40 protein-coding genes and 1 pseudogene (1 of these 41 cut by a window edge) are annotated in these 57,671 nt (G+C 65.5%); 27 read left to right on the forward strand and 14 right to left on the reverse strand.

Features of this window, described 5'->3' with window-relative positions; all coding sequences use genetic code 11:
• Nucleotides 1-152 precede the first annotated feature (152 nt).
• The 3 genes from A5764_RS06875 to A5764_RS06885 form a co-directional block, all read right to left on the reverse strand.
• Entirely contained in the window at nucleotides 153-2,312 is a 2,160-nt protein-coding gene (locus A5764_RS06875; RefSeq protein ID WP_082951544.1) for a GAF domain-containing protein, read from the reverse strand.
• A gap of 173 nt (nucleotides 2,313-2,485) precedes the next feature.
• On the reverse strand, nucleotides 2,486-5,713 hold the full coding sequence (locus A5764_RS06880) for a BTAD domain-containing putative transcriptional regulator (protein ID WP_067110531.1): 3,228 nt from the start codon (nucleotides 5,711-5,713) through the stop codon (nucleotides 2,486-2,488).
• 585 nt (nucleotides 5,714-6,298) lie between these two features.
• Entirely contained in the window at nucleotides 6,299-6,976 is a 678-nt protein-coding gene (locus A5764_RS06885; RefSeq protein WP_156664537.1) for a nuclear transport factor 2 family protein, read from the reverse strand.
• A 362-nt stretch (nucleotides 6,977-7,338) separates the two neighbouring features.
• On the opposite strand from A5764_RS06885, the gene A5764_RS06890 reads away from it, so the two are divergent.
• Both A5764_RS06890 and A5764_RS06895 read left to right on the forward strand, forming a co-directional pair.
• Entirely contained in the window at nucleotides 7,339-8,046 is a 708-nt protein-coding gene (locus tag A5764_RS06890; protein ID WP_082951545.1) for an MIP/aquaporin family protein, read from the forward strand.
• A 35-nt stretch (nucleotides 8,047-8,081) separates the two neighbouring features.
• A complete protein-coding gene (locus A5764_RS06895; protein ID WP_067110535.1) occupies nucleotides 8,082-8,549 on the forward strand; it encodes a VIT1/CCC1 transporter family protein in 468 nt (155 codons plus the stop codon).
• 310 nt (nucleotides 8,550-8,859) lie between these two features.
• On the opposite strand, the gene A5764_RS06900 is transcribed toward A5764_RS06895, so the two are convergent.
• Nucleotides 8,860-10,557: an alpha-keto acid decarboxylase family protein gene (locus A5764_RS06900; protein ID WP_067110681.1), complete on the reverse strand. Its 1,698-nt coding sequence runs from the start codon at nucleotides 10,555-10,557 to the stop codon at nucleotides 8,860-8,862.
• Nucleotides 10,558-10,602: 45 nt separating this feature from the next.
• Nucleotides 10,603-11,991, reverse strand: coding sequence for an NAD-dependent succinate-semialdehyde dehydrogenase (locus A5764_RS06905; protein ID WP_067110537.1), 1,389 nt, complete (start codon nucleotides 11,989-11,991; stop codon nucleotides 10,603-10,605).
• A 462-nt stretch (nucleotides 11,992-12,453) separates the two neighbouring features.
• On the opposite strand from A5764_RS06905, the gene A5764_RS28120 reads away from it, so the two are divergent.
• From A5764_RS28120 to A5764_RS06920, 3 genes are all read left to right on the forward strand, one after another.
• Entirely contained in the window at nucleotides 12,454-12,687 is a 234-nt protein-coding gene (locus tag A5764_RS28120; RefSeq protein ID WP_156664538.1) for a hypothetical protein, read from the forward strand.
• Nucleotides 12,688-13,049: 362 nt separating this feature from the next.
• The gene (locus tag A5764_RS06915) at nucleotides 13,050-15,836 is read left to right on the forward strand and encodes an AAA family ATPase (protein WP_156664539.1); all 2,787 of its coding nucleotides are present in this window, start codon (nucleotides 13,050-13,052) and stop codon (nucleotides 15,834-15,836) included.
• Between the two features lie 104 nt (nucleotides 15,837-15,940).
• Nucleotides 15,941-18,739, forward strand: coding sequence for an AAA family ATPase (locus tag A5764_RS06920; protein WP_067110543.1), 2,799 nt, complete (start codon nucleotides 15,941-15,943; stop codon nucleotides 18,737-18,739).
• A 9-nt stretch (nucleotides 18,740-18,748) separates the two neighbouring features.
• Here the strand turns inward: A5764_RS06920 and A5764_RS06925 are convergent, their stop codons facing one another.
• Nucleotides 18,749-19,969 (reverse strand): cytochrome P450, encoded by a 1,221-nt coding sequence (locus tag A5764_RS06925; RefSeq protein WP_067110546.1) that lies wholly within the window; start codon nucleotides 19,967-19,969, stop codon nucleotides 18,749-18,751.
• 216 nt (nucleotides 19,970-20,185) lie between these two features.
• Between A5764_RS06925 and A5764_RS27250 the strand changes: the two genes are divergently transcribed.
• The 7 genes from A5764_RS27250 (at nucleotide 20,186) to A5764_RS28125 (ending at nucleotide 29,658) form a co-directional block, all read left to right on the forward strand.
• Entirely contained in the window at nucleotides 20,186-23,857 is a 3,672-nt protein-coding gene (locus A5764_RS27250; RefSeq protein WP_197501225.1) for a GAF domain-containing protein, read from the forward strand.
• Nucleotides 23,858-24,169: 312 nt separating this feature from the next.
• The gene (locus tag A5764_RS06935) at nucleotides 24,170-25,315 is read left to right on the forward strand and encodes a VOC family protein (RefSeq protein ID WP_067110549.1); all 1,146 of its coding nucleotides are present in this window, start codon (nucleotides 24,170-24,172) and stop codon (nucleotides 25,313-25,315) included.
• Nucleotides 25,316-25,342: 27 nt separating this feature from the next.
• On the forward strand, nucleotides 25,343-26,260 hold the full coding sequence (locus A5764_RS06940; protein WP_067110550.1) for a fumarylacetoacetate hydrolase family protein: 918 nt from the start codon (nucleotides 25,343-25,345) through the stop codon (nucleotides 26,258-26,260).
• The gene (locus A5764_RS06945) at nucleotides 26,257-27,846 is read left to right on the forward strand and encodes a bifunctional 3-(3-hydroxy-phenyl)propionate/3-hydroxycinnamic acid hydroxylase (protein WP_067110551.1); all 1,590 of its coding nucleotides are present in this window, start codon (nucleotides 26,257-26,259) and stop codon (nucleotides 27,844-27,846) included. Before A5764_RS06940 ends, A5764_RS06945 begins: the two co-directional genes overlap by 4 nt.
• A complete protein-coding gene (locus A5764_RS06950) occupies nucleotides 27,843-28,739 on the forward strand; it encodes a hypothetical protein (RefSeq protein ID WP_067110552.1) in 897 nt (298 codons plus the stop codon). Before A5764_RS06945 ends, A5764_RS06950 begins: the two co-directional genes overlap by 4 nt.
• Before the next feature lie 94 nt (nucleotides 28,740-28,833).
• A complete protein-coding gene (locus A5764_RS06955) occupies nucleotides 28,834-29,424 on the forward strand; it encodes a hypothetical protein (RefSeq protein ID WP_067110553.1) in 591 nt (196 codons plus the stop codon).
• Between the two features lie 90 nt (nucleotides 29,425-29,514).
• The gene (locus A5764_RS28125) at nucleotides 29,515-29,658 is read left to right on the forward strand and encodes a hypothetical protein (protein ID WP_156664540.1); all 144 of its coding nucleotides are present in this window, start codon (nucleotides 29,515-29,517) and stop codon (nucleotides 29,656-29,658) included.
• A 322-nt stretch (nucleotides 29,659-29,980) separates the two neighbouring features.
• Here the strand turns inward: A5764_RS28125 and A5764_RS06960 are convergent, their stop codons facing one another.
• Nucleotides 29,981-30,721 (reverse strand): IclR family transcriptional regulator, encoded by a 741-nt coding sequence (locus tag A5764_RS06960; RefSeq protein ID WP_067110555.1) that lies wholly within the window; start codon nucleotides 30,719-30,721, stop codon nucleotides 29,981-29,983.
• Between the two features lie 130 nt (nucleotides 30,722-30,851).
• On the opposite strand from A5764_RS06960, the gene A5764_RS06965 reads away from it, so the two are divergent.
• From A5764_RS06965 to A5764_RS06990, 6 genes are all read left to right on the forward strand, one after another.
• On the forward strand, nucleotides 30,852-31,406 hold the full coding sequence (locus A5764_RS06965) for a 2,4'-dihydroxyacetophenone dioxygenase family protein (RefSeq protein WP_067110559.1): 555 nt from the start codon (nucleotides 30,852-30,854) through the stop codon (nucleotides 31,404-31,406).
• Nucleotides 31,407-31,509: 103 nt separating this feature from the next.
• Nucleotides 31,510-32,685: a CaiB/BaiF CoA-transferase family protein gene (locus A5764_RS06970; protein ID WP_067110562.1), complete on the forward strand. Its 1,176-nt coding sequence runs from the start codon at nucleotides 31,510-31,512 to the stop codon at nucleotides 32,683-32,685.
• Nucleotides 32,669-33,217 carry a MaoC family dehydratase N-terminal domain-containing protein gene (locus A5764_RS06975; protein WP_067110566.1) on the forward strand — a complete coding sequence of 183 codons (549 nt, stop codon included), beginning with the start codon at nucleotides 32,669-32,671 and terminating at the stop codon, nucleotides 33,215-33,217. Before A5764_RS06970 ends, A5764_RS06975 begins: the two co-directional genes overlap by 17 nt.
• Nucleotides 33,217-33,624: a MaoC/PaaZ C-terminal domain-containing protein gene (locus A5764_RS06980; RefSeq protein ID WP_067110570.1), complete on the forward strand. Its 408-nt coding sequence runs from the start codon at nucleotides 33,217-33,219 to the stop codon at nucleotides 33,622-33,624. The genes A5764_RS06975 and A5764_RS06980 overlap by 1 nt, the downstream gene beginning before the upstream one ends.
• Complete coding sequence (locus A5764_RS06985; protein ID WP_067110573.1) at nucleotides 33,621-35,396, forward strand: acyclic terpene utilization AtuA family protein; 1,776 nt, start codon at nucleotides 33,621-33,623, stop codon at nucleotides 35,394-35,396. The genes A5764_RS06980 and A5764_RS06985 overlap by 4 nt, the downstream gene beginning before the upstream one ends.
• Nucleotides 35,397-35,398: 2 nt before the next feature.
• The gene (locus tag A5764_RS06990) at nucleotides 35,399-36,562 is read left to right on the forward strand and encodes an acyl-CoA dehydrogenase family protein (RefSeq protein WP_067110576.1); all 1,164 of its coding nucleotides are present in this window, start codon (nucleotides 35,399-35,401) and stop codon (nucleotides 36,560-36,562) included.
• Nucleotides 36,563-36,683: 121 nt separating this feature from the next.
• Here A5764_RS06990 and A5764_RS06995 read toward each other — a convergent pair whose 3' ends face one another.
• Both A5764_RS06995 and A5764_RS07000 read right to left on the reverse strand, forming a co-directional pair.
• Nucleotides 36,684-37,826, reverse strand: a complete 1,143-nt coding sequence (locus A5764_RS06995) for a PPE family protein (RefSeq protein WP_067110580.1) — start codon at nucleotides 37,824-37,826, stop codon at nucleotides 36,684-36,686.
• A 16-nt stretch (nucleotides 37,827-37,842) separates the two neighbouring features.
• Nucleotides 37,843-38,142, reverse strand: coding sequence for a PE family protein (locus A5764_RS07000; protein WP_067110585.1), 300 nt, complete (start codon nucleotides 38,140-38,142; stop codon nucleotides 37,843-37,845).
• Nucleotides 38,143-39,469: 1,327 nt separating this feature from the next.
• Between A5764_RS07000 and A5764_RS07005 the strand changes: the two genes are divergently transcribed.
• The 3 genes from A5764_RS07005 to A5764_RS07015 all read left to right on the forward strand — a co-directional run bounded on the left by A5764_RS07005 (nucleotide 39,470) and on the right by A5764_RS07015 (nucleotide 42,239).
• Nucleotides 39,470-39,973: a pyridoxamine 5'-phosphate oxidase family protein gene (locus A5764_RS07005; RefSeq protein ID WP_067110694.1), complete on the forward strand. Its 504-nt coding sequence runs from the start codon at nucleotides 39,470-39,472 to the stop codon at nucleotides 39,971-39,973.
• 37 nt (nucleotides 39,974-40,010) lie between these two features.
• On the forward strand, nucleotides 40,011-41,336 hold the full coding sequence (locus A5764_RS07010; protein ID WP_067110589.1) for an amidohydrolase family protein: 1,326 nt from the start codon (nucleotides 40,011-40,013) through the stop codon (nucleotides 41,334-41,336).
• Nucleotides 41,337-41,600: 264 nt separating this feature from the next.
• Nucleotides 41,601-42,239, forward strand: a complete 639-nt coding sequence (locus A5764_RS07015; protein WP_231989634.1) for a TetR/AcrR family transcriptional regulator — start codon at nucleotides 41,601-41,603, stop codon at nucleotides 42,237-42,239.
• 60 nt (nucleotides 42,240-42,299) lie between these two features.
• Here A5764_RS07015 and A5764_RS07020 read toward each other — a convergent pair whose 3' ends face one another.
• The gene (locus tag A5764_RS07020) at nucleotides 42,300-44,735 is read right to left on the reverse strand and encodes an arylsulfatase (RefSeq protein ID WP_231989635.1); all 2,436 of its coding nucleotides are present in this window, start codon (nucleotides 44,733-44,735) and stop codon (nucleotides 42,300-42,302) included.
• A gap of 86 nt (nucleotides 44,736-44,821) precedes the next feature.
• Nucleotides 44,822-45,796, reverse strand: a complete 975-nt coding sequence (locus tag A5764_RS07025) for an aldo/keto reductase (protein ID WP_067110591.1) — start codon at nucleotides 45,794-45,796, stop codon at nucleotides 44,822-44,824.
• 723 nt (nucleotides 45,797-46,519) lie between these two features.
• Here A5764_RS07025 and A5764_RS07030 point away from each other — a divergent pair.
• The 3 genes from A5764_RS07030 (at nucleotide 46,520) to A5764_RS07040 (ending at nucleotide 47,789) form a co-directional block, all read left to right on the forward strand.
• Complete coding sequence (locus tag A5764_RS07030; RefSeq protein ID WP_067110703.1) at nucleotides 46,520-47,110, forward strand: carboxymuconolactone decarboxylase family protein; 591 nt, start codon at nucleotides 46,520-46,522, stop codon at nucleotides 47,108-47,110.
• 69 nt (nucleotides 47,111-47,179) lie between these two features.
• Nucleotides 47,180-47,476: a WXG100 family type VII secretion target gene (locus tag A5764_RS07035; RefSeq protein WP_067110592.1), complete on the forward strand. Its 297-nt coding sequence runs from the start codon at nucleotides 47,180-47,182 to the stop codon at nucleotides 47,474-47,476.
• 28 nt (nucleotides 47,477-47,504) lie between these two features.
• Nucleotides 47,505-47,789 (forward strand): WXG100 family type VII secretion target, encoded by a 285-nt coding sequence (locus tag A5764_RS07040; protein ID WP_067110593.1) that lies wholly within the window; start codon nucleotides 47,505-47,507, stop codon nucleotides 47,787-47,789.
• Nucleotides 47,790-47,838: 49 nt separating this feature from the next.
• On the opposite strand, the pseudogene A5764_RS28130 reads toward A5764_RS07040, so the two are convergent.
• A pseudogene (locus A5764_RS28130) lies at nucleotides 47,839-47,983 on the reverse strand (alcohol dehydrogenase); the annotation flags it as partial.
• Between the two features lie 183 nt (nucleotides 47,984-48,166).
• Here A5764_RS28130 and A5764_RS07045 point away from each other — a divergent pair.
• Together A5764_RS07045 and A5764_RS07050 are read left to right on the forward strand one after the other, a co-directional pair.
• Complete coding sequence (locus tag A5764_RS07045) at nucleotides 48,167-53,113, forward strand: AAA family ATPase (protein WP_067110594.1); 4,947 nt, start codon at nucleotides 48,167-48,169, stop codon at nucleotides 53,111-53,113.
• A 416-nt stretch (nucleotides 53,114-53,529) separates the two neighbouring features.
• Entirely contained in the window at nucleotides 53,530-54,978 is a 1,449-nt protein-coding gene (locus A5764_RS07050) for a GAF domain-containing sensor histidine kinase (protein ID WP_231989636.1), read from the forward strand.
• Nucleotides 54,979-55,005: 27 nt separating this feature from the next.
• Here A5764_RS07050 and A5764_RS07055 read toward each other — a convergent pair whose 3' ends face one another.
• Together A5764_RS07055 and A5764_RS29235 are read right to left on the reverse strand one after the other, a co-directional pair.
• Complete coding sequence (locus A5764_RS07055) at nucleotides 55,006-55,989, reverse strand: S1C family serine protease (protein ID WP_197501226.1); 984 nt, start codon at nucleotides 55,987-55,989, stop codon at nucleotides 55,006-55,008.
• A 475-nt stretch (nucleotides 55,990-56,464) separates the two neighbouring features.
• Complete coding sequence (locus tag A5764_RS29235; RefSeq protein WP_067110599.1) at nucleotides 56,465-56,863, reverse strand: response regulator; 399 nt, start codon at nucleotides 56,861-56,863, stop codon at nucleotides 56,465-56,467.
• A gap of 261 nt (nucleotides 56,864-57,124) precedes the next feature.
• On the opposite strand from A5764_RS29235, the gene A5764_RS07065 reads away from it, so the two are divergent.
• Nucleotides 57,125-57,671 carry the 5' portion of a sigma-70 family RNA polymerase sigma factor gene (locus A5764_RS07065; RefSeq protein WP_067110602.1) on the forward strand. The gene runs 62 nt beyond the window's last position, so 547 of the gene's 609 nt are visible here — the first part of the coding sequence; it begins with the start codon at nucleotides 57,125-57,127; the stop codon falls past the right edge of the window.

Genomic DNA, 57,671 nt, shown 5'->3' on the forward strand with positions numbered 1-57,671 from the left:
GATGTCGTCACCGCTGACGTCCCTCGCGGCTTGCCGCCACCCGCAGGGCGGGCCTACCTGTCAGCTGCAAACGACCCCGGTATGGGCGACAACCACATCGACGTTCATGCGCTGTGCGGAGTCCAGCGTGAGATCGCTTCAGCGCGTGGCCATTAGGAGTCTGTTTCCCGCAGGGGCACGGTGATGAACAGGGTTGTACCGGTCCCGGGCGGACTGACGATGTGGATGTGGCCGCCGAGCGCCTCGACGCGGTCGATCAGGCCGACGAGTCCCGACCCCTTGCGGTGGTCGGCGCCACCTTTTCCGTTGTCGCGGATCATAAGACAGAAGTTCTCATCGTCGATTTCTGCGCGAACGTTCACCTCGGATGCTTGCGCGTACTTGGCGGCGTTGGTCAGCGCCTCAGCCACCACGTAATACGCGCCAACCTCGACTGGCTTTGGCAAACGCCGGTCAAGAAGAAGGTCGAGGGCGACGGGGACGCAAGAGCGCTGGGCCAGCGTATCCAACGCCGGCCCCAGCCCGCCTTTTGACAAGATCGCCGGATGAATCCCCCGCGAAATCTCTTGCAGTTCACGAGAAACCTCGGTTAGACCCGACAAGACGCCCGAGAGTTCCTTCTTAACGCCCTGCTGTTCGGGCGGCACGCAAGCCTCCACCATGCGGAGTTGCATTCCCAGCGAAACCAGCCGCTGTTGAGCTCCGTCGTGCAGGTCGCGTTCCAGCCGGCGCCGGGCATCATCGGCGGCCGCCACGATCCGCGCGCGGGAGGCGATCAACTCGTTGCGGGTGTAGGCATTAGACAGGGCAATGCCGACCAGATCGGCGAAGTCGGCGATACGCTCCTCAGAGTCCGAAGGTAAAGGCTCGCTGCGCTTCGACGCGGCGACAACGAATCCCCAGACGCGTCCACCCACGATGATGGGAGCTCCCACGCCTTCACGAATGCCCACCTCACTCAGGCGTGCGACCACCGAACAGGCGGCGTTCTCAACCATGTTGTGGCGGGCGGCGCGGCCACTGCGCAACACCGTCGCCCCGAGGTTGTCGCCCTCGATCGTAAGACGCTCGCCCACTGACAAATATTGCGAGCCGGCCCTGCCCTTCCCGGCGACCAGGGTGATCGCATTATCAGGCTCGTAGCGCCACACCCCGCTGGTGTTCACATTCAGGCACCGCACGATTTCGTCGGCCACCGCCGAGTACACCTGCGACGGATTCGCCCCACGGGCCACCAGGGTAGCCACCCGCCGCAACGCCGCCTGCCGCTCGGCAAGCTCACGGAGGGCATCGCGGCTGGTCTGCAGTTCGTCTCGGGTGGCTGCGTTGGCGAGTGCGGTGGCGACCAGGTCGGCGAAGTCCTCGATACGCTCCTCAGAGTCCGGTGGCATCGGCTCGCCCCCGGTCGACCCGGCGACAGCCACTCCCCAGACGCGTCCGTCGACGATGACGGGAGCTCCCACGGCGGCACGAACGCCCATTGCCCAGATGCGTGCGACGGCCGAATCGTTGGAATTGTCGAACGCGTCGTGCCGCGCCGCGCGGCCACTACGCAACACCATCGTCCCGAGGTTGTCGCCTTCAAGCGAAAGACGCTCACCCACCGGCAGGAAGCGTGAACCTGGCTTGCTGTGTGTGGCGACAAGTTCGATCTCACTATTAGACGCGTAGCGCCACACCGCGCTCACGTCGATATCAAGGCATCGGACGATCTCTTCGGCCACCGCCGCGAACACCGCCGACGGCCTTCCCCCGCGGGCCACCCGGGTGGCCACTCGACGCAGCGCCGCCTGCTGTTCGGCGAGCACGCTGACCTCATGGCGGCGTTCGTCGGCCTCCAGCGCGCGGGCTCGCGCCGAGCCGGCAATGAAGTTGGTCGCCGATGTGACAACGAGGAACACGGCGACGACCACGCCGTCCCCGATCGGCGAAAAGTGCAAGGCCGGCCAGTCGCGGAAGTAGGTGAACGCGAGCGCGCTGGCTACTGAGGTCGTCGCCGCCAGCCCCCACCCCCATACCGTCGAGACCACAAAGACACCGAGCACATACAGCACGCCGACGTGGTCCTCGCCCGTGATTTGCTTCACCAGCCAAACCGATACGGACTCGACCGCGATGAACGACACGGCGACGACAATCCCGAGCAGCAGCGGCGGGGCCGTCGGCCGCAGGAACAGCGAGCACAACTGTGCTTGGGTCCTCACCGCGGGCGTTGCTTCCCTCCGCGCGACGGGAGGTGACCGCAGCCATGGCCCAGGCGAGCTCGACCGCCGGTGGCCTCGTGCAGGTCGACCACCGACCGAGATGTACACGAGGCGGGGTGGTTAGTGAGTGCACTCATGTCATTTATCCGTTCTTTCGCTGCTCCCTTTGATTTCGCCTCTCAAACGGCACACCGGAAATGCTGCCCAACCAGGCGGGAAAACGGCGAAACCGCAGGTCGCTGCTCCGCTAGGTGGTTACGCCACCCAGTGCAAACGGGCGCTCAGCGTCTCAGCTGGTCGAGCAGTGCGCGGGTGCTGGCGGCGGGAGGTATCCCAGCGGCGCTGAGCGCCCGTTCGCATTGGGTGAAGGTGGTGATGACGCCGTCGTAGTCGCCGACGGCGCCGCGGATACGCATGAGGATGCGCCATACCGCCTCATGAAGCGGGTCGGCGGCCAGCACAGCCTCGGCGAGGCTTTGGGCTTCGTGGTATCGGTCGGCGGCATAGGCCGCATCAGCGGCAGCGGCGCGCGCAGTCGTCGCCGAGTCGGCCAGGTGCTGGCGCCGCTCGTCGACCCACGCCGAGCGCACGCCCGCAAGGTACTCGCCGCGCGCTAATGGAGCGAGCGCGCGTTCGGTGGCCGCGATGAGTTCACCGCCCTGTAGGCGCCGGGCGGCGGCCAGGTCCTGTTCCAGGCGTGCCGATTCGCTGGCCAGGGCGACGTCGGGGCTGAGCGCGACGCGGCCCTCGCAAATGCTCACTGCGTCGGGGGGCAGCAGTCGGCGCACGCCGGTGATGGTCTGGCGCAGGTAGGCGCGCGCGGACTCATCGTCGCGGGCGTCGAACAGGGCGTTGAGCAGCTCGTCACGGCTGGCCGGAGCACCTTTGCGCGCGGCCAGAAAGCCCAGCAGCTCATAGCATTTCGCAATCCTCGGGCGCACATCTTCGCCGTCGACGATGATCGCGGTGCGGCCGAATTCGAGCAGCTCAATCGTCGTGGGGATATGAGTTCCTACCGCGACGCCTTGGCTTGCCAGAGCGCGCCCGATGGCATGCCATGCCGAGTCGGCGTTCGCTTCGGCGTCGATGCGCCGGGCCACCACCGCCGGAAAGTCGGCCAAGGCTTGCAGCAGCACATGGTTGGATCCCTGCTCGCGGGCTGCCTCAACCGCGATGTCGGCGGCGCGGTCGGCGGCGTCCACGTTGCCGGCACGCCACTCGGCCTCTGCGAGATATACCGCCGCCGTAGGCAGCTCCAGGATGCGCTTGCAGGCGTGCATGCCCGTGACCGCTGCACGCAGCGACGACAACGCGGTGTCCTGGTCGCCCTCGAGGAGCGCCGCGAGGCCGCGCCAGGTCTGGGCCAGGTCCCGCACAAGTGGATAGCCGCCGGCAGCGGAATCGCGGTCGATTTCGGCGAGGAGGGCTTTCGCGCGCGCCGGGTCGCGGTCGGCGCGCAGCGCTAACTTCGCCGCGGCAATGTGGTGCAGCCCCATCAGAAGCGGCGACTCTTTCGACCTTGCAAACTTACGGCCGTGGGCCAGTGCGGCCCGGGCCTCGTCGACTCGTCCGGCGTCGAGCAGCGTATCCGGGCTGACGAAGCATTCGCGGAAGCCGCCGAAAAGGCCCTGGCGCTGTGCCGCCTCGTATTGTTGGAGGGCTTCTGCGGTGCGTCCGGTGGCGCGCAGCGCCCCGATCCTGCCCGGGCCCATGGCCAGCCCCGTCAACGGTGACGGCGTGTCGTCGCCGAATTGAGTTAGCCGGCCGAGCGCGTAGTCGGCGCCGTACAGCAGCCCGTCCAGCGGGCCGCCGGTGGGCTCGGGTCTGGGAGGAGCGCTGGCCGCGGTCACCAGGGCGAGGGTGTGCGCGAAGGCGTAACGGACGATGTTGACGGCGGGGCCGTCGGGGGCCGCGCCGAGCACGGCGCGCGCCTCATCGAGGCATCCGGCGACCGCATAGCACCATGCCATGAGGGCGGCGGCGCGTTCGCAGGTTGCTGCCAGCTGCTCACGCCGCCCGACCGCGGCCAGTTTGTTGGCGATGCGCACGCCGCGGCGCTGGTCGTCGCGTGCTATCGCGAGCATCAGCTCGGCCTCGGCGAACCCGAAGTCGTCGGCGGGGACAACCTGCGTGAGCGCTTGGATCCAGCGGTCAGCAACGGCGAAGTCCAGACGCTCGATGACACCGAGGATCGCCTGCTTGGCGGAAGTCAACGCTTCCCCGAGTACACCCGCCCCAAGTAGCTCCTCCACCGCCTCCTCGTGAAAACCCTTGCGCGCGAGCAGCCGCCCGTAGGCCGCGCGCAGCTCATGCACCGCTGCGCGCCCGCGACGATCCAGCAGCTCGCGCAGATACTCCCGAAAGCGCGGATGGCAGCGCATCGCCAGAGGATCCGGGGACCACTGCGCCGGGATGGGCGCTAACTGCAGCGATCGGAGCCGACCCGCGGCGTCGTCGACGCCCAGCGCGACCGCCGACTCCACGGTCACTTCCTCCAGCATCGAGGTCGTGATGAGAAACTCGCGATCCTGGGCGTCGAGCTCACCCAGGATGTGCGCGGCCACATAGTCCCCAAAGTCATCGGCGCCGCCGCGAACGTAGTCCCCGGAGCGCCACGCGTCGAACAGCACCCCGATGACCCAGCCACCAGTGGCCGCGACCGCAGCCGGCGCATCGGCCGGCGAGCGGCCTAGTCGCTGCAGGGCGATGCGGGCCTCCTGCACGGTGAACGCCAGATCCGCGTCGACAACTCGTGCCACCCCACTGCCAAGTGCGGGAGAACAGGCCTCGGCAGGCAGGGTGCGGCGGCTGATCAACACGATGCGCATGCTCGGTGGGGCGTAGCGCAGGATCGAGGCGATGACTTCCCACGCCGGGGACGATCGAGGCAGCCGCTCCAGATCATCCAGAACGAACACAACCTCGGCGTCGGCGGCAGCCTCGGCGAGCAGGCCCGCCGCCTCCGCATGCGGGATGCCGGCGGCCAGCGCACCGGTGGCCACGCCCCGCACCCATGGCAGCCGGGCTGCCAGCGCCTCCTCCAGGTAGGTCAGCAGGCGGCCCGGGGCGGCGTCGGTCGCGTCCACGGTCAGCCACGCCACCAGCCTGCCGAACGTGCGGCTGGCATGTGCGACCGCGACCGATTTGCCCGCGCCGGCGGTGGCCGTGACGGTGACCAGCCGGTGGTCATCAACAAGTTGGCGCAACAACCTATCGAGCCGCTCACGCGGCGGCGCGCCCACCGGAGTGTCCGGTGCCATGAGCTTGCGGCGGATAACCCGCGATCCGTGAGGCTGCTTGGCTAACATCGTCCGGCCCAGCGCCTGCGCAGCCCTCAGGTCCGTTAGCTCGGCGAGGCCCATCACATACCCTGTCTCCCAATGAAACCGCGACGCGACCAATGCGATGGCGCCCTGCTGGGTTGCCGATGTTCGGCTTTGGTGGGCGCCCAGCTCGACGGTTCGCGCCACGGCCGCGACCGCGCTGGTGTTGATTGACCCAAAAGCCATGCCGGGGCGACAGCGCCAACTAGGGCGGTGTCCGCGCGGATTAGTTTGGGCATGACCATGATTGCGCTCATTCGAGTAGTGAGCCCCCGATCAGCATGTAGCCTAGAAGCAGCAACTTCACCGCACCTTCTGAGACGAACAGCGGCGTGATGAATTTGCATCTGCCTTTGATGCTTTCAGAATTGCCCTTGCATATCTGTGCAGCTGACACGAATCCGTGCATCCCGCTAGCTGGAATCCGCGTTTCCGGGTAGCAGGTAATCGCCGATGGCGACCTATTCATCGGCGGCTGGCAGAGGGCGCTTATTCCAACGTGCGGTATTCCCCTGCGGCACTGGACCGTTGTCCGCCGCCAGTTGCCGTTGATCCGGGACGGCTGGAGCCACACACGACCGCATCGAGCGCACAGAAACTGGGATCATCAGCGTCGCGTCAGGGGCTGAACGCGTCGCTGGCCAAAACCGCACCACCCCGACGACCCGGGCTCGATTGCCCAAGGCTCGCCGGCCACCGCACGAAGGCGTCAGAGCGCTGAAGCCGGTGGCGGAATCCCTCGCCGCCTTGCCGGAAGATAATCAGGCACGATCAAAGGCTGATATCCATGTAGATGCGGTAGTCGTGAATCAACCCGTTGCGGACACGGAATACGTTGCAGGACGGCAGGGTCAGCTGATGGCCGTCAAGGCGCTTGTAATGCACGTCCATCGTGGCGATGACACTGCCGTCGTGGGCTTCCCAGATGTCAATTACTTCGTGGCGGATCGCGGCGATCCCACGAAGGAAGGGGTACATCGTCGCGGCGAAGTCGGCTTTGGTGTCGGTGGGGTCGGCGCTCCCGAAGCGGAAGTGCACGTCGTCAGCGACACAGGCATCCATGGAGTCAAGGTCGTGATTATCGATGGCATCAAGCAAAGTACGGACGATGCCGGCGGGGCTGGGTCCAACTGTGCGCATGGTCGATTCCCGGAGAGTGCTGAGGACGGGGAACTGATAGTGGCCGCCCACAAATCGCAACGAATCGTTTAGCCCGCGGACGACGCGTCGTCCCTGCGCATCGATGACCCGCGTGGATTCACCCACGTAGGGCGCAATAGCCTCGTAGCTGTCAACTTTCGTGATTTGCCCATCGGTAATCGCGACCGCAGACGCGTGTGGCCGGGCCGGATCACCGGTGTAGATCCGGGCGTTGCGCACCACCACGTCAGCCGGCGTCACGTTCAACGGTGGCGCTGGCCGGCCACCTGTCACGGGCATGGTGAACATGTGCAGCTCCTGTGTGGTCTCGCCTTGAAATGCCTCCTAGGACAATCTGCCCGACCGGGCGTAGAAAAGCCGAAACCGCGGTTTTTGCGATGCCTTTCGGCTAGTCGGCAGGTTCCGCCGTAGTCCGCGGTCGAGATAACGATATGACCATAGCGCCGGCCGCGCAGAGCAAGCCGAGATCGCTTGCTAGGCCCAACTGCGACGTTGAGCACCCGTTTTGGCTGGCTTACGCAGGCGTGCAGAAACTATGGTTCATGGAGGCGATTGCAGCTGGCAGGTAGTCACCGATTGCCGCTGGCGGTACTCGGCGATGGGCGCCACCTTTGGCGACTTCTGCGCCCCGCGACGCAATTCTGGATCCTATGGATATCAGCACGCTTGGGCCAGTCACCGGCGAACAATCCGTCGCTGCGGGCTCGGCGCCTCGGGCCGCGGCGAAGTACGCCGTCGAAGCCATCGGCACATTCTTTCTGGTATTCACCGTGGGCGCTGCAGTGGGCAGCCGTAGCCCGCTGGCTCCGCTCGCTATCGGTGCGGTCCTGATGGTGATGGTCTACGCCGGTGGGCACCTCTCCGGCGGCCATTACAACCCCGCAGTGACTCTCGCGGTGTTGGCGCGACGCCGGATTGGGCTGCGCGATGCAGTCGCCTACTGGCTGGTGCAGCTCGGTGCTGGTGTGCTGGCCGCGGTGGTGGTGCGAACGGTCATCGATCCCGCGCAGCTCGCCGCGACCGCGACAGTAACGCTGAGCGGCCGCGCGTTGGTGGCCGCGTTTGTGGCGGAACTGCTGTTCAGTTTCGCGCTGTGTTATGTCGTGCTCAATGTCGCAACCAGCAAAGACCACCCTGACAATTCCTTCTACGGTCTGGCGATCGGGTTCACCGTAGTGGCCGGCGCGGTAGCGGTGGGGGCTATCTCAGGTGGTGCGTTCAACCCGGCGGTAACGCTGGGCGCTGCGGTGATGGGCATGTTCGCCTGGCCGACGCTGTGGGTGTACCTCGTCGCGCAAGTCATCGCCGGCGCCACCGCTGGCGTTGTATTCCTCGCACTCAATTCCGACGACAAATGACAAGCCGCCGAACGGTATTCAGCCACCTCGGGGACATGACGACGAGTAAGCGGCCCACCGCAACGACAACCGACCCCGGTATCGCAGCGCCCAGTCACGAGTATTCTCACAACATCGGTCCAGGCGACCCAATCCTGCTGCGCGACCGCTACCTAACCGAGCAGAGATCTTTCACTCTGTTGGACACCACGGCTCGCGCGGAACTCGGTCGCGACCCCGACGAGCGCGGATCGTCGTGGTCCCCGGCCATGTCGATTCTGGTCTGGTTCACACTGAGTGCGGTCGTCATGGTGCTGCCCAACATTTTCGGTTCGGGTACGGCGGCATCGAGCTTGGCTATCGCCTCGGCAGGCGTGGCCCTGTTTGCGGTCGGGGCGGCAATCGGCCAGCTCGACAGTCGAGGTGCCATGCGCTCGGGCACACGGCTACTCCTCATCGGTGGCGCCGCCGTGCTTCTCGTTTTTGTGCTCGGACACCTGGCCGCTGCCAGTACGGCCGGATAGCCGGACGGTCGCCGGTTCGGAAAGTAATGGGAGACGTGCACAGTGTCGTCTGTGAGCCGTGGTGGCGGCGAGATAAGCCCTTGCATGTCAAGAGGATTCGCGACAGCGTCAGGAAGGCTCTGCTTTCGACCAAGACGCAGCGCAACGGCGGAACGCCGCACTCTATGACTCCAGCATGACCGAGCGAGGCCTGCTTGCAGTGCTGGTACTTTCCCGTGCGACTGGTGAGCCGGCCGGTAGCACGCATCAAAGTTCGCGCGCTACCGGCCGGCTGGCTATGTGAGAGCGAGCCTGTGCGGCAGTTCCCCCTCTAGAAACGCGGGTCCGGGCGCGAATTGACCCGTGCCACTTTGGATCCCCAGGAAATCAGCTCAGGGCTGGCGTCATCGTTGGGGATCTGGCACTCGATGAGGACCGGCCCGCCCTTGTGCGAGCGTGCCTTGTCGATCGCTTCGGCCAGTTCCGCCGCGGTGGTGGCCAGCAGTCCGAGCCCGCCACCGTCTTCCGCGTTGAACACATTGATGAGCCCGGCGTAGTCCCAGTTCTTGTAGTAGTTGTAGGGGCCGTCATGAATCGCCGATTCGATCACGTACCCGCGGTTGTTCACCAGGAAGATCAGGGTCTCCTGGCGGTGGCGGATCATGTTCGAAACCTCTTGGGCGGTCAACTGGAAGGACCCGTCGCCGACGACCAAGACCAGGCGCCGGTCATCCTCGAGGCCCATCGCGTAGCCGAAGCTGGCGGGAACGGACCAACCGATGGAGCCCCACTGCATCTCGATCTCGAACCTGGCACCGCCGGGCAGAGCCGTGTACATGCCGTTGAGCCAGGAGTCACCGGTTTCCACCAACAGCGTGGACTTCGAGTCCAGGTGTTGCTCGATCTGGTGCCACAGTTCGGCCCGGCTCAGCGGCGCTGCGGGGTCCTCCGGCGTGTGACGCGCTACCGACGCCGTGCCTCTGAGGCGCTTGTACTGCGTCAGGGTCGCGTTGTTGGCTTGGACCTTCTTGGCAAGGTCGGACAGGAAGTCCGCCAGCGCCACACCGGTGTATTCGACGTCGGCGAAACGCACCGCGTAGGACTCGGCGTTGATCATTCGTTGCCGAGGTGGCTGCGCGCTCCAGCCCACCGTCGTGTAGTCGCTGAATACCGGGCCGGCGGCCACGATGAGGTCAGACCAGTCGACGATGGCTTGGCAGTGCGGGGTGCTCACCTCGCCCCAGTAGATGCCCGCGTATTGCGGGTGGTCTTCGGGGAAGAAGCCCTTGGCGTTTGGCATGACCGCTACTGCGCAGCCCAACGCCTCGGCCAATTCCTGGAAGGCCTCGATGGCACCGTAGGGGCGAAGGTGGCCCCCTGCCAACAGAATCGGCTTCTTCGCTTCCGCGAGAAGGTCGGTGGCCCGGCCGACCGCATCGGCCAGCATCAGCGCGTTGCTCGGCTGCCCGGACGAGAGCGTCGAGAACGGCGCCGGCGGAGGGCAGGGTGCGGCCGACAGGTTGCACGGAATCTCGATGTACGCGGGCTTGCGCTCGCGCAACGCCGTGCTGATCGCGTGATCGATCATCTCCGGTGCATTGGCGGGGTGCTGGATGCGCACCGCCGCGCACGTCACCTGCCTGAACACCTCGTACTGGGCGGTGAAGTCATGGGTGCCCATCGTGTGGTGCAGGATGTGATTTTCCGCCGGGTCGTTGGTGTTGGGGCTCGATGACACGATGATCACCGGGAGGCGCTCGGCGTAGGCGCCGGCCACCCCGTTGAGCGCGGAATACGCGCCCACGTTGAAGGTGGTGAGGACGGCGCCGGCCCCGTTGACCCGGGCGTAGCCCTCGGCCGCGTAGGCGGCATTGAGCTCGTTGCAACACCCGATCTGCTCGATGTTCTTGTTTTCCAGCAGTTCATCGAGCAGGACGAGGTTGTAGTCCCCAGGGACCATGAAGTATTGCTTCAGCCCGATCTGCTCGAAGCGGGTCGCGAGGTACTTCCCCACGGTGAAGTCAGCCATGATTACCTTTTCCTTTTGCATTGAGTTGGTCGACCTGGGGGATCATCACTCCGGTGCGTCGATCGGAACGACGTTGATGAGCTTCTTGTTGACGAATTCCTGAATGCCGATGTTGGACAGTTCGTGCCCGTAGCCCGACAGCTTGACACCGCCGAACGGCAGGTCCGGCTTGGTCCACGTCGGGTGATTGACGAACACCATGCCGGTCTCGATCCGCTTGGCGACCTCGACCCCACGCTCGGCGTCCTGCGTGAACACCGATCCGCCGAGCCCGAAGTGGGAGTCGTTGGCCAGCCGCACTGCGTCGTCCTCGCTGCTCGCCCGGAAGAAGAGCGCCACCGGCCCGAAGAACTCCTGGTAGTAGGCGGGGTTGTCCGGGGTTAGGTCGGTCAGGATGGTTGGCTGCACAAAGGCTCCCGTGGTGGGCACGGCCTCACCGAGCGGGATGGCCGTCGCGCCGGCTTCGACTGCAGCCTTGATCTTTTCGTGCAACTCGTCGGCGGCACCCTGGCTGGACATCGGCGGCAGCGTGGTCGCCTCATCGAACGGGTCACCGGCCTTCAGGGCCGACAGCGCGGCCTTGAACTTCTCCAGGAACTCGTCAGCGATCTCCTCCGCGACGATGATCCGCTTGGAGGCCACGCAGCACTGCCCGCCGTTGTTCATCCGGCCCCACATCGCCCAGCGGACGGTCTTGTCCAAGTCGGCGTCGGCCAACGCGATCAGCGGGTCCGAGCCGCCCAACTCCATGGTCGACTTCTTCAGGTTCTTGCCGGCCCGGGCCGCGACGACAGCGCCGGCGCCCTCGCTGCCGGTCAGCGACACACCGCGCACCCGCGGGTCGTCGAGCAGCATGTTGATTTGATCCCTGGTCGCAAAGAGGTTGGTGTAGGCGCCCTCGGGGGCACCCGCCTCCAGCAGCAGCCGCTCGAAGGCGGCCGCCGCCTGCGGGACGTTGGACGCGTGCTTGACCATGACGACGTTGCCGGCCATCAGGTTCGGGGCCGCCACCCGCGCCAGCTGGTAGAACGGGAAGTTCCACGGCTGGATGCCCAGGATCACCCCGAGCGGCGCGCTGACCAGCATGGCGTTGTCGTTGACGCTCACCGTGTCGATACGCTCGGGCGCCAGGAACTTCTCGGCGTTCTCTGCGTAGTAGTTAAAGATGTCCGCGCTCAGCGCCACTTCGCCGAGGCTCTCGTTGTAAAGCTTGCCCATCTCCAGCGTGAGCAGGCGGGCGAATTCGTCGGGCCGTTCGGTGAGGATGGCCGCGGCACGCCGGCACACCGCGGCGCGCTCGGCGTACGATGCCTGGCTCCACGACTCAAAGGTCTTCTGCGCCTGCGCAAGAAGGTTCATCGCCTCCGCGTCGGTCAGTTCGTCAAAATTAGCGACGACCTCGTTGTTGTACGGGTTGACGGTCCGATATGCCATGGTGTTCCTCCATTTGTTTGGAAAGCAGCTCTCAACCGCTGTTCTCCGACGTTGTGCTTCGTTCCTGAGACATCGCTTTGCGCAAGCGATTACGCGCAGCTCCTTGCTGTCGCGTTCTGCTTCAAAGCATGCGGGTTCGGCAAGGACATGTCGTTACCGTCACCGCCAAATCGATATACCTGCCAGCAGGTAAAGGTTTCGAAGCGACGACTCACTGACGAATCGTCAAATCTGTAACGCCTGCCGGAGCATTTCACTCGTGAGGCTGACATGGACCACCGGCTCGTCCCGAACTGACTGCGTTACAACGCGACTGAGTGAACTTGGAGCCAACCGGTAGACAAGTCTGCAGGTGGCATGGATGTATTCACCGTCGCCGGCAGCGACCCTTGTAGCAGAGCGTTCGAGCGTGACAGGAGTCTCGGCGACGAGACGCGCTCGAGTGAAAGGAGCACCAGGTAGATGAAGAACCTCAGAATCGCCCTGTCCGCCGCGACCGGGTTGGCTGTGGCAACTTTCGGGTTGTCCTCGCTGCTGCCGAGTTCCGTGGCGACGAACGTAGCCGACTGCCCCAGTGGCTGGTACTGGAATTCCGGGACGCAGAACTGCGTCCCGCCCGGCCTGCCCAACGATCCCCCCAACGGGTGCCTGACCGCCGATGGCACCCACCTCAACGGCACCATCTGCGCGAACTGAACACAATTCCGGCGAACGGCTTTGCCGGCCCGGCAGTCCAGCCCTCCTATCGGAGGGCTGGAACGTCGCAATGGCTCGGCGCGACCAACGGCGCCAACGTCCAAAATTGTGTAAAGGACAGAGGGGTTAGCGGGCGCCGGCGCCCGTTGAAGGCTGCATGGATGGCGGCCGCGATGTCGTCTTGACTTCGCGCAATGTCGTCTTGACTTCGCGCAATGTCGTCTTGACTTCGTCAACGGCAAGGTTCTCTCACCGGAGAGAAGGCAGGCATCGAATGCTTCAAAGATCCGCGGCGTTTCACTACCGCCCTGGCAGCGTTATGATTCGCGGTATTCAGGCGACCGGTGAGGCGGTGGTTGCTGGTGAGCGATCGCCATCGCGACGGGAACGCGTTGACGTCGCTGTCTGGGCGGCGAATCGAGTGTGCGGCGCTCGACCGAGTGCTGGATCAGGTGGGTGGCGGTCATAGCGCCGTGATGGTTCTGCGGGGCGAGGCGGGGATCGGCAAGACCGCGCTGCTGCGGTACGTGACCGATCGGGCGGCGGGCTTCACCGTGGCACGGTGCATGGGCGTCGAGTCGGACATGGAGTTGGCTTTCACTGGGCTGCATGACCTATGCGCGCCCATGCTTTCGCGCCTGAAGGCGCTGGTCGAACCGCAGCGTGCAGCGCTGAGTGTGGCACTGGGTCTGGCGTCTGGGGAGCGTCCCGAACCTTTCCTGGTGGCGCTGGCGACGCTGAACCTGTTCGCGCAGTCCGCTGAGGAACGTCCGCTGCTGTGCGTGGTCGACGACGTGCAGTGGTTGGATCAGGCCAGCGCTCAGGTGCTCGGCTTTGTGGGCCGGCGGCTGCTGGCCGAGCCGGTGGGACTGGTGTTCGCGGTCCGAACGACGGCGGCCTCCGACGATTCCCTGGCGGGTTTGCCCGCGTTGCGGCTGTCCGGGCTCGACGAGCGGTCGGCTCGGGCACTGCTGGCATCGGTGACCACGGCGCGTCTGGATGAGAGCGTGCGCAGACGCATCCTTGAGGAGGCGCACGGAAACCCCTTGGCAGTGCTCGAGCTGGGCGCGGTGGATTTCGCGGGCGGGTTTGCGCTGCCCGACGCCATCAGTGTTCCGCGCCGCATCCAGGACCAGTACCTGACGCGGCTGCGCGAGTTGCCGCGGCCAGCCCAACGGCTGGTGTTGGTAGCCGCGGCCGATCCGGTCGGGGATCCTGCGCTGCTGCAGCGCGCGGCACAAGCGCTGGGTCTGCACATCGACGCGGTGGACCCGGCCGTCGATGCCGGGCTGCTGGATATCGGTGCGGGGATACGGTTTCGGCATCCGCTGCTGCGCTCGGCGGTGTACGGGGCGGCCGAAGAGGAAGAGCGGCGGGTGGTCCATGCCGCGCTCGCCGAAGCGACCGATCCGGACCTTGACCCCGATCGACGGGCCTGGCACCGGGCCTATGCAGCCGACGCTGCCGACGAGGAGGTGGCCGCCGAGCTGATCGGGTCGGCCGATCGCGCGCAACGCCGCGGCGGCGTTGCCGCGGCGGCGGCGTTTTTTGAGCGGGCCGTGGCGCTGACCCCTGATCCGGGCCAGCGGGCAGAGCGCGCACTGGTTGCGGCCGAAGCAAAATACGCCGCCGGGGATTTCGTGGCCACCGGAAAACTGTTGGCAGCCGCGGAGATAGGTCCCCTAGACCAGCATGGGCATGCGCGGCTCGAGCGCATGCGCGTGCAGACCCAATTCGGCCTACAGCTCACGTTTCTACTCAACCGCGGCCGAGAGGCTCCGCTGCTGCTGCTGGAGGCGGCGGCGCGGCTGCAGCCGCTGGACCCCGTTCTGGCGCTGGAGACGTTACTGGAAAGTCTGGTAACCGGGTTGTACGCCGCGCGCCTCGCCGCAGGGGGAGGTGTTGCAGACGTGGCGCGGGCGGCGAAATCCGTTCCGTTAGGACCCGATCCACCGCATCCGCTGCTGTTGCTGCGCGGGCTGGCGGTGCGGGTCCTCGACGGCTATGTGGCCGCGGCGCCGCTGCTCAAAGAGGCGCTGCGCCTGTATCGGGCGCAGCCGGTGCAGCTGGATGCGCTGTCGCACCCCTACTGCCTAGTGGTCGCCGAGCTGTGGGACGACGATGCGTGGTTTGAGCTTTCCGACGGCCAGGTCCAGCTCGCACGCTCCAGTGGCGCCCTGAGCTGGCTTCCGGTCGCCCTCGGTTGGCTTTCGGAGTTTCATGTCCGGGCTGGCGAGTTCGCCGAAGCTGAAGCCCTCATCTCGGAATGGCAGACCTTGGACCCGGGGGTCGGGGAGATCAGCTTGCAGTACGACGCGGTGCTGCTGGCGGCCTGGCGCGGAGACACGACACACGCAACCGACCTATTTGAAAAAATGATCGAGGCCGGTTCCAGGCGGGGTGAGGGCGCGGCTTTGAGTTACGTCGACTTCGCCAAATCGGTGCTCTACAACGGTCTGGCGGAATACGACCGGGCCGCCGAGGCCGCGCACAACGCCGTCGGCACAAACGACTTCCTCGTCTCCACTTGGGCGCTGCCCGAACTGGTGGAAGCCGCGGTGCGAAGTGGCCAGCCGGCGCGTGCCGCCGAGGCCTCGGAGCGGCTGTCGGATATGGCCGCGGCCAGCGAGACCTACACCCTTCGCGGTGCGGCGGCGCTTGCGCACGCACTGGTGGCCGACGGCGATGTGGCCGAAGAGTTTTACCAAGAGGCGATCGAGTCAGTCGCCGGCACCCGGATGGTGTCTCAACTCGCGCGGGCGCGCCTCTGCTACGGCGATTGGCTGAGACGTAGCCAGCGCCGCGCCGAGGCGAGCACTCAGCTACGGGCCGCTTTTGACGCGTTTTCGGCCATGGGCGCCAACGCTTTTGCTGAACGCGCCCGCCGCGAGCTGGAGGCGACCGGGGAAAAGGTACGCGCACGACGCGACGATCCGGTCGCCGGACTGACGCCGCAAGAGCATCAAATCGCCCAGCTCGCCCGGACACGGCGCACCAACCCCGAGATCGGCGCCGAACTCTTCCTGAGCGCACGCACCGTGGAGTGGCACCTGCACAACATCTTCACCAAGCTCGCCATCAGCTCACGCCACGAACTCGACGCCGGCCTCACCCGCCGCAGCCCCGTCGCGGCCACGCCAGACCGCTAACGCGGCATCAAGAGTTTCAGCGGATGGAAGTGCTTGGCCATGGCGTTGGCAAGGTTAAGATTCGCGGTTTCATGCGCTCGGTGCGGTAAGGACGGTGGTTGCTGGTGAACGGTCGCCGCGTCGGGAACTCGTGGACGTCGCTGTCGTCGTTGTCTGGGCGGCGAAGCGAGTGCGCGGCGCTTGAGCGAGTGCTGGATCAGGTGCGTGGTGGTCGCAGCGCCGTAATGGTTTTGCGGGGTGAGCCAGGCATCGGCAAGACCGCGCTGCTTCGGCATGTGACCGACCGGGCGGCCGGCTTCACCGTGGCGCGGTGCGTGGGCGTCGAGTCGGACATGGAGTTGGCTTTCACCGGGCTGCACGACCTGTGCACGCCGCTGCTGTCTTCCCTGGACGCGTTGGTCGAACCCCAGCGCCAGGCGCTCGGTGTGGCGCTGGGTCTGGCGTCCGGGGAGCGGCCCGAACTGTTTCTGGTGGCGCTGGCGACACTGAACCTGTTTTCGCAGGCCGCTGAGGAGCGGCCGCTGCTGTGCGCGGTCGATGACGTGCAGTGGCTGGATCAGGCCACCGCCCAAGTGCTCGGCTTTGTGGGTCGACGGCTGCTGGCGGAACCGGTGGCGCTGGTGTTCGCGACCCGAACGACGACGGCCTCAGAGGATCCACTGGCGGGTTTCCCCGAGTTGCGCTTGTCCAGGCTGGATGAGCGGTCGGCTCGGGCGCTGCTGTCATCGGTCACCACGGCGGCACTTGACGAAAGCGTGCGGAGACGCATCGTCGAGGAGGCGGGCGGAAATCCGTTGGCATTGCTGGAACTAGGCGTGGTGGACTTCGGGGGCGGGTTTGCGATGCCCGACACCGAGAGTGTTCCGCGTCGCATTCAGGACCAGTACCTGACGCGCATGCGCGCGTTGCCACGGGCAACTCGACGGCTGCTGTTGGTCGCCGCGGCCGACCCGGTCGGTGATCCGGCGCTGTTGCAGCACGCTGCCGAGACGCTGAAGGTGCCGATCCACGCGGCCGACTTGGCCGTCGATGCGGGACTGTTGGAGATCGGCGCCGGGGTACGGTTTCGCCATCCCCTACTCCGCTCGGCGGTCTACGGCGCCGCCAAGGTCGAGGAGCGGCGGGCGGCGCACGCGGCACTGGCCGAAGCAACCGACCCCCAGCTTGACCCCGACCGTCGGGCCTGGCATCGCGCCTACGCCGCCAACGGTGCTGATGAGGAGTTGGCCGCCGAGCTGATCGGGTCGGCCGATCGCGCACAGGGCCGTGGCGGGGTGGCCGCGGCGGCGGCGTTTTGGGAGCGGGCGGTAGCGCTGACCCCAGATCCCGGCCGGCGAGCCGAACGCGCCCTTGTTGCGGCCGAAGCCAAATACGCCGCGGGAGATTTCGTCGCGACAGAAAAGCTGTTGGCCGCCGCCGAACTCGGCCTCCTGGACACGCAAGGGCGCGCACGGCTCGAGCGACTGCGCGCGCAGATCGAATTCGGCCTGCAGGTGGCATTCGTGCTCAACCGCGGCAGTGAGGCCCCACTGCTGCTCTTGCAGGCGGCGGGGCGGCTGCAGTCGTTGGATCTCGGCCTGGCGCTGGAGACTCTGCTGGAAGCCCTGGTAGCCGGCATGTACGCCGGGCGCCTTGCCGCCGGCGGCGGCTTGGCGGAGGTAGCACGGGCGGTCAAAGCCCTGCCTTCGGGGGCCGAGCCGGAACCGCATCCGCTGCTGCTGGTGCGGGGGCTGGCGGTGCGGGCGCTCGACGGCTATGTGGCTGCGGCGCCGCTGCTGAAAGAGGCGCTACGCCAATTCCGGGCCCAGCCGGTGCAGCTGGACGCGATCGCCCATCCGTACTTCTTCGTGGCCGCGGAGTTATGGGACGACGACGCGTGGTTTGAGGTCGCAAACGGCCAAGTACAGCTCACGCGCTCCAGCGGCACCCTGAGCTTTCTGCCGGTCTGCCTGGGTTGGCTCACGGGATTTCACGCCTGGGTTGGCGAGTTCACCCAAGGCGAGGCCCTGATCCTGGAGCACGAAAGCATCGACCCGGGGATCACCGACCGCATCTTGCAGTATGGCGCGGTCCTGCTGGCGGCCTGGCGTGGAGACGCGCCGCGGGCAACGGACCTGATGGAAAAAATGGAGATGAGTGCTCGCAAGCGAGGTGAGGGCTGGGCATTGACCTATGTGGACTATGCCAAATCGGTGCTCTACAACGGTCTGGCGGACTACGACCGAGCCGCCGGGGCAGCACAGAACGCCGTCAACGCGAATGACATGGCCCACTCCTCGTGGGCGCTGCCCGAACTGGTGGAGGCGGCGGCGCGAACCGACCAACCTGCACGTGCCGCTGCTGCATGTGAGCGGATGTCGGCCGTCGCCGCGGCCAGTGGGACCGATGGAGCCCGTGGTACGGCGGCGCTCGCACGGGCACTGCTGGCCGACGGCGATGTCGCAGAAGATTCATACCGCGAGGCCATCGAGTTGCTCGGCAGCACCCGGATGGCGTCGCGCCTGGCGCGGGCACGACTGTGCTACGGCGAGTGGCTGCGGCGCAACAACCGGCGCGCGGAGGCGGCCACCCAGTTAAGGACCGCATTTGACGGGTTTAATGCCATGGGCGCCAACGCTTTTGCCGAACGCGCACGCCGTGAGCTGGAGGCTGCCGGGGAAAGGGTGCGCCCGCACCGCGATGACCCGTCCGCCGAACTGACGCCGCAAGAGCATCAAATCGCCCAGCTTGCGCGGACACGGCGCACCAACCCCGAGATCGGCGCGGAACTGTTCCTGAGCGCACGCACCGTGGAATGGCACCTGCACAACGTCTTCGCCAAGCTCGCGATCAGTTCACGCCACGAACTGGACGCCGCCCTCAGCCACCGCAGCTCACTCGCGGCGGCCAAGCCACGCGGATAGGTCCGACTCCTAAGCGGCTGCCCTCGGACGAACCCGAAGTCGAGTAGGGCTGCGCCCCAGCACAAGCCGCCACGGAATGTCCTCGGGATCCTCGGCCAGTTCTAGTGGGGGGTCGGTCGCGAGCACCGCTCGCAAGTACTCCTCCACCGCGACTTTCGCGAGTGCGGTTCCGAGGCAGTAGTGGGTTCCCGCGCCAAAGCTGAGCAGCCTCGGTGTTTCTTGTCCATCGAAACGGTTGGGGTCGAATCGATCCGGGTCTTTCCACGCCGACGGGTCCCGGTTAGCGGCGCCGGTACAGAGGTAAAGCATCGACCCGGCCGGGATGACGGTCCCGTGTAGCTCGACGGACTCCGCGGCGGTGCGTGGAAGCGCCGGAATGCTAGGCTCCAAGCGCATTGTTTCGGCGACGGCGTTGGTCAAACGAGCCTGCTCGTTATGTATTCCGACGAGTTGGTCGCGGTGCTGCAGGGCCACCAGGATCGTGCAAGGAATTTGGCTTCCGGTCGTATCGTGTCCCGCGACAAGCAGATTGACGATCATTGCGGTCGTTTCCTCGCGGGTCAGACGCTCGCCGTCTACCTCCGCGGCCAACAATGCGCTGATGAGGTCCGATCCGGGGTCTGCGCGTCGGCGCGTTATCAGCTCATCGACATAGCTCAGCAATCGCGTGATCGCCACGGTTGCGTCGGTGATCTGGTCGGGAGTCATGACGTTGAATACTGGACTCAAACTGCTTGCCCAGCTTGCGAACACGGCGACGTCGCTTGCGGGAACACCGAGCAGGCGGCAAGTGATTCGCGTGGCAAGCGTCGAGCAACTTCCGATCAGATCTCCGCCGACCTCGCTGACGGCGCCGACCGCTTCGGTGGCCATGTCGGCAGCCGTTGCCCGCAGCCCCTCGACGGACCTCGGGGTGAAAGCCCGGGAAACCAGCGAGCGCATGCGACGGTGATAGCCACCCTCGTTTGTGAACATCAGGCGGCCGTACCAGTCCCTCAGGGGCCCGTCGGTAATGCCCATCATGTCGAACAAGAGCAGCCCGATACCGCTTACGTGCGGATCGTGGGCGAGCGCTTCGACGTCCTGCTGCCGGAGCACGACGGTCGCGCCGGTCAGGCTGTCCGTCGCCAACGGGCCTCGTTGCGCCGCGTCCCGCAGCACGCCATGCAGATCACCGGTCAGGCTCATGACCAAGTCGATCGAGGGGCACACCGTCGCTTTTTGCGCCATGAGGGATGGTCTCGCCGGTTATGCGGAAAAGCAAGGAGCAATTGCAGGTCCTGCCGCAGAACACCTGGGGCTTTGCTCCACGCCGTGAAGATACATACTTAGACGATGCCGCCCGGGCGTCGGCGCCTTCCCGGCAGCGGGAAGATACCCAGTGGACCGTCCGCGGACGCAGTTTCCGCGAGCCGCCCGCGGTCGACCGCTGGACGGCTATACGCGTTGCTGACCCCCTCGACCCGGCCGTCGGCCGGAGTTGCGGTCGCCATCGCGGCTGCGTTTCTGATCGCCGAAGCCGTGCTGGCCATTCTTCTGAAGGAAGTCGATCCCCAGGACTCGACGGGCATCCTTTACGCCGTTCTGCTGGGTGTGGCTCTGGTGGTCAACTTTGTGGCCGGTATCGCGGCAGCGGGTGCGGCTAGCGCCGAACGGCGCCGCGATGCCGAACTGGCGGCCGAACTGGCTCGCCTCATGCTGCAGGCCGGCGATCTGCGATCCGCCGCCGAGGGGGCGGCTCGCCATCTTGCCGCCGCGTTGAGCATGCAGTTCGCCTCCGTCGAATGGAGTGAGTCGGCCGGTGATCATGGGCGGTGGGCTATCCCTTTGCGTGACGCCGACGTAGTGGTTGGCGTCCTCGAGGTGCCGGACAATCTACCCAGGACGACGCGCGAACGCCTGCTCCGGTTGGTGCCCACGTTCGAAGCGTTGCTCGCCGCCGCGCGGGAGCGCCAAACCATCAACGACAGATTGATCGAGACCCGCCAGAGACTGGAACGGTTCTTCGACCTGTCATCTGACCTCATGGTGATTTCCGACCAGGGCAATTTGCTGCAGGTAAATCCGGCGTTCGAGCGCACGCTGGGTTATACGGTGGACGATTTGGCGCCGGCCGCATTCGAACTATTCGACCTAGTGCCGCGGGAGGACATGGATCGGCTGCGAGAGCCGATCCAGGAGCTAACCGATGGACGCGGACCCGTTCGATTCGAAAATCGGGCCACCGGCCGCGACGGTTCCCCGCGCTGGATCGACTGGAACGTGGCGCCGCACCGGGGATTGTTCTATGCCGTTGGCCGCGATATCACCAGGCAGCGCAAAGAACAGGAACAGCTGCGACAAACCCAAACCATGCTCGAGGCCAACCGCGACGCGCTGCGCGCACTCGCCGAGCAGCAGGCTGCGTTGCGGCGCATCGCGACACAGGTCGCTCAGGGCGCGAGCCCCGACGAGGTTTTCTCCGCAGTGGCCGAGGAAATAGGCCGGTGCCTGAATGTCGCCGGCGCAGCAATCTCCCGTTATGAGCAGGACGCAGTCGTCGTACTTGCGCTGGCGCCTGTTTCTCCCGAGATCAAAGACATGGTGCCGATGCGGGTGCGCTTCCCACTTGACGGGGACAACGTCGCCACAGGGGTGTGGCTCACGAAACGGCCCGCGCGGATGGACAGCCACGCCGGCGCCACCGGTGCCGTCGCCGACCTCATGCGCCACCTGGGCGTCCAATCCATCGTCGCTGTCCCAATTCTCGTCGGCGACCGCGTTTGGGGCATGGCCAGCGGCGGCACGACCGGAGACGAGCCGATGCCCGCGGACACCGAAGAGCGCCTCGCCGACTTCGCCGATCTGGTCGCCACCGCGATCGCCAGCGCCGTCGCCCGCGATGAACTGCAGTCCAGCCGCGACACGCTGCGTGAGCTCGCCGAGCACCAGGCCGGGTTGCGGCGGGTGGCAACGCTGGTCGCGCAGGGCGGCGGCGCCGTCGAGGTGTTCCAAAGTGTCAACTATGAGATGGCGCGATGCATGCATGCTACGGATGCGCGGCTGTCTCGTTGCGAAGACGATGGAACAGTAACCGTGCTCGCCGCCAGAAACGAGCCAGGGATGCAGAGCGTGCCCGTCGGCACCAGCATGACGTTGGCAGACGACCACATTCTGGCGAGGGCGTTGAGCACCGGCCAGCCCGCGCGCGAAGACAGCCTGACCAACACCGGAACCTGGTCCCGCGAAACTAACGACGAGACGGGCGTCCGTACGGAGCTCGGCATTCCCGTCGTTGTCGACGGCCGGGTGTGGGGGGCGGTGCGGGCCGGCACCTCGGGTCCGCAGCCGGCGCCGTCCGACACGGAGGCGCGCATCGCAGACTTCGCCGATTTGATAGCCACCGCGATCAGCAACACCGCGGCGCGCGAACAATTAAAGGTCAGTTCTGGGAGCCTGCGTCAGCTCGCGCGACAGCAGACCGCGTTGCGCCGGGTAGCGGAGTTGGTGGCTCGCGAGGCGGAACCCGCCGAGGTGTTTGCTGCGGTGGCCGAGGAGATGGCCAGTTGTCTGGACGCCTACAACGCAACGGTGGCCCGCTTCGAAGGCGATGAGATCGTGATTGAAGCGCTTGGACGCACCGAGCTCGAGCTGCCCAACAAGCCGGCAGTTGGTGAGCGGTTCCCTATGGACGGCGACCATGTCGCCCCGATAATTGCGCGCACCGGCCGCCCCGCCCGGATGGACAGCCACGAGCAGGCGCGCGGTACCACGGCCCAACGCATCCGGGAGATCGGCGTGGAGTGCATGGTCGGTGTTCCGATCATGGTCGGGGGCCACGTGTGGGGCTGTGTTGCCGTGGCGTCGGGAACCGGCCCACTGCCCGCCGACACCGAGGCGCGCATGGCCGATTTCGCCGATCTGGTGGGCACCGCGATCGCCAACGCCGCCACGAGGGCGGACCTGCAGGCCAGTCGCGATAGCCTGCGCGAGTTCGCCGACAACCTCAGTGTGTTGGCCAGGCAGCAGGCTGCGCTGCGGCGGGTCGCCACGCTGGTCGCGCGCGGAGTCAGTCAGTCCGAAGTGTTTTCGGCGGTGGCCGAAGAGATGGCTGGGTGCCTGGATGCGGGTAACACCGAGGTGTTCCGCTACGAGAATGACGGCGAGGCCGTCCTCGTCGTCGCCTCCTACGCCACCGGCCCGGTGAAGTTTTCGGTGGGTGAACGCCTTACCACCGAGGGGGACAACATCTCGGCGGTGGTGTTTCGCACCGTACAGGCGGCGCGGATGGACAGCTGGGAGGGCGCCACCGGCTCCATTGCCGAACGCGTTCGCGAGTTGGGTATGCGATCGCGAGTCGGCGCCCCGATTGTGGTGGATGAGCGGGTGTGGGGAGTGGCCATCGTCAGCACCACTCAACCCGACCCTTTGCCACCCGACACCGAGGGGCGCATCGCCGAGTTCGCCGAGCTGGTGGCGACCGCAATTGCCGCCGCGACCGCCCGCGCGGAACTGCTTGCCTCACGGGCCAGGATCGTGGCCGCCGCCGATGACGCTCGCCGCCGCCTGGAACGCGATATTCACGACGGAGCCCAGCAGCGGCTGATATCGCTGGGGCTGAAGCTTCGCCTGGCGGAGGAGTCGGTACCACCTGAATGTGATGATCTCAAAAGCGTCGTCTCGGAGGCGGTTACGGGTTTGACAGAAGTTTTCAATGAGTTGCAGGAGATCTCCCGGGGTATTCACCCGGCGATCCTGTCGACAGGTGGGCTGGCCGCGGGGTACAAGACGCTGGCCCGCCGCTCACCGACGCCCGTCAACCTCGACCTCGCGATCGAGCGCCGGTTGCCCGATTCCGTCGAGGTCGCCGCCTACTACGCGGTCGCTGAGGCGCTTACCAACGCCGCCAAACACGCTCAAGCCTCCGATGTAAGGGTGCGGGCGTACACCACCGACGAAAGCCTCAATGTGTGCATCTCGGACGACGGAATCGGAGGCGCCGACTCCCGTAACGGCTCCGGGCTAATCGGGCTCAAGGACCGTATCGAAGTACTCGGCGGCAGAATGCATGTCGCCAGTCCTCCAGGCGGCGGGACATCCATCGACATCACCATTCCGCATAACTCAAACGAAAGCTGATCCCGGCGTTTCTGTCCAACGGCATTGCTATGAGGCAGCTCCGCACGCCACCGTTGAAGTCTCGTTTGATATTCGAATCCTGAGCGCTCCGCTTGTGATGCAACGCAACTCTGACGAATCGTCAGGACCGCGAATACCTGCTAGCAGGGTGTAGCCATTGCCGTCAGCGGCAACGACATCCAGGCGCGGTAGCGGCATGCTTAGTGACGAATGCGGTACACGCGAATGTGCTCCGCCGAGAGCCCCTGGTATCAAACCCTTTTCGGGAAGGAACATCATGCTGTCCATCAATTTGGGTTTAGGAGTCAAGCAATGACCGAGCAAGTCATCGGCGCCCACAACGGCCTGCACAGCGAGGACGGCGCCCTGCGCGGTGAGCACCCGGGGCGCTCGGCGAACCCGGTCATCAAGGTCCACGACGTTATCTGGCTGGAGTTCGAGAAGCCGGACCTGAATAAGGCGGAGGTGTTCGCGCGGTCGTTCGGGTTCAGCGTCGCGCTGCGTACCGATGACGAGCTATACCTGCGTGGCAGCGACCCGGGCGCGCCGTGTGTGCTGATCCGCCGCGGCCAGCGTTCGCGGTTCGTCGGCCCCGCGTTTGTCGCCGCCGAGCAGTCCGATCTGCTGCGGTTGGCCGATGCGACCGGGGCCACCGTGCGCGCGCTGCCGGAGACGCTCGGCGGGGTGACGGTCGACCTGGTTGACCCCAGCGGCATTCCGCTGCGGGTGGTTTCGGGCACCCATGAGCTGCCGGCGCTGCCCTCCCAGCAACCGCATGTGTTCAATTTCGGACGCAGCCACGACGTGAGCCGGGCCAACGCCACCCAGCGGCCTCCACGGGTGCCAACCAATGTGCAGCGGCTGGGGCACATCGTGCTGCAAACCACCAAATACATTGAGGCGCTTAACTGGTACCTGGACCACCTGGGGTTGATCGTGAGCGACTTCTGCTTCTACCCCGGCCAACGTGAGCGCGGACCGATCATGAGCTTCATCCGCTGTGACCGCGGATCCACCCCCGCCGATCACCACACGTTGGCGATGGCGCTGGGCCCGGCCAACCGCTACGTGCACTCGGCTTATCAGGTCAGTGACCTCGATGCGCTGGCCGCCGGCGGTGAGTACCTGCGCGAGCAAGGTTACTTCCGCTCCTGGGGCATCGGCCGTCACATCCAGGGCAGCCAGATCTTCGACTACTGGCGCGACCCGGATGGGGATTTCCTGGTCGAGCACTTCGCCGACGGCGACATGTTCGACAACACCTTGGAGCCCGGCTGGGCGCCCCTGTCGGCCTCCGGGCTGTACCAGTGGGGTCCGGCACCGAGCAAGGACTTCCTGGGCGTCGGAACACCGGTCGAAACGACGAAGGAAGTCGCGTTAATGCTCGACGCCCTCCGGCACGACAACGAGTTCGACATGTCCGCCCTGCGCGGGCTGTTCAACGTAGCCAATTCCTAATAGCACCAACGAAAGTAAGGACACGTTATGACCGTCTCGATCATGCGCACCGCCGACGGGTGGTGGGTGCAGACTGCGAACGGCGCCGCGCGCATCCGCACGGACGCGGCCACCACCGCCGAGGTGCTGGCCAACCGTGCGGCTATCGACCACGCCGCGCACTCCACCGACACCGTGCCGGTGGAGAACCTCCACCTGCTATCGCCGGTCACGACGCCATGCCGCGTGGTGGCTCAGGCCACCAACTACGCCTCGCATGTGCGGGACGTCGGCCGCGACCCCGCCAAGACGCCGCTGACGTTCTTCCGCAAGGCGTCCGGTTCGGTCAGCGGTCCGTTCGATGACATCGTCAAACCCGACCACGTGCAGCTGCTGGATTACGAGTTGGAGATCGGTCTGCTGATCGGCCGTGAGCTGCCGGTGGGTACCGAGGTGACCGAGGCCAATCTGGCCGATTTCATCCACGGGCTGGTCGTGACCAACGACGTGTCAGCGCGCGACGTCCAGCTGACCAAAGCTCAGTTCTACGAGTCGAAGTCGTATCCGACCTTCACCCCGGTCGGGCCGGCGCTGGTGCTGGTCGACGCCGATGAACTCAAGCGCTTCGGTGACCTGCGGCTGCAGTTGCGGGTCAATGGCGAGCTGCGCCAGAACATGGTCGTCGAGGGCGACATGCTGTTTCCGCCCGTGCAGGCACTGCAGGCGCTGGCGAAGTTCCAGAAGCTCGACGTCGGTGACATCGTGCTCACCGGCACCCCGGTCGGCACCGCATTGACAGCGCATGGCATCGAGAATCCCAACCAGATGGATCTGAAGACCTTCCTTGCCGGTCAAACGCAAAGCCCTAGATATCTGCATCACGGTGACGTCGTGGAAGCCACGGTGGCCACCGATGACGGCGCCATCAACCTCGGCTCGCAACGCAACAAGGTGGTTTACGCATGAACGCACAATCCAACGGCGCCCCGGCCTCGCTGCCGGACTACGTGCCGGTGATCGTCATCGGCGCCGGTCCGACCGGCATGACAGCGGCGACGCTGTTGGCTCAGGAGGGCATATCGTGTCTGCTGCTGGATCGCCATGAGAGCGTCTACCCGCTGCCGCGGGCGGTGCACGCCGACGACGAGATCTACCGCATCCTGACCCGGGTGGGCGTCGGCGACGAGTTCGCCGCCCACCGCCGGGCCGGGCTGGGTCTTCGACTGCTCGACACCGACATGCGGGTGCTCACGGAGCTGAAGCGTAGCCCCCAGCCGAGCGCCAACGGCTACCCGCAGATGAACATGTTCGACCAGCCCGAGTTGGAAGGGATGCTGCGCGCCAACCTCAAGCGGTACCCGCAGCTGACGTTCCGGGGCAATGTCGAGGTCACCAGCGTCACCCAGAACACACCCGGCCGGGTGCGGGTCAGCTTCCTCGACCGCGTGCGCGGTGGGGAGCAGCACGTGGAGGCCAGCTATGTGCTGGGCTGCGACGGCGCCAACAGCCTGGTGCGGGCGGCGATCGGGTCGCACATGTACGGGCTGCCGTTTCAGCAGACCTGGGCGGTCATCGACGTCGACACCGACGCCGAGCTCGACCAGTGGGAGGGCTGCCACCAACTGTGCAGTACGGAGCGCGCCGGCACCTACATGCGCGTCGGGCAGACCCGGTACCGCTGGGAATTCCGGCTGAAAGACGGGGAGACCGCGGCTGACTACCAGAAGATCACCGATATTGAACCGTTGATCAAGCCGTGGCTGGGCGACACACCCGCCGAGCAATTGCGCCTGGTACGGGTCACCGCCTACACCTTCCGCGCGCAGGTGGCCAGTAGCTGGCGCGACCGCAACGTATTCATCCTCGGTGACGCCGCCCATCTCACTCCGCCGTTCGTCGGCCAAGGCATGGCCTCGGGCCTGCGCGACGCCCTGAACCTGAGCTGGAAACTGGTCGGCGTGCTGGGCAACTCCCTGCCCGAAAGCGTGCTGGACACTTACGAGCAGGAGCGCAAACCCCACACCGCGGCCATGATCTTGATGGCCGTGTCGGTGGGAGCGGCGATGACCGGTGGCGGCCGCCTCGGCGACCTCATCCGCCACGTCGTGTTCCCGCGGATGGGAAATCTGCGGCTGCCGGGTACGCGCACCAGTGCCGCCGACGGCGTGGCCCCCGGGCTGCGCAAATCGGCGATGGTGGTCAAGGCCCGCACCCCGGGCCAGCTGGCCGGAACACTGTGCCCGAACCCGGTGCTGCACGATGGCGTGCGCTTCGATCAGGTCGTCGGGAACCGGTTCGCGCTGGTCACCTCCGCGGCGCTAAGCGCTGCGCAGGAAAGGCAGCTCAGAAGCCGGGGAGCCGTCGTCGTCTCCGTCGCTCCGGCGAGCGAACTCGGCCGCTGGCTGAAACAAGGCCGGGCGACCGCCGCCATCGTCAGGCCCGACGCCGCCGTTATGGAAGCGGGCCGGAACGTCCAGGCGCTCTGCGATGCCCTGCCCTCGTTCTCCGCTGGTGAGGCCGCCCGGGCCGAAAGCGAGAGTGTAAGCCGATGACCGAACTGCTGGTCCTCAACGATGGCAAACAGGAGTTGCAGGCGGTGTCTTTGGACGGCACTCGAGTGCGCACTCTGATCAGCGGGCTCGACGAGAGACCCGACGGCATCGTCGTCGACCAGTCTCGGGGCCATATTTACTGGACGAACATGGGCGCTCCCGATCCAGGGAGCGGCCCACGTTCGGAGGTGGCCAACGCCCGAAACGGGTCGCTGGAACGTGCCGATCTGGATGGCACCAATCGCGTCACAATCGTGCCGCGCGGTGCCTTCACCACCGGCAAACAGCTCGCCGCCGATTTCGAGGTAGGCGTGCTGTACTGGTGCGACCGTGAGGGCATGCAGGTGCTGTCTTGCAACCTCGACGGTAGTGACCTGCGGCCACTGGTGGTGCCGGCGGTTGGTGAAGAGGCGGCACGCACGATCAGTAATCATCCGGTGGGCATCGCCGTCGACCTGAATCGGCACCTGCTGTATTGGACGCAGAAGGGTGCACCAAAAGCCGGTGAGGGCAGGATATTTCGCGCCCCGCTCGATCTGCCGCGAGGCGCCGACCCACGGCATCGCGACGATATCGAACTGCTGTGGAAGGACCTGCCTGAGCCTATCGATCTGCACCTAATCCGCGGGACCACACTGGTGTGGACCGATCGGGGCGCAGAACCCGACGGCAACACGCTCAACCGCGCGATCTTGCAGCCGACGATCGGAACACCGGAGATCCTGTCTCGCGGATACCACGAAGCGATTGGCGTCGCGGCCGTCTCGGAGTCGGAGTTCTACGTCGGCGACCTCGGTGGTGACATCCGCCACGTCAACCTGAACATCGGCGTCGACAGCGAACTGGTGCACCTCGGCCCGGGGCTCACCGGCGTCGCGCTCGCGGAACTCTGAGTCAGCGTAAATGCTTGATTGGCACCGGGTCTCGTGTCCGGTGCCAATCAATTCTGATTGTAAATGAACGGCCAAAGCAAATGGATAGGCAGCGATGAGCGGGTGGTTCGACATCTGGCATAACTTGAGCGGGGGCCAGGGTACGGTCATCGGTGGGACGTTTGTCCTTGTGGCAGGGATAATTTCGTTCGGCACTGGGTCGCTCGACCGTAGGTCACAGCAGAACCGCTTTCACTACGAGGAGATGAAAGCCCTCTACGCCGAGGCGTTGAGGGTCGGCAGGGACATGGAGGTCCTCAAGGCCCGCTCACCAGAAGTTCGCCGAGAATTGCTTACCGAAAAATCCGATGCAGTCGATCGGGTGATCAGCGAGCTGGCGCTCACCGGTAACTACCGAACTGCGGATCTTGCCATCGCCTATGCGTATCAGCAGTCAGTTCAATTAGCGGAATGGGTAAGACAGTTCGAAGGCGACAGCGGCGTTGTACAGCGAATCGATATGTGGTTAGACAACATGCCGGAAGAACAGCGAGAGGCATTGCGGAAATACGAGAACGTAGCGGTCGATCGTCTCGACGTGGTACAGGCCGCACGCAGGGAGTTGGGCTTGTACGTGCCGATCTGGTCGCGGTACCGGCGTGTGCTGCGGGGAGCGATCAAAACCGAGCCGCTACCGCTGAGCTGAGGTAGCGCCACGGCACACAGCCACAAATCTCCGCAGTGAAGCTCGCTTTGCGCGAGGCGCGCGCCTATTTGCAGGTAGCCACATCCATGAATGGACGTCAGCGTGGAGGACATCTCGATCGCCGGCGACGATGCTGAGATCATGAAGGCGAAAGGCCATGTGATTCAGGGCAGTACCGCCGTGGTCGTCAGCCGCCACCGAGAAACGATCAGGAAAGGCGGGCAGCAGCGATGATTGTCCCACTCTTAGGGCTCTTGATGTTGATGGCCATCGCCTGGGCCGTGCACGACGGCCAGGCTGCACTCGAGCGGCACGCATACGAAAAGCACTGCAATGACTAGCCTTCCAAGCCAGCTCGTGGCGCGCTTCATCCGCACCTACGGCACGGTGAGGTGCAACAACCCCAGTGCCGTGTTGACCTTTCGCTCAAGGATGGCGTGACGCCGAACAGCACGCAGCAAGCATCAAAAGCCTGAGCGCCCGGTAGCTTAGGCCTCGCGTCACGACACGCTGCAGGCCCCGCAGCCGGATGCCGCGCGGCATTCCGCCAGCGGATTCAGCGCGGTTCCAAGCTGTATTGAGACCCAGCGGCCGCTACGGCCGTCTTGAGTTGTTCACCGACATTATCTAGCCGATCGGCTTCTGAGGAGTCCACGGCGGCACTGATCGCCGCAATGAGAGCGCCGTCGGGTGCCAGCAGCGGAGTCGCGACGGCAAACGCGTTTTCGACCGTGGCGCCACGGTTGAACGCGAGCCGGCGGGCGCGGATTTCGGGGAGCTCGGTCAGGAATTGCCGAACCTCGCCTGCCTGCTCGGGGCCTGCGAGGTCGAGGAGGCGGTTCATTTCGTCGTCGGGGACGTTCGCGAGCAGAGTCTTCCCGGCGGCGCTCGCATAGAGCGGACGGCGGGCGTGGGTGCGTGCGACGAATGTCAGGCTGGGTGATTCTGCGCCCGCATGATCGGTGAACACAATGGCGTCCCCGACGCGCACGCCGACAAGCACAGTGCAATCGAGGGATTCACTCAAATCAGCGACAAACTGGTGATCCAGTGACAGGGCGGCCAACTTGTTGGCGCGCGCAGCCAGGATGAACGGCCCCGGTCCGAGGTGAAACCGGCGCTCGTCTTCGATGAGGTAACCGCGAGCGAGCAGTCCGTTGGTGAGTTCCTGAACGGAAGTCTTCGCAGCCTCGAGGGCGGTCGCCAAGTCGGCCAGTGTTACACCGCGCGGACTCAACGACACCGTCTCCAGGATTTGGATCACTCGGTCGACCGTTCGATGCGGGCGCGCAGGCATGACGCCGACGGTAGCAAGCGGCCAACGACACACAAGGGCTTGCACCGCGGCGCGGGTCACAGTACAGTACTCGTCATGGTCCGTATATGCGGTTCCATATCCGTAAATACGTACACCAGAGAGGCCCCCGATGTCCGCACCAGTTCGTCCCGGAATGATGACCACCACTAACGGCACCCTGCTTCCCCTCGTTGCGCTACCGCAGGACGACCTTCTGACCATCAACATCGACCAAGTCCCGCTGCTCAAGGACGCGATCGGCCCCGGGATCCACATCCAGCCACTGCGCCTGGACCCCGAGAACGGAGAAGTGGTCCTCATGGCCACCATGGCGCCCGGGTGTCGCCTGCCCATCCACTACCACACCGGTACGGCCGAGGTGTACACGTTCTCGGGCTGCTGGAAGTACGCCGAATACCCCAGCCAGCCGCAGACCGCAGGGTCCTACCTGTACGAGCCAGGCGGCTCGGTGCACACGTTCTACTGCCCGGAGGACAACACCGGAGACACCGTCGTTCTGTTGTGGATGTCGGGCGCGCAAATCGGATTCAACGATGACGGCACGTTGCACGCCATCAATGACGCCGCCTCCATTCAGTACGCGACCCACACGCTGGCTGCGGCACAGGGCACCGGACCGGTCCCCTATATCCACCGCGGCAACGCGGGCGTCAACGAGTCCTGACTTAACTCCCCGCTGTCACTGTCTCCCGCGGTTCCCGCCCGGCGCGCCGGATGTGCGCGCCACGGCGGGTCGCGATGGTGCAATCAATCGAAAGGTGAACCTCATGCCGGCTTTTGACGGCGTCCGAGTCCTCGAACTCGGCCAGATCTACAACGGCCCCTACTGCGGGCTGCTGCTCGCGCAGCTGGGGGCCGACGTCATCAAGATCGAACCACCCGGCGGTGAGCAGTTGCGCTTCCGCTCGCACCAGCCGGTCGAGTCCCACGAGTTCGTCATGCTGAACTCCAACAAACGCAGCGTGGTGCTCGACCTGAAGACCGACACAGGTCGGCAGGCGCTGCTCGACCTGGTCGAGACGGCCGACGTGCTGATCGAAAACTTCGCGCCGGGCACCATGGAGCGTCTCCAGCTCGCCCCGGAGCGACTCCTAAAGCACAACACCCGCTTGATCGTGGCGCGCGGCAAGGGCTACGGGTCCACCGGACCGTATGCACACATGTCGGCCATGGACATCACCGTGCAAGCCATGTCAGGCAGTGCCTCGGTCACCGGCGACCCGGACGGGCCACCAACCAAGAGCGGCGCCGCGTTCGTGGACTTCTCCGGCGGCATCCACTTGTTCGGGGCGATCAGCGCGGCCCTGTTCCAGCGCGAGCGCACCGGCCGGGGCCAGACCGTCGAGGTCTCGATGCACGACACCATCTACCCGATGCTCGCCTCCAGCCTCGGCGGACTACACAACGACCCCAGCCGACAACTGCCCGAGCGCACCGGCAACCGGCACTCGGGCATGGCGGTCACGCCGTACAACATCTATCAGACCAGCGACGGATGGCTCGCCATCATCTGCATCTCCGAGCGTCACTGGCACGGCGTGACAACGGCGCTGGGCCGGCCCGATCTCGTCGAAGACCCGAGGTTCCGTACGGAAAAGGACAGAGTCGCGAATATCGACGCCGTCGACGAAGAGGTCGCGTCTGTCACCAGAACGCGGACGCGCGCCGAGCTGGTAGGGGACCTGCAGGCCGCCGGTGTGCCGTGCGCACCGGTGAAGTCGATCCGCGAGGTCGACACCGATGAGCACTTGATCCAGCGCGGAATGATCACCTACGTCGAGCATCCCAACCGGGGACGGGTGCCGGTCCCGGGGTGTCCGCTGCGGCTCGGCGACTCTCCGGTGGGACCGCTGCAGGCCGCCCAGTTGCTGGGCCAGTCGACGGATGTGGTCCTTGCGGAGCTCTCCACTCGCCGGGAGGGCCAACATGTCCTTTCTGCCTGAACCCGGCACGCCCCTGGCGGCGTACTACGCCCAGACACAGCCGAAGGTCGGAGCCGTCCTGTCCCGGCGCAGACTGGGCACGCTGGACGCAGTGACTATTAGGCGCTACGCGATCACCATCGGTGTCACCGACCCGATCCACTACGACTCGACGGCCGCAACCTCGGCGGGATACGCCGACGTCGTCGCGCCTCCAAACATGCTGGCCGCCATCGTGGAATGGGGTATGGGGACTCCGGAGGCACAGCTGGCGCCCGACGGGACTCCCAACGGCGGTGACATGCCGGTCGGGGACCGCGATCTCGGGCTGCGCGTGATGGGCGCTGGCGAGGAGATGGAGTTGGTCAACCCCGTGACCGCGGGGACGGAGGTGCTGCTGGAAACGATCCTCGAGGCCGTCACTCCGAAGCAGACCCGTTCTGGGCCTTGCATATTCGTCAAGACCATCAACACTTTCACCTCCGCCGACGGCGCTGTCCTGAACCGAAACCGGCGCACCGTCGCGCTGCGAAACCCTTTGCAGGAGCCCTGATGTCGATCAACTTTCAGGTCGGAGACACCCTCCCACCCCTCAAGCACACGGCTACCACCTTTCAGTTGTTCCGCTACAGCGCGGTCACCTGGAACCCGCACCGCATCCACTTCGACGAGGCCTACGCACGAGAGGAGGGCCACGCCGGTGTCGCGTTGCACTCCCACCTGCGGGCGGCACTCGCAATGCGCTGTGTCACCGAAGGCCTGGGCCGCGGATGGCGCGTCACCAAGGTCAACTACCGCCTGCGCACGCCCGTCTACGCGCCGGCGGAGCTGACCTACACTGCGCGCGTTACGGCCGCTGAAGGCGACAGCTTGACCCTGGAGCTGACCGAGCAGCACGGCGCCTGTGACGTGGGATTTGAAGGAACCGTGCGGGTTTCGACGACAGGAGCGACATCATGACGCCAGAACGGGGCCGACGCCCGATCCGCGTTGGCAACTGCTCAGGGTTCTACGGTGACCGCGCTTCCGCGATGGCCGAGATGGCCCGTGCGGGCGGCATCGACGTCCTCACCGGTGACTATCTCGCCGAGGTCACCATGCTGATTCTCGGGAAGGCGCGCGCCAAAGACAGCACGAAGGGCTATGCGACCACCTTTCTGCAGCAGCTCGATTCTGCGCTGGAACACCTGGCCGTCAACAATATCCGGCTCGTCGTCAACGCCGGAGGGCTCAACCCGTCCGGGCTGGCCAGCGCGACCCGTGAACTCGTCGCACGTCGCGGCTACAGGCTTCGCGTCTCCCACGTCGACGGCGACGACGTCTTCGGTCGCCTGCCCGTCCTGCAGCAAGCCGGCCATGTGCTGCCGCACCTGACGAGCGGCGAGCCGCTGTCATCCTGGCCGCACCAGCCGCTGACGGCCAACGCTTACCTCGGTGGCTTCGGCATCGCGCGCGCACTGGACAACGGCGCCGACATCGTCATCACCGGTCGCGTCGCCGACGCCTCGGTGGTCGTCGGTGCGGCCGCGTGGTGGTGGACGTGGAATCCGGTCGACTACGACGCGCTTGCCGGCGCGGTCGCGGCCGGGCACGTCATCGAGTGCGGGGCCCAGGCGACCGGCGGCAACTTCTCCGGGTTCCGGGCCATCGCGGATCCGATGGAGCCGGGATTCCCGATCGCCGAAATCGACGCTGACGGGTCGTGTGTGATCACGAAGAACGCCGGCACCGGCGGCGCCGTAACACCGGACACCGTCACCGCTCAATTGCTCTATGAGATCGGTGATCCCGCCTACCTCAACCCAGACGTCATCGCCCACCTGGACAGCGCCTCGCTGACGGACCTCGGCAACGACCGCGTGCAAATTACCGGTGTGCGCGGCTCGGCGCCACCGGCGACGACCAAGGTCGCGATCACCGCGGTCGGCGGCTGGGAGAACAGCGTGTTGCTCGCGCTGACCGGCGTCGACCTGGACGCCAAGGCCCGGCTGGTCGAGCGATCCCTGCACCGCTACATCGATACGGTCGATGGCCTCGACGCGGTCGCGATCGACCGTATCGGGCGGCCCCAACACGATCCGGAGAGCCAAGTTGCAGCAACGCAGCTGCTGAGGATCGCCGTCCAAGGAACGAAAGAGGCCGCGGGGCGCGCTTTTTCGTCGGAGATCGTCGAGCTGGCCCTGTCCAGCTACCCGGGAATGTATTCCCTCAGTCCTCCACAGCCGGGGTCGGCGTTCGGTGTCTATTGGCCTGCACTGCTCGAGCAGGGACTGCTCGAGCACACGGTGCATCACCATGACGGCACGACCGAGACCATCGCGGCCCCAGCTCCGTCCAAAGCCGGGATGATTTCGCAGCTGGAAAGATCTCCGGTGCCGTCGGCGTCTTGGACTGACGAATTGGTCGTCGCACCCTTGGGTGAGATCGTGCACGCCCGCTCCGGCGACAAGGGCGGCGATGCGAACCTTGGTGTGTGGGCGCGGAACTTAGAAGCGTGGGAGTGGCTGCAGTCGGCGCTTACAGTGGACGAGCTGCGACGCCTCCTTCCGGAAACGCACGAATTGGGCATCGAGCGTTACGAATTGCCCAACCTTGGCGCGCTCAATTTCCTCATCCGCGGATTGCTGGGGACCGGCGCGACCTCTTCACTGCGGCTAGATTCGCAGGCCAAGGCACTTGGCGAATGGCTGCGCGCGCGCAGCGCCAAGGTGCCGCGAACTCTGCTCGGCTGATCATGAGCGACACCATCGACAGCACGATCGAGGTTGTCCGCAAGGCCACCCGAGAGCTGGCCCGCAGCTTCGACTATGCCTACTGGCGGAATAAGGACAAGCTCGGCGAGTACCCATGGGAGTTCGTCAAGGCATTCGCCCAAGGCGGATGGCTGGGAGCGCTCATCCCCGAGGAGTACGACGGCCTCGGGCTCGGTATCGCGGAATGCGGCGTGATGATGCAGGAGATCGCCGCCTCCGGTGCCGGCGCGAGTGGCGCGTCGGCGGTCCACTTCTACCTGTTCCCACCCGAGCCGATCATTCGTCACGGCTCGCCAAAGATGAAGCAAGAGTTCTTACCTCGGCTCGCCCGGGGCGAGATCCTGATGGCGTTCGGCGTCACCGAGCCTACCGCGGGTGTCGACACTTCACGGATCACGACCAAGGCCGACAAGGTCGACGGCGGCTGGGTGGTCAACGGCCAGAAGGTCTGGATCAGCAACGCACAGAACGCGCATAAGATCCTGCTGCTGGCGCGCACCACCTCCCGCAACGCCGCCAAGCCGCTGGACGGCATGACGTTGTTCTTCACCGACCTGGATCGCGAGCGGATCACCGTACGAGAGATCGAAAAACTCGGCCGCTCGGCGATCGACTCCAATGAGCTTTTCATCGAAAACCTCGAGGTCCGCGACGACGAGGTGGTCGGTGAAGTGGGCCAAGGCTTTAGGTACCTCGTCGACGGTCTGAACGCCGAGCGCATCGTCGTTGGTCTGGAGGGCGTCGGTATCGGTCAGGCGGCACTGGAGCTGGCGAGCAAGTATGCCAACGAGCGGGTGGTTTTCGACCGGCCGATAGGCCAGAACCAAGCGGTCGCCCACCCGCTGGCCGACTCCTGGATCCGGCTCGAGTCGGCTCGGCTCACCGCAATGCACGCGGCCCACCTCTACGACCATCACCAGAATTGCGGCATCGAAGCCGCCGCGGCCAAGTATCTGGGCGCCGAGGCCGGATTCGATGCCTGCGACCGCGCCATGTCTACGCACGGTGGCTATGCCTACGCGAAGGAGTACCACGTCGAGCGGCTGTGGCGGGAGGCGCGCCTGCTGCGCAACGCGCCGTTCTCCCAGGAGATGGTGCTGAACTACATTTCCGTGCAGGCACTGAAGCTGCCGCGCGCGTACTGACCGCCATCAGCGCCGGCCGCCCAAGGCGGTCGTGCGTGAGTTACCTTATTTAACTTGACTTTTCAGGGTTTCATCTACCATTAGACGGCAATCAAAACTTGCGCCGCCGCCGAGCACCGCGCTATCCGACGTACTGTTGGCGCGGAAGCATGGTGGGCCGCATCAGCGATCGCAGAGTCGTCCCGTCCGGTTGCTGGCCGAACTTACCGCGCAGCCCCGCCCCGGCCGCCGTGCTTATCGGCCCGCCCGCCAGGCTGACCGGTGGCGCCATCCCCGCGACGTCCTCGGCGCCGCCACCCACACTGCTGACCAGTACCGCATTGGGAGCTCCTCCCATTGCGGTGGTAAGCGTGCCCCAGGCCCGGGGCACCGACAGCGCGCCGACGCTGGCCGCCCGGCCGAGTCCGGCAGACACCGCACCGCCAACCTGACTCGCCCCGATCGATCCTAGACCGCTTGCCACCTTGCTTAGCCCAGCCCCGACGTCAGTCAATGCCGCCACCGCCCCCTCGGTGGCGGCCCCTGCGGAGTCCGCCGTCGTGGTCGAAAGTAAGGCGACTGCCGATAGGATGCTGGACACAACACCTGACGAGGCGCTGATCCCCGAATTGATGTGGTCAGGCGCCAGCGCATTGTTTATGTTGTCGAGGATCTGCTGGATGATCGTGTCGATCGACGGCAAGGATGACGTCGCATTGGAATTGGCGACCGCGGCGCTTTGGGTCCCCAAGCCGGCCGGATTGGTGTTCTGCTGCGGCGCGGTGAACGGCGTCAGCGTTGCGGCAGCGGCCGAGGAGCCGGCATAGCCGTACATGGCGGCGGCGTCCTGCGCCCACATCTCGGCATACTGGGCTTCGGTCGCCATGATGGCGGGGGTGTTTATCCCCAAGAAGTTTGTCGCAACCAACATAGCCAATTGCGCGCGGTTGGCCGCGATGAGCGGCGGTGGCACCGTGGCTGCGAACGCCGACTCGAATGCCGCCGCCGCAGCCATGGCCTGATTCGCCGTCTCCGCGGCCTGGGTCGCGGTCGCGTTCATCCAGGCGACATAAGTTGCGGCCGCGGCCGCCATCGATGCCGACGCCGGACCTTTCCAGCTGCCGTCGGTCAGCCCGGATACGACCGAAGAATAGGCGGCCGCGGCCGAATACAGTTCTCCGGAAGCCTTGTCCCAGGCCGCCACGGCGGCCAGCATCGGACCCGAGCCCGGACCAGAGTACATTCGGCCGCTGTTGATCTCCGGTGGCAGCGCTCCGAAATCCATTTTGCTATCTCGACTCTCAGCGGGTGACGGCTACGTTGGCGGCCTCGGTGGCCGCATAGGATCCGGCGGATGCTTCCAGGGTGGCGACGAACATTTGGTGAATCGCCTCCGCTTGCCCGCTAACCGACTGGTACAGCGCCCCTTGGGCGGTGAACGCTGCCGCCGTCACCGCCGACACCTCGTCGGCGGCGGCGGGAACAACCCCGGTGGTCGGGCCGGCCACAGCCGCATTCTGCGCGCTCATCGCCGACCCGATACTCGCCAAGTTGCCGACCGCCGCTGTCAGCGCTGCCGGTTGTGTGGTTAAGAACGACATATCCTCTTCTCCCAACTACTGATTGGTTACCGTCTCGGCTGAGGGCCGTGTCGTTATTTACGAGCAGATGGCCAAAACCGCGTCGACGCTTACGATGCCGCCGGCATGCTGTGATGTCGTCCGCGCTAGCGTCCATCGGGGCCCCTGCTAGCGGTAATTGGTTCGTCGGCGGTGGCGTTGCCCGCGCCGGTACGGCATTACAGCGGCGATCCGGTTGTGACTGGCATGAATTCGCCGAACAGGCCATCGCCAACGTATAACAGCGATGTGGCACGACGCTTTTCGGCGCAAGCCGACCACCGAGCGATTAGTTGATGGGTTTGTAGCGTTCCGCACTCATTGGAGGCAGGCAGCCGATGGGTTGTCTCCCGTCGAGAAGGTTTACCCGCGTTGCATTTACGACTTACAAGTGCTCAATTCAGTCTCATCCCGCTGCATGCAGGGGCACCGTCGAAAGAGTTATGTCGAGGCCCTGCGCTGATCAATCCTCATCGTTCTTCGGAAGGTAGCGCCTATCCGCACTGCCGGCTGGCCGGGTATATCGATTCGGGCTGGCTGTAACGACATACATCCGTAAACGCGGAATACTAAGGGCGAGGGGATATAACGGCCGCGCAACAGGTCAGGGCGGTGCGCAAGCAAGCCTACTCGGGAAGACGGGATCGCCGATGCACCTGACGGCGCCGAGGGCTTGGTCACCGGAATCCGCTGGAGCTCTTTGCCTTTCGACGGGGTTAGGCAACGCACTGGGCTGAAAGCCATAAGATGTAAGGCATGGAGGACTGACATCGGTTGACGACCTTGGAGGGCGCCTTCCGCTGTGCGACGGCAAAGCGCTGGGCCCGGCACAGAAAGAGCTCTACGACTGACCGCCGAAGCATTGGCCGTGCACCGGGTCAAACATCGGATCAACGCCGGCGGCCACGCGTACCCGGAGACACGATTCGTCAACCCTACCAACGTCTTTGGGCACTGGTCGGCACAGCGATCACCGGCTGCAATTCCGCGACCGTCTACGACAATATTGCACTCAAAGGCGCCCGCATCGTTGCCCAATTCGGCGGCGGTCACCTAATCGGCGCACCCACCTGGCCGACATGGACGCGCATGCGCTGTCCGCGCGCTGGCCCGCCTGCATCGACCGACGCGGGCTTGGCGATGTAGTGAGTAGCAGCGCGTCGGGCCCTAGGGCGACGCTTGACAGCCCGTCGAATAACGGCAACAATGTATCCATAAGCAGGATGGCCTGCTCAGACAGTCAGGAGGACCCGTGGCCACGTTGTTGCCGCTTGCCGCCGAGCCGTTCACGGCACCCACCGATCGCGACATGCTTCCATCGGAGCGCCGTGAATTCGTGCGCTCCCACCGCACCTGCATATTCGGCTATCGCCGCAAACACGACGGGCCGGCCATGTCGGTGGTCTACTACGTGCCCACCGACGGAGACGAACTACTGGTGTCGACGTTGGGGGGCCGGGGCAAGGCTCGGGTGGTGGCCCGCGACGGCAAGGTGAGCCTGTGTGTGCTCGACGAGCGCTGGCCCTTCGCGTATCTGCAGGTATATGCCGACGCGGTGGTCGACTCCGACCGCGACCTCGTGGTGGATGTGATGATGGCGGTCGCCGGCCGGATGTCGGGCGAGCCACTCGGTGAGGAGGCCCGCCCGGTCGTGGAGAAGATGGCCGCCGACGAGGGCCGCGTCCTGCTGCGCTGCCGTCCCTATTCCACCTTCGCGCAGCCGCCGCGTCACCTGTACCGCAACGACCAGGCAGAGGAACTGACCCACTGGGTGTCGGCCACCGTCGCCTGGGATGCACCGGACCCGGTGTGACGGCCGGGTTGGCGAAGGCCCGTCGTCGGGCGGTCGTATGAGCCGCACACTGCTGCGCGGAGCGCAGGTGATCTCCATGGCGCCGAACCGACCCGACGATGAACGTGTCGACATCCTGATCGATGGCGACCGCATCGCCGAAATGGACGCCCGGCTGGACACCTCCGACGCCGAAACCGTCGATCTCTCGGGGCGTATCGTCATTCCCGGACTGGTTAACGCTCACTTGCATACCTGGCAGACCGGTTTGCGTTCGGTGGGCGCCGACTGGACGTTGCTGGAATACCTTGCCCGCATGCACAGCAGCGTCGCCCAGCATTACCGCCCGGACGACATCTACATCGGCACTTTGGCCGGTGCGTTGAACCAAATCAACTGCGGCACAACCAGCCTCGGTGATTGGTGTCATAACAACCCCACCCCCGAGCACACCGACGCGGCAGTTGAGGGACTGCAGGACTCCGGCATCCGGGCCGCCTTCCTGCACGGCACACCGAATCGGGCGCCCGACGTCGCCCACCCCATTGCCGAGATCGACCGACTGCTGGACGGCCCGTTGCATAACCATGAACTACTCACTCTGGGGATGGCCGTCGCCGGGCCCCAGTACTCCACACCAGATGTCGCGGTGGCCGATTTCCGCGCCGCAGACGAGCGCGGCGTCATCCTGTCGATGCATCAAAGCGGCGGTGAGCCCCAAGCTGCCTGGCAGGCCGTGCGCGCCGCCGGACTGTTCGGCCCGCGTACCAACGTCGTGCACGGCGCCGGCCTTACCAACGATTGGGTCAAATTGCTGGTCGAGGACGGCGTCAGTTTCACCACCACACCTGAGAATGAGCTCGGCCAGGGCCATGGCACGCCCATTACCGGGGCACTCCTGCGCCTCGGTGCGGCACCGTCGCTGGGCACCGACACCGAAGCCGTCGTGGCCGGCGAAATCCTCAGCGCGGCACGGATCGCGCTGGCCCATCAGCGTGGCCTCGACCACGAGCACCGGCGCCGATCAACCGCCATGATGTGCACGACGGCGTCGATTACGAGCAAGCAGGCGATGTCATGGGCCACTGTCGACGGAGCAAGAGCGCTCGGCTTGGCAGAGCGTGTCGGCCGCATCGAGCCCGGCATGCAGGCCGACCTGGTGGCCATCGATGCCCGTGCGCTGAACCTATGGCCTGCGCATGACCCGATCGCCGCGGCATTGCTTGCCAGCCTGGCCAACATCGAAGCGGTGATGATCGCTGGACAATGGCGCAAGCGGGGGCATTCCCTGGTCGGAGTAGATGTCGATTCAGTCAAGAGTTCGCTTCTGAGATCAGGCAAACGACTTCTCTCGCAAATGGATACACCGTCGACCTGCAGGTGAGTTGAGTTGAGAGGAGTGAGCGATGACTGATCGATGCGCTACGCCGATGAGCATGTGCCGCCCGCCCAGTCATTCTCAAACATGAAAGACGCGATGGGCCTGCGGCGCCCCGGCAGGGGCGTTGCTAACCCACTGATGGATACAGCGTTTCCGTTACCGCACCCGGCTGTCGAGAGCCGCCATACTGTCGGGGTGACCACAACGCGCCGCCCCGTCGCAGACGACGCTTCTCCCCGACGTGGCCCCGGTCGGCCGCCTATTCCGTTGGATCGCATCGTCGCGACCGCGCTGAGGATCGTCGACGAGGAGGGTGCCGACGCCTTGTCGATGCGGACCCTGGCGCAACGTCTGGATTCCGGCACCGCCACGCTGTACCGGCACTTCGCCAACAGGGCAGCGCTGATTGCCCAGGTGGTGGACCGTGTATTCGGCGAGATTGAGGTCACCGCCGAGGCACTCACCGAGGTGAGCTGGCAGCAGGCCTGCCTGACGACCGCACACACCATGTTCGAGACTTTGAGGCGACACAAAAACGTCGCACCTCTTTTGGTAGAACGGGTGCCGATGGGCCCCAATGCGATGACCTATCGCGAACGTTGGATCGCGGCCCTGCTCGACAACAGGTTCCCGCCACAGCTGGCCGCATACTCATACGCGGCGCTGGCCCGCTACGTGTTGGGTTTCGCGATCCAGCTCAGTGATCGCAGCACCGCCGGAAGTCCCGACGACACGCAGCTGGTCGCGGCATTTCACGGCCTGGACCCAGCCTTGTTCCCCGCCACGGTCGCCGTCGCCGACACACTGCCGGTGGCCCTCGAGGACGAATTCGCCTTCGGGCTAGAACTGATCGTCAACGGCCTAACGCAGCTACGAGAACGTGAGACGTCGCGGAGCAAAACCTGACGAGTCAGACAGCGCGTTTCGGACCGATCGGGCTTACCGTTGGCCCATCGGCTGTTTTGGTCAGTCTCGCGCAAATATCTCTGCGAAGGCTGTTGCCACGTCCACGTAGGGCTTGCCGGAGACGTCCACGGCGACCTGCGCGATCGTGCCGCCGGTGAACGCGAACGGCGGCTTGTAGGCACTCGACACTGGTGAGCCGGTGTTGCGTCCAATGCTGATGGTGGCACCGGCGAGCCCCAAGATTCCGGGGTGGGTTCTCATCTCCGTCAGCGTGGCGACGACGTCGTCATCGATGTACAACTTGGCCTGCCCGAGCGGCGTGTGGCTGCCCTCCACGGTGCCGGCGCGGTTATACGCCACCCCGAAGACGTGCTGCCCCAACGGGACCGGGCCCGACGACGACAGCGTCTGCTGATCCTCGCCGAGGAAGTTGTAGACGTAGTGCAGGCGGCCGTCCTGGACGAACAGCACATGGCCGCCGTGCGCGCCGCCATGCTTGAACAACACCCCTTCGGCGCCAATGCTTTCGATGGTGACCTCGGCCATCACCGCGAACGACCGCCCGCGCATCTCGACGGCGGCACCCATCCCCACCGGGGCCGTCCCCGGATAGTAGCGATAGGCGTCACGCTCGGCGCCCAGATACGGCCGCCACCGCGTCATGGTCTCAACGAAGTTCAGGTCAGCCAGCGGCAACCCGTTGTACTTGGCCGCCTCGGCAAACCACAACGCCTTCATCTCCTCAAGCTTGTCGGGCTGCTCGGCGGCCAGGTCGTGGCACTGACTGCGGTCGGCATCGAGGTGGAACAACTCCCAGCGATCGGCGTCGAAATGGCTCCAGCCCGACGGGCTGGCGGCGTGGACGGTGTTGGCGAACCAGCCCTTGTGCCAAATCCCGCGGGTCCCCAGCATTGTGTAGAACTGAGTGTGCTTACCGGTCTCGGCCGCCGGATCAGCCAGTGCCGCTTTGAAACTCACGCCGTCGAGGGGTTTCTGCGCCACGCCGCGCACCGTCGCCGGCGCCGTGATGCCGAGCAGGTCATAGATCGTCGGCGTGACGTCGCAGACGTTGACGTAGGCGTCGCAGATCTCGCCGCGGGCAGCAATGCCTTTAGGCCAGGAAATGATCGCCGAATCGGCGATTCCGCCCTCATGCGAGGCGTAGCGTTTGAACAGCTTGTAGGGCGTGTTGAACGCCATCGCCCAGCCGATCGGATAGTGATTGTAGGTTTGCGGGCCGCCGAGCTGATCGAAAAACCGCATGCTCTCTTCAACGGTGTCGATGTAGCCATTGAAGAACTTGGTCTCGTTCACCGAGCCGTTGGGACCGCCCTCGCCGCTGGCCCCGTTGTCGGAGATCACCACGATGACGGTGTTGTCGAGTTGCCGGGAGTCCTCCAGATAGTCCAGGATCCGGCCGAGCTGGGCGTCGGTGTAGCTCTGGAATCCGGCGAACACCTCGGCCATCCGGCAGAACAGCTTCTTCTCGTCGGCGTTCAGCGTGTCCCACGGCCGCACGGTGTCCAGCAACGGCCACGGTTCCCCGTTGGGACCCTTGACATCCAGGTACGGGTTGACCGGTGACAACGCGGTGTTCGGCGGCACCAGCCCCATGGCCTTCTGGTTCTCCAGCACGATCTCGCGATAGGCCTCATAGCCCATGTCGAAGCGCCCGGCGTATTTGTCGGCCCATTCCTTGAAGACGTGGTGCGGCGCGTGGCCCGCGCCCGGACAGACATAGGAAAACCACGGCTTATTTGGGGCGATCACGTTGGCGTCGCAGATGAATTCGATGGTCTTGTCGGCGATGTCCTTCGACAGGTGATAACCCGCTTCGGGGGTGGCCGGGGGTGCAACGGGATGGTTGTCATACACCAGGTCGGGATACCACTGATCGGTTTCGCCGCCCATGAAGCCGTAGAACCGCTCGAACCCGCGCGAGCATGGCCAATGCCGCCGCGTGGACGCAAGATTCGCCTCTTCGAGCGGGGTCAGGTGCCACTTGCCGACGCAGTACGTGTTCCAGCCGCGCTCGGCCAGCACCTCCGACAACAACGCGGTCTCATACGGGATCCGGCCGCTGCAGTTCGGGAACCCGTCGCTGAGATCCGCCACGGTGGCCATCCCGACCGTCGTGGCGTTGCGCCCGGTCAGAAGCGATGCCCGCGTTGGCGAGCACAGTGCGGTGGTGTGAAACTGCGACAGCCGCACCCCGCGCTCGGCGATGCGGCGCATGTTCGGCATGTCGACCAACCCGCCGAAGCAGTCCCAGGTCCCGATTCCGGTGTCGTCCCACACGATGTATAAGACGTTGGGCGCGCCCTCCGGCGCCGACGGCGCCGCGTATGGACCCCAATCCGGTTCAGAATCACGAATATCCAGCTCGATCCTGCCCTGAAAGCCGCCTTTGGGCGCCCCTTCGCCACGGTGCGGTATGGGCCGCGCTGAAACGATGTCGGTTTCGCTTGGGGTCTGGGGCATTTCGGAGATTGCCATGGCTCTAGTCCTTTGTGAATTTTGCCCTTGCGCGCGATGAAGCCCCGGCAAGGGATCGACGGCGACGGTCGGCGCATTGCCGGTCATCACCCGCTCGACGGGGACGGGCCGACGACCGCTGCAGCCGACACCATGATCTTGTCGATCTCGGCGAGATCGGCCTCGCTCAACGAGACATCTGCGGCCGCCACGCTGTCGTCAACATGGCTGGCTCGCCGCGCGCCGACGATGGCGACATCCACGGCGGGGTTGGCCAATGTCCAGGCGATGGCCAACTGGCTGACCGTGATGCCCCGGTCGGCGGCCAACATCGCCAGGGAACGTACCGTCGCGAGGTTGCGCCGGTAGGCCTCACCGGTGAAAGCGTCGCTGCCGCTACGCCAATCATCGGGCGCGAAGGAGGTGCCGTCGGCCAGCGTCCCAGTCAACAGCCCATGTGCCAGCGGCCCGTATACCACCACTCCGATGTTGTGTTCTCGGCAGTACCGCAGCAGCTCATCCTCGATATCGCGACGAAACAGATTGAACGGCGGCTGCACCGTCTCGGCGGCCAGCGTCGCCGAGAACTCCTCGATTTGGTCCGCGGTGTAGTTCGAGACCCCGACGTGGCGAATCTTTCCCTGTGCGATCAGCTCGCTCAGCGCACCCGCAGTCTCGGCGGCCGGCACGGCAGGATCCGGCCAATGCACCTGGTACAGGTCGATGTGATCAAGACCCAGCGCGGCCAGGCTCGCGTCCACGCCGCGGCGCAGCCATTCGGGACTGGCGTCGCGCACCACGCCGTTGTCCGTGTCGCGCAATCCCCCCTTGGTGGCGATCACCAGCTCGTCACGGGCGCTGCGCAATTGGTCGCGAAGCGCCTTGCCCAGGATCTGCTCAGACGCGCCGAATCCATACGACTGCGCGGTGTCGAAGAAGTTGACACCGAGCTCACGGGCGCGCCGGATCGCCGTCACGGCGGTGTCCTCGTCGAACTGACCCCATCGTCCGCTCAGCTGCGACGTGCCGAACGCGATGCGCGAGACGGTCAGTCCGCTCTTCCCCAATGTCGTTGTCTTCATTTTCTTCTTCCTGCGTGTTCGCACACGGTGTGCTTTGTTTCGTTTGAGCGCTCGCCGGAGACGTCGTATGCACTCCTCGTCTCACAATTGCGCTCCATCGAACCGATGTCGCCGGCGCTAACGGCAATCAACGCTTCCCGCCAGCCGCATGCACCGTGTGCCTAGCTGCTGGCGGGTAGCCGCGCTGCCGTCCAGCGCCGGATCCCGACACACCCACCACCGCGGCAAAAAGGGCGGCCGAGCGTTTCCGAAGTCGGGCTTGGCCGACATACCTGGCAACCGCGTACGACCCCGCCACAGCGACAACGCATTGTCGTTCCGTCCGAAATGCGGCACGGACGGCGTAAAGTCCGTCTGCAATCTTTCTGGCCGCAAGGCTGAACACGTGCGGCCACTCAAATTCGCCGGCGACACAGCGGACCGAGTCGCCGAGACGCCTTACTGGCTGTCGCTAAATACCCGCGCTACCGGCTGGCCGGGTATATAGATTCGGGTTGGCCGTAACGACACACGTGTGGGAACGCGGCATCCTGAGGCGGAGCGGATATGACAACCGCGACAGGTCCAAAGTACTTGCGCGCCAAATCAGCTCAGGACGGACAGCATCGCCGATATGTATGACGCTGCGGCGGAGCGGATCGGAATCCCCGCAAGCGTTGGGGCTTCGACGGATTGGACAACGCGACGAATGACACCGACGAGACAGAAAGCTGGACAGGACTGATGTCTGTTGACGACCTGGGCGGGCGCCTCCCGCTTTACGACGGCGAAGCGCTGAACCCGGCACAGAAGGAGCTCTACGACTGGCTCATGACTGTGGCCGTCCCATGGGCCGAGGATGCCAAGTTCGAGGCCCGGACCGAGAACGGCCGGCTCATTGGACCGTTCAACGCGGCTCTGCTGAACCCGGCCATCTCGTCGGCCCTCATGGAGCTTGCGGTTGCCGAACAAACGAATACTTCCCTGAGCAAACGCAGCAGGGAGGTCATCATCTTGACGGTCGGGGCGGTCTGGCGGGCCCCCTATGAGCTGTATGCGCATAGCGCCGTGGCCCGGCATGTCGGCCTCTCCGACGACGCTGTGCAAACACTGGCCGAAGGCGGCCTGCCGAAAGATCTTACGGCCGCGGAGGCGATCGTTCACCGTGTCGCCCGCGCCCTGTCGCTCGAGCATTGTCTCGACGAGGCACTCTATCGCGAGGCGGAAGCGTTACTCGGGGCCGAGGGGATCATGGAAACCGCCATCCTCACCGGCATGTATCACACGGTGTGCGCAATCCTCAACGCATTTGAGATACCGGCGCCACCCTCCTAAACACTTGCTTTTACAACTCGCTGTGACCAAACAGCAGATTCCACAATCGTTTTCGAATGGGGACATGTAATGACCACACGTTTTATGACCGACCCGCATGCAATGCGAGACATGGCGGGCCGCTTCGAGATGCATGCTCAGACCGTGGAGGACGAGGCCCGCAGGATGTTGGTGTCCTCGCAAAACATCTCTGGCGGGGGCTGGGGTGGGCCTGCCGAGGCGACCTCGCTGGACACGGTGGGACAGATGCATCAAGCGTTTAGAAACATCGTCAACATGCTGCACGGAGTGCGCGACGGCCTGGTCCGCGACGCCAACAACTACGAGCAGCAAGAGCAGGCCTCTCAGCAGGCCCTGAGCAGCTAACAACCGACCAGACACCGGAGACCTTACGATGACGATCAGCTATCAATTCGGCGATGTCGACGCCCACGGCGCGACCATCCGCGCGCAGGCCGCCGCGCTAGAAGCCCAGCACCAGGCCATCATTCGGGATGTGCTTGCCGCCGGGGACTTTTGGGGCGGCGCGGGGTCGGTGGCTTGTCAGCAGTTCATCACCGATTTGGGGCGCAACTTCCAGGTGATCTACGAGCAGGCCAACGCCCACGGGCAGAAGGTGCAGACGGCCGGCGGCAATATGGCCAGCACCGACAGCGCGGTCGGGTCCAGTTGGGCGTAACGCACCTAGGGTGCGACGAGAATCTCGCGCTGCCGCTCGGGATCACCTATCCGGTGATCAGCGGGGTGACGTCGATCTCGCCTTCGGCGAGAGCGCGCGCCGAGTCGGTGGACTCATCCGGCGTGTAGGTGAGTAGGAATTGGACGTTGATCTCTTTGGCGATCGCGAAGAACGGGATGGAGGGTGTCGGGCTGCTCGCGCGCATAGTCGGATGACGTAAGGAGGAGGGAGGGTCCGGCGGGCGACGAGCACGTCACAGCAGTGCGACCCCAAACGATTTGTATCAGTTATATCGCGGATGGTTCCGGGTGAATTGTCGCGATTCGGCGCGGATGGGTGTTAAGTAAAGACGGGTTCGGCCGTGTGTGAGGTGCGCGATGAGTGACGGCGCGGTGCTGCCTCGCGGTGTGCCGGCTCGCGGCGAAACCGTGTCTGAGACCCCACGCGCACGGGTGACGCGGAATTTCGAACCTGCCGGCACGGTCATCCGCAAAAAAATCCTGGGGGCAGACGCGGAACGCCGCGTTCACCACGAGGTCGCTGTGCTGGGGCGGCTGCGTGGGGTGACCGGTGTCGCGCAGCTGCTGGATGAGGCGCGCCATCCAGGGTCGATCACGATTGCCGACGCCGGCCACACGAGCTTGGCGCAGGCCGTGAAGCCCCTCGCGATCGACGACCTGATCGGCCTGGCCGCGGCGCTGGCGAAAGCGGTGGCGGGCATGCACGACCGCGGTGTGCTGCACCGTGACATCTGCCCGGCCAACATTGTGATCGACTCCCACGGGGCACCGTGCCTGGTGAGTTTCCGCTCGGCCATGGCGTTGGCTGAGGTGCGACCGGAGTTCACCCACCACACCAACATTGTCGGCACGCTGGCGTATTTGGCGCCCGAGCAGACCGGACGGACGGGCCGGCCGGTGGATCAGCGCGCCGACTTGTATGCGTTGGGTGCCACGCTGTACGAGTTGGCCACCGGTGAACCGCCGTTCGGCCGGGACGATCCGTTGCGCCTGACGCATGACCATCTGGCGCGGGTCCCCGCGGCGCCGAGCGACCTCAATCCCGCCGTGCCACAGCAGCTTTCGTCAATCATCTTGCACCTGTTGGAGAAGGAGCCCGACGACCGCTATCAGTCGGCTGAGGGCTTGCTCTATGACTTGCAGCAGTTGCGCGCACCCAGCGTCTCGGGAACCGATGCACCGCAGGTCGGCGAGCGGGATTTCCCGCGGCGGCTGCTGCCGCCGTCGCGGCTGGTCGGGCGCGATGACGAGGTCGCGGCGCTGACTGCGGCGTTCGATGACGCGCTGCGGGGTGGGTGCAGCGGTGTGCTGGTCAGTGGGCCCCCGGGAGTGGGCAAGACCGCGTTAGTGGATCAGCTGCGCGCAGTGGTGACCGGCAACGACGGCTGGTTCGTGGTCGGCAAGTTCGACCAGTATCGACGAGACCTGGAGTTCGACGGCATTTCCCAGGCATTTCGCGCGCTGGGTCGGCTGCTGCTGGCCGAGCCCGAAGACGAGCTGGCCCAGATCCGGGAACGGATGCTCGCAGCGCTCGGTCCGAACGCGGGTATGGCCGCCGCTGCGGTGCCGGAAATGGCGGCGCTGCTGGGCGTGGCGCCGGAAGCCGGCGATCCACTGACGGCCCAACTCCGGGCCCAGCGCAGCGCCGTGGACACGCTGCGGGCGGTCGCCTCACCGAAACGGCCGCTGGTGGTGTTCGTCGACGACCTGCAGTGGGCCGGAGCCACCCCCGTTGCGGTCATCAACCAGGTGTTTGGTGAGCAGGTGGAGGGCCTGCTACTGGTAGCCGCCTACCGCGACGAGTTAGACGCGGCCCATCCGTTGGCCGTGTCGCTGTCGCGGTGGCGACAACAGCAGCGCGTGACCCACGTCGATCTGCCGAACTTGGCCGGGTCGAGCCTGGCAGCGTTGGTCGCGGAAATCCTGCGTGCCGACCGCGCCGCCGTCGGCACGCTCGCCGAGCTCATCGAGCCACATACGCGCGGCAATCCTTACGAGACGGTGGAATTGCTCTGCAAGTTACGTCACCAAGGCATGCTGAGCCCGACCTCGACCGGGTGGCGCTGGGACGAGCCGGTCGTGCGTTCTTTTCTGGCCCGCTCCGGGGTGGCCGAACTCCCGATGGCCCGGTTGGCGGCTCTGCCCACGTCGTCGCGGGACATCGTTGAGGTGATGGCCTGTCTGGGCGGCCGAGCCGAGGTGAGTGTGCTGGCGGCCGCGACCGCTCAATCGGTCGACGTGGTGGAAGAACGCCTGGCACCGGCCCTCGCGGAGAGTGTTTTGGTGGCCGACAGCGGTGCCCATGACATGGTGCGGTTCCGTCACGACCGTATCCGGGAAACCATCCTGGCCGACGTTGACGACACTCGGCGGCGCAGGACGCACCTGGCACTGGCGCGGCGGTTGGCGGCCACACCGGAGCTGTTCGCCGTCGCCGCTGAGCAATACCTGCCGGTACTGGACGCAGTCAGCGAGGCAGCGGAGCGGTCTCAGGTGGTGGCGCTGCTGCGCCGCGCCGCTGAACAGGCCGCGGTGGTGGCGGGGTACAGCCAGGTTCACACACTGCTCGCTGGGGCGCTGCGGGTGGCCGATGCTAGCGATACCGCCACACTGATGGGGTTGCACACCGGCCGCCACGCCGCACTTTTCTGCCTGGGGCGGCTGGACGAGGCCGACGAGGACTACCGCACCCTGGAGCGGCTGTGCACCGCCTCGCTGCAGCGGCTGGACGCCACCTGCGTGCAGGTGCTCAGCCTGACGAACAGGAAGCTGTTCGCTGAGGCGATCGAGCTCGGCCTGAACGCGCTACGTGAATTGGGCATCGAAGTACCCGCTGTGGACCAGCATCTCCCCGCGGTGCTCGATCGCCAGTTCGATTCTCTGTACCGGTGGCTGAATAACAGTGATGTGGCCGATGACGTGGGCCGGCCAGATATCACCGACCCGAAACTGCTCGCCGTGGCGCGTCTGCTCAACGCGGTTTTTCCGACAATGTTCTTGGTCGGCGACGCCTTACAGGGGTGGGTCAGCCTGGAAGCGATACGGATATGGGTCGAGCACGGAACCGCACGCAGCGCGCTGGGGCCGGCCAGCTACAGCGCCTTCGTGACGATCGCGCTGCGGGACGACTATTCCGCGGCCTACCGGACCTTGCGGCGGTTCGTCACAGTGGGGGAAGCCCGCGGCTATGAGCCCGAAACGTCTCAAGTGCGGTATCTCTTTTCACACCTCAGCTGCTGGTTTGAGCCGATCGAATTTGGTGTTCAACAAGGAGAGTGGGCCCGACAGGGGCTGGTCGCAGGTGGTGACCTGGCCACGGCCGGCTACGCCTTTCACACCACCGGCGGCCAATTGGATTGCGTGCCCACCCTCAAGACCTACGTCGCCGAAGCGGAGGCGGCGCTGGCCTTCGTGCAGCGTGTCGGCAGCGAACACACCGGGCAGTGGCTAGCGGCGTACCGACGCTTGGCCGGTGAGCTGCTCGGCGAGGGCTCCGCTCGGGCCGGCCCTGCGGGACCGGGACCCTTGGACGTGACGGCCGACAGCCCCGTGGCGGTTTTCTTCAGCCACCTCAGCCGCGCCATTGCCGCCGCCATCTTCGACGACGCGGTCGAATCGACGCAGCAAACCGCCGCGGCGATGCAATTGCTGCCTGCTGTGGTGGGTCTCTATGCGTCCGCGGTGGCTCGGCTGCTGCGGGGGCTCGCGCTGGCACAAGCCGCCAGAAGCGGTAGCGGTGAGGAGCAGGCCGCTCAGTTGTCTGAGTTGGAGGGCCTGACCCGGTGGCTGGCCGCGCGCGCCGCCGACGCACCGATGAATTTCCTGCATCTGCTGCGGCTACTAGAAGCCGAGCGAGCGTGGGCGGTAGGTGACTTTCGTGCCGCCGCGCTTGCCTTCGATGCGGCACGCAGCCAAGCGGCCGCGCGGCAGCGTCCATGGCATCAGGCCCTTATCGCCGAACGAGCCGCCCGCTTCTACTTGGCGCACGGCCTTCAGCAGGCGGGTTTCGAACTTCTGGCCCAGGCCCGCCAGGCGTATCTGTCGTGGGGTGCGACCGCTAAGGCCGATCACCTGGACTGGGCCTATCCGGCGCTGCGGCCAGAGGTCGATGTAGCTGGCGGAGACGACGCCCAGTCTGGCGCTTTCCGTCGGCAGGACCCCGGGGTTACCACGGGAACAATCGACTTGCTTGGGATCCTGTCCGCATCGCGGGCGCTGAGCTCCGAAACGAGCATCGAGCGGCTGCACGCCCGGGTCGTCGAGGTCCTCCAGGCGATGACTGGCGCCACCGGCGTACGGCTGCTGATTTGGAGCGACCACCACCAAGACTGGCTCCTGCCGACCGCAGCGGGCACAACCACCCTCCTCAGCGGCACCGGTCACCAGGACGCCGTGCCAATGTCGGCGCTTCGCTTCGTCCAGCGGGCACCTGAACCACTGGTGGTCACGGACGCCACCACCGATGACCGCTTTGCGCGCGACTCCTACTTCGCCGACGTCGATCGCTGCTCACTGCTGGTACTGCCAATCCTCGGCCGCGGCCGGCTGCGGGCGGTGTTGCTACTCGAAAATCGCTTGATCCGCGGGGCATTCACCGCTGAGCGTCTCGACGCGGTCAAGCTGATCGCCGGCCAGCTAGCGGTCTCGCTCGACAACGCCCAGCTGTACATGGAACTTGCCGCGTCGCGGGCGCGGATCGTCGCCGCCGCCGACCAGGCCCGCCGCCGCATCGAACGCGACCTGCACGACGGCGCCCAACAGCAGCTCGTCTCGCTGGCGATGCAGTTGCGCATGATGCATGAGGAGGCAGCCCTGGAGGCCGATGACCTCCGCATACAACTCGACCGCGCTGCAACTCAAGCAAACGGCGCACTGGATCTGCTGCGAGATCTGTCGCGCGGGATTCACCCGGCCGTCCTGACGAAAGGCGGCCTGCGCCCGGCCTTGCACGCACTAATCCGGCGCTCGCCGATCCCCGTTCAGCTCGAGCTGGATGTCAACAATCGGCTGCCCGATCCGATCGAGACCAGCGCGTACTACATCGTCGCCGAGGCATTGACCAACGCGGCCAAGCACTCGCGCGCCTCGGCCGTCACGCTCACCGTCGACGAACAGCCCGCCGGATTCCTGCGCCTGGAGGTCTGCGACGACGGCATCGGAGGCGCCGACTTCACCCGCGGCACCGGCCTGGTCGGCCTCAAGGACCGTGCAGAGGCACTCGGCGGCCACATCAACTTGCGAAGCGCTCACGGAGACGGAACGACCCTGCATGTCGAGCTCCCGCTCACCCGGGCTAGCGCCTAGCCAGCCTCCCGGGCCCTACCTGCTAGCCGGTATTCGGTGTTGAAGCCAGCTGCGATGTGATGTGGTGCACGCACGCGAAGACTTTATTGATGGACCCGGCTGGCCGATGCACCGAGATCAATGGTCGGCAGTCCGCCTCGCGGCAATGTGAAGCGGCTGACGTGTTTTTACCGTCGGCGCAGCACCGCACTGCTTGTGCAAGTTTCCGAGGCCGTTGGATCGATCGCTAAGCCAGACGCGCAGTGACAGACCTTCAACTCCCGGAAGCCGCTGGAACCGGTACGGATCGAGGTCAATATGCGAAATCACCGTACGATTGGCCGATCAGTCGTCGAAGGCAGACTCGGTATCACCCGCCGCACGGATACCAACCACCGCTGACGACGCCCACCGGCCGGCCGCTTTGGCTCGGAATAGTGGTCGCCGCGGTGTTGATTGTGACCGAGAGCCTCCTCGTGCAGCTGCTCGGCTCCGTCTCGCCGAACAACATCTTCGGAATGGTGTATCTCCTTGGTGTCCTTGTCATCTCAGCTGGCTGGGATATAGGGCTAGCGGTAATCACAACCTTCGTCAGCGCCGTGGTGTATCTGGAAATCCACCTCGACGTCGACGGTGGCTGGCTGCCGGAAAGACCCGTAGAGCTGCTCCCGCTTGCCTTATTCGTGCCCATCGGCTTACTGGCCAACGTGCTGGCGGGTCGCGCTCGACTGCGCGCGCTGGCAGCGAGGCACGCGGCTGATCAGGTCAGCGAGTTGGCGGAACGGCAGGCCGCCCTGCGCCGGGTGGCGACGCTGGTTGCCCGCGGTGTTTCCCCGTCTGCGGTCTTCACCGCGGTTGCCGACGAGGTGGCCTACGCGCTGCGGGTGGAGAACTGCGTGTTGGTGCGCTACCTGGGGAATGACTCGTGCGAGCTGGTCGCGGCCCACGATGAGGCTCGATTGGCGGAGATTCCAGTCGGCGCACGGTATCCCCTGGATGGCGACAACGTCGCGGCGATGGTGTTACGCAGAGGCACGACGGCGAGGATGGACAGCCACGAGCATGCCACCGGGCCGATTGCCGCAGCGGTGCACGATATCGGCGGTCGTTCGGCGGTGGGCGCGCCCATACACGTTGACGGTCGACTGTGGGGAGCGGCGGTCATCGCCTCCTCTGTGCTTGAACCCCAGGACCCCCATACCGAAGCACGGCTGGCGGATTTCGCCGAGCTCGTCGCGACCGCTGTCGCCAATGCCCAAGCGCGCGACGAGCTGATTGCCTCGCGAGCACGCATCGTTGCCGCCGGCGACGAGGCTAGGCGCCGCATCGAACGTGACCTGCACGACGGCGCCCAGCAACGCCTTGTCACGCTGACGATGCACGTTCGGTCCCTTGAGGCCGACCTGCCCGACGATAGCGATCTGAAGTCCGAAATCGCGGTGGTGGCTGAGGAACTCGCTGCGGCAAGCGAAGAACTGCGGCAGTTCTCCCACGGTATCCATCCGGCGGTCCTGTCCAATGCGGGCCTACGCCCCGCGCTGCGGGCCCTGTGCCGCCGTGCCGCCATGCCCGTCGAGTTGAGCGTCAACATTGATCGACGATTGCCCGAGTCGGTCGAGGTGGCCGCGTATTACGTTGTGGCAGAAGCGTTGACCAACGCCACCAAGCATGCGCGCGCATCGCTGGTCACCGTCATCGTGGACGCCGATGATCTGCGTGTGCGTCTCACGGTGGCAGACGATGGTGTCGGCGGCGCGAATCCCCGTGGATCCGGACTTCTCGGCCTGAAGGACCGCGTGGAAGCGCTCGGCGGCCGAATGGAGCTCACCAGCCGTGACGGCGAGGGCACCGCGCTTACGGCCGAAATCCCGCGCAAAGCAGCATGACCGCCTTTCCGCCATTCGGCGGCAAGGTTATTGACGACCTCGGTCGCTGCCGAGGTTGACTTGCACGGTCCTTGGGTTACCGGAACTGTCGGTGAATACCAGGCTCACCCGGGTGCCGGGCTCCATGGACTGCACCGCGGCGAGAAGGGCGTCTCCGCTTCCGATCCGTTGGTCATTGATCTTGGTTACTTGCGCGCCGGCAGTCAGCCCGGCCGCCTCAGCCGGGCTTCCGCTTTCCACGCCGATGACCTTGGCGCCATACGGATCTGCGCCGCTGCTCACCTGTGCTCCCAGCCAGGCGTGCGATGCGCGGCCGGTGGCGAGGAGTTCAGCCGCGATGCGCTCGGCGTGATCGACGGGAATGGCGAATCCCAGGCCGATCGATCCGTGCTCGGTGCTGTTGGAGTCGTCGGCGCTGGCCACCACCGACTCCGCCGCGTTGACGCCGACGAGCTCGCCGTTTGTGTCAACGAGTGCGCCGCCCGAATTGCCGGGATTGATCGCAGCGTCGGTTTGGATGGCGTAAAACGCGGTTCGGTTGTCGGCGCCGGTTGTGGGACATACCAGACGATTGAGGGCGCTGATGATTCCGACGGTGACGGTGCCCCGCAGACCCAGCGGAGATCCCACCGCCGCCACTGGCTGACCGACGCGAAGGTTGGCCGAGGAGCCGATGGGCACTGGCGTTAGGCCCGAAACGTTCTGAGCCCGGACAATCGCGACATCGCTCTGCGGGTCGGCGGCGATCACATCCGCTGGGGCAGAGCGGCCGTCGTTGAAGGTCGCTTCGACCCGCGCCGGCGCGTGCCCCCCGGCACCCATCCCCGCCACGACATGGTTGTTGGTCATGATCACCCCGTCGGGCGTGAGGATGATTCCCGACGCCGAGAGCGAGCGCTTGCCGTCGCTGATTTCCAGCGTCACGACGCTGGGTAGCACTTTTGCTGCCACCTGCTCAACCCAGGAGGTGCCGCTGTAGGCCGGGGGAAGCGTGCGGGCGGACTCAGACATAAAAAGTGATCGATCGACGGCAGCGTAGTGAGAAACGAGAACGACGACAACACCGATGACTCCGGCGATCGCGGCCGCACCCAAATTGCACAACATGAACGATGCAGCGCCAGCCGTTGACAGCCGCTGCGCGGTCACCGGGATCGCCCGGTGAGATGAGCGCGGACCGGCGGAATGCCGATCATCTTGCTGGTTGTAGGGAGTCGCCGTTACGCCGCAGCGGGGGCCATCTGACATGTACTTCTCTCGCTTACTTCGTCGGCTGTCGTCGGGAATCCGCCTCAGCTACGTGCTATCAAGAGCGGCTTACGCTTAGAATCGTCCGGTCGCATACGGAAGTCATTGGCGGCAACGCGAGTTCACATACCGGGCTAGCAGGAATTCCGCTCAGCCTTAATGACGAAGTGTCAGAAATGAGCTGGGCCGCGGGCGCGTTTCGGCGCTCGAAGGTCCCGCGCCCAGCAAGGTGATTGGCTTAAGATCGGCGCCGTTGTCCGGCTAGCCCCAGCACGTCGCGGATCGCGCTGCCCGACAGGGCGGACTTGGGAATGAAGGCCAAAGCGGGACTGGCGGCGACCAATTCGGCGAAGTCCTCCTCGGCGTGCGTGGAGATCAAGATCGTCGGCACCGCGGCGTCCGATCCTCCGTTTCGGTGCAGCTTTTCCACCACGTCGAAACCGCTCTCCTCGCCGAGGTCGATATCGACGAGCGTCACGTCGGGCCGCAATTCCTTCACACACTGCAGCCCCTCTGCGGACGAGGTGGCCACCGCCACCACGCTGATGCCCTGATGCTCGAGCAACCGTGCCGCGGCATCGAGGAAGTCGCGGTTGTCATCGAGTATCACGCAGCGCGTGCGGTTAGGAGGGCTCACTAGTTCAGTTTGGAGTAGGAGTGGATCGATCGCATGGAAGCTAGCAGGAATCTGCGGCGAGTCGGGAAGAATTGCCGCAACGCGCGGCGTGGCGCCGGGCCGGGCCGGGCCGCCTACTCCCGCTAGCCGGGAGGCGCGGACTGCAGCAGACCGGAACCCTCGACGGTTGCCAGCGGTGCAGACGTGGGACGGTCCGGCACGCAACGGTAAAGGCATGGAACCGGACAGGCGCCGTCAGCGCGAAACGTCGAGAGGTGCATTATGACCCTGCCAGTGGAATCGCCCGCCCGCCTGGACTCCACGGCTGGGTTCGAACGTCAGGTCGCCCCTGCGTTGGGGGACTTATACCGACAGGCACGGCGGCTGACCGATCAGCACGCCGACGCGGAAGATCTGGTACAAGAGACGCTGGCAAAAGCCTTCGCCGGCTTTGACTCCTTCCGACCCGACAGCAACATCCACGCGTGGCTCTACCGGATCCTGCTCAACACCCACATCAGCCACTGCCGCAAAACGAAGCGGCGCCCGACGCATGATTTGGCGCAGCACATCACCGATGTGCAACTCATGAAGAATGCTGCCCATTCGGCGTGGGGTCTGCCCTCAGCGGAGGAACAGGCGCTGAAAGGCTTTGGCGACCAAGACGTCAGGGCCGCGATGCGCGCCTTGCCCGAGCAGTTCCGCACCACGGTGTACTACGCGGACATCGAGGGGCTGCGATGCAAGGAGATCGCCGCAGTGATGAACGCGCCGATCGGAACCGTGGTCTCGCGCCTCCATCGCGGGCGGCGCCGACTGCGCCTGCTCC

The sequence above is a fragment of the Mycobacterium sp. 852002-51057_SCH5723018 genome, from assembly GCF_001667035.1.
GTDB lineage: Bacteria > Actinomycetota > Actinomycetes > Mycobacteriales > Mycobacteriaceae > Mycobacterium.

Coding starts and splice junctions, on each gene's coding strand:
- A5764_RS07020 (WP_231989635.1), bottom strand. CDS start 44,735: ATGGCAATCTCCGAAATGCCCCAGACCCCAAGCGAAACCGACATCGTT.
- A5764_RS06905 (WP_067110537.1), bottom strand. CDS start 11,991: ATGGCATATCGGACCGTCAACCCGTACAACAACGAGGTCGTCGCTAAT.
- A5764_RS06990 (WP_067110576.1), top strand. CDS start 35,399: ATGAGCGACACCATCGACAGCACGATCGAGGTTGTCCGCAAGGCCACC.
- A5764_RS06925 (WP_067110546.1), bottom strand. CDS start 19,969: ATGGCGCAAAAAGCGACGGTGTGCCCCTCGATCGACTTGGTCATGAGC.
- A5764_RS06880 (WP_067110531.1), bottom strand. CDS start 5,713: ATGGCTTTTGGGTCAATCAACACCAGCGCGGTCGCGGCCGTGGCGCGA.
- A5764_RS06965 (WP_067110559.1), top strand. CDS start 30,852: ATGTCCGCACCAGTTCGTCCCGGAATGATGACCACCACTAACGGCACC.
- A5764_RS06975 (WP_067110566.1), top strand. CDS start 32,669: ATGTCCTTTCTGCCTGAACCCGGCACGCCCCTGGCGGCGTACTACGCC.
- A5764_RS06960 (WP_067110555.1), bottom strand. CDS start 30,721: ATGCCTGCGCGCCCGCATCGAACGGTCGACCGAGTGATCCAAATCCTG.
- A5764_RS07025 (WP_067110591.1), bottom strand. CDS start 45,796: ATGAAGACAACGACATTGGGGAAGAGCGGACTGACCGTCTCGCGCATC.
- A5764_RS07005 (WP_067110694.1), top strand. CDS start 39,470: ATGCTTCCATCGGAGCGCCGTGAATTCGTGCGCTCCCACCGCACCTGC.
- A5764_RS07045 (WP_067110594.1), top strand. CDS start 48,167: ATGAGTGACGGCGCGGTGCTGCCTCGCGGTGTGCCGGCTCGCGGCGAA.
- A5764_RS28125 (WP_156664540.1), top strand. CDS start 29,515: ATGGACGTCAGCGTGGAGGACATCTCGATCGCCGGCGACGATGCTGAG.
- A5764_RS07030 (WP_067110703.1), top strand. CDS start 46,520: ATGTCTGTTGACGACCTGGGCGGGCGCCTCCCGCTTTACGACGGCGAA.
- A5764_RS06895 (WP_067110535.1), top strand. CDS start 8,082: ATGACGACGAGTAAGCGGCCCACCGCAACGACAACCGACCCCGGTATC.
- A5764_RS28120 (WP_156664538.1), top strand. CDS start 12,454: ATGAAGAACCTCAGAATCGCCCTGTCCGCCGCGACCGGGTTGGCTGTG.
- A5764_RS07000 (WP_067110585.1), bottom strand. CDS start 38,142: ATGTCGTTCTTAACCACACAACCGGCAGCGCTGACAGCGGCGGTCGGC.
- A5764_RS06900 (WP_067110681.1), bottom strand. CDS start 10,557: ATGGCTGACTTCACCGTGGGGAAGTACCTCGCGACCCGCTTCGAGCAG.
- A5764_RS06885 (WP_156664537.1), bottom strand. CDS start 6,976: ATGTTCACCATGCCCGTGACAGGTGGCCGGCCAGCGCCACCGTTGAAC.
- A5764_RS07055 (WP_197501226.1), bottom strand. CDS start 55,989: ATGTCTGAGTCCGCCCGCACGCTTCCCCCGGCCTACAGCGGCACCTCC.
- A5764_RS06945 (WP_067110551.1), top strand. CDS start 26,257: ATGAACGCACAATCCAACGGCGCCCCGGCCTCGCTGCCGGACTACGTG.
- A5764_RS06995 (WP_067110580.1), bottom strand. CDS start 37,826: ATGGATTTCGGAGCGCTGCCACCGGAGATCAACAGCGGCCGAATGTAC.
- A5764_RS07040 (WP_067110593.1), top strand. CDS start 47,505: ATGACGATCAGCTATCAATTCGGCGATGTCGACGCCCACGGCGCGACC.
- A5764_RS06985 (WP_067110573.1), top strand. CDS start 33,621: ATGACGCCAGAACGGGGCCGACGCCCGATCCGCGTTGGCAACTGCTCA.
- A5764_RS06970 (WP_067110562.1), top strand. CDS start 31,510: ATGCCGGCTTTTGACGGCGTCCGAGTCCTCGAACTCGGCCAGATCTAC.
- A5764_RS06980 (WP_067110570.1), top strand. CDS start 33,217: ATGTCGATCAACTTTCAGGTCGGAGACACCCTCCCACCCCTCAAGCAC.
- A5764_RS06940 (WP_067110550.1), top strand. CDS start 25,343: ATGACCGTCTCGATCATGCGCACCGCCGACGGGTGGTGGGTGCAGACT.
- A5764_RS07035 (WP_067110592.1), top strand. CDS start 47,180: ATGACCACACGTTTTATGACCGACCCGCATGCAATGCGAGACATGGCG.
- A5764_RS06935 (WP_067110549.1), top strand. CDS start 24,170: ATGACCGAGCAAGTCATCGGCGCCCACAACGGCCTGCACAGCGAGGAC.
- A5764_RS06950 (WP_067110552.1), top strand. CDS start 27,843: ATGACCGAACTGCTGGTCCTCAACGATGGCAAACAGGAGTTGCAGGCG.
- A5764_RS06955 (WP_067110553.1), top strand. CDS start 28,834: ATGAGCGGGTGGTTCGACATCTGGCATAACTTGAGCGGGGGCCAGGGT.
- A5764_RS06890 (WP_082951545.1), top strand. CDS start 7,339: ATGGATATCAGCACGCTTGGGCCAGTCACCGGCGAACAATCCGTCGCT.
- A5764_RS07010 (WP_067110589.1), top strand. CDS start 40,011: ATGAGCCGCACACTGCTGCGCGGAGCGCAGGTGATCTCCATGGCGCCG.